Below are 56,466 nucleotides of genomic sequence, written 5' to 3'. Positions count from 1 at the left end.
TGGCGGCCCTGGCGCTGGAGCACGCCGAGGTCGCGGTGGTCCCGGGCGAGGCCTTCGGCACTCCCGGCTACTTCCGCCTCTCCTACGCCCTCGGCGACGACGACCTGGTCACCGGCGTGACCCGCCTGGCCGCCCTCCTCTCCGAAGCGCGGTAGCCCGTCACCCGATCAGGCAAGTGCGAAGGGCACCTCTTGCCCAGTTAGCTGGCGAAAGGTGCCCTTCACCTCGTTCGCTACTGGGGGAGGCGGACGAGGGCGGTGGCGCCGCCCAGGACGCCCTGGGACGCGCTCTTGGCCGTGATCACGACCTTGACCGTCCCGTCGTCGTTGATCGCCGAGATCTTGCCGGCGACGTCGACCTGGGCGCCGGTGTCGTCGTTGGGCACCACGACGGGCCGGGTGAAGCGGACCGAGTAGTGCACGATCGCGCCGGGATCGCCGGTCCACTCGCTGACCAGCCGGCCGGCCACGGCCATGGTGAGCATCCCGTGCGCGATCACGTCCGGCAGCCCGACCCCGGTGGCGAACCGCTCGTTCCAGTGGATCGGGTTGAAGTCGCCGGAGGCGCCCGCGTAGCGGACCAGGTCGGCGCGGGTGAGCGGCACGCTCAGCTCGGGCAGCCGGTCGCCGACGGCGACCTCGGAAATCCGCACCATCACTCCTCGCCCTCCGCGGTGCCGCGGGCCACCAGCATCGACTTCGCGGTGCACACCGGCTCGCCCTCGACGGTGCTGATCTCGGACCGGACGGTCAGGAAGTCGTTGCCCGCGCGGGTCTTGATGTCGTCCACGTGCACCACGGTGACCAGCCGGTCACCGGCCCGGATCGGCCGGTGGTGGGTGAACTCCTGCTGCCCGTGCACGACCCGGCTGTAGTCCAGCCCGAGCTGCGGGTCCTCGACGATCGCGTCGTGCGAGCCCATGGACAGGATCACGGCGAAGGTCGGCGGTGCGATCACATCGGGGTAGCCGGCGGCCTTCGCGGCTTCGACGTCCCGGCACAGCGGGGACTCGTCCTTGATCGCGGCGGCGAACTCCCGGATCTTCTCCCGCCCGACCTCGTAGGGCCGGGTGGGCGGATACGCACGTCCGATGAATGACTGGTCAAGCGGCACCCGCGAAGGCTACCCGACCTCCGACCAGGCACAACCGCCCTGCACGAACACCAGTGCCCCACCCCACAGTCCCACGACCGGCTGAACCTGGTCCGAGCACGAAAAAGCCCGCCCCCGATACCGGGGACGGGCTGAAAGCCTCGAAGGCCTACCCTCAGCGGGTTTCCTTGTGCAGCTTGTGCGTGCCGCAGTTCATGCAGAACTTCTTCATCTCCAACCGGTCCGGGTTGTTGCGCCGGTTCTTGTTGGTGATGTAGTTGCGGTGCTTGCACTCCTCGCACGCCAGCGTGATCTTGGGTCGGACGTCGGTGGCGGCCACGGGGGTGCCTGCCTTTCTGCCTCGGTAATCTGCTGGGACGGCTCGCGGGCGGACCCGCGTGAGCCGGTGACTGGTAGCGGTGGCCGGACTTGAACCGGCGACACAGCGATTATGAGCCGCTTGCTCTACCGACTGAGCTACACCGCCATGCTGAGCCCTTCGGTGCGAGCACCGGAGCCTCAGCCGACGCAGGATATCCCACGCAAAACAGCCACAGCACCTAGCTTAGCGAGCACTGCGGCTGTCTTTCGAGCCCCAATACGGAATCGAACCGTAGACCTTCTCCTTACCATGGAGACGCTCTGCCGACTGAGCTATTGGGGCGTGTCCCTGCGGAACGTCTAGAACTTTACACACCTCCCGACAGCCCCGAACAGGGGGGTCCACTTTTGGTGAAAACCCTGGTCATGGCCACTTCCCCGGCCTCAGGGCGGCCGCTGGGCGGCGAAACCGGGTTCAGTGCAGGAGTGTGAGGACGGTCTCCGAACGGGCGCCGACGCCGCGTTTCGTGCGGGCCTGCAGCCACGCCTCGAAGCGCTCCTCGGACAGCGGCCGGGAGATCAGGTAGCCCTGCGCCACGTCGCAGCCCATCTGCACCAGCAGATCGCGCGCGGCGTCGTCCTCGACGCCCTCGGCGACCACCGCGAGGCTCAGCGAGTGGCCCAGCTCGACGATCGAGCGGACCACCGCCATGTCGCCCAGATCGGTGCCCATGCCGAGCACGAAGCTCTTGTCGATCTTCACCTCGTCCACCGGCAGCCGCCGCAGGTAGGCCAGCGAGGAGTAGCCGGTGCCGAAGTCGTCGACCGCCAGCACCACGCCCATCGCGTGCAGCCGCCGCAGCACCGGCAGCGACCGCTCCGGATCGGCCATCACGCTGGACTCGGTGAGCTCGAAGGTCAGCAGCTCGGGCGGGATGTCGTGGCGCAGCAGCGCCTCGGCGACGCGGTCCGGGAAGGCCTCGTCGGCCAGGTTGCGCACCGACAGGTTCACCGCCACCGACATCCGCAGCCCGGTGTCCAGCCACTTGCGGATCTTGACCAGCGCGCACTCCATCACGAACGAGGTGAGCGCGTCGACCAGGCCGGTCGCCTCGACCAGCGGGATGAACTCGTCGGGGTTCAGCCGCCCGTACTCCGGGTGCGACCAGCGCACCAGGGCTTCGGCGCCGACCACGCGCCGCTCGGGCAGCGCCACCTTGGGCTGGTAGTGCACCTCGACCTGGCCGGTGTCCAACGCCTGCCGGAACTGGGTGACCAGCTGGAACCGGCGCAGGAACACCTGCCCCATCGCGGGCGCGTAGCCGCGCACCCCGTCCTCGCCGTTGCGCGCCGCGCGGACCGCGACGTCGGCGCGCTGCAGCAAGGTGTTCACGTCGTTCTCGCACTCCCCGTCGGCGGGCGCCGACGAGGCGTACCCGGCGACACCCGCCGCCTCCACCACGATGCGGTCCAGCGGGTACGGGCGGGCGATCGCCTCGCGCAGGTGCTGGGCCACCTCGTGGGCCTGGTCCTCGCTGCGGTCCAGCAGCAGCACCGCGAAGGAGTTCGCCTCCAGCCTGGCCAGCGGTGCCTCGCCCAGCTCCTCGCGCATCCGCTCCCCCGCGGCGACGACCATCCGGTCGCCCCAGGTGTAGCCGAGGGCTTCGCTGACCGTGGTCAGCACGTCGAGGTCGATGCGCAGCACGACCGCGGTGCGGCCGCTGCGCAGCTCCTCCGCGGCCATCTCGCGGAAGCCGGTGCGGTTGAGCAGCCCGGTGAGCGGATCGTGGTAGGCGTCGTGGCGCAACCGCGCGAGCAGCCTGCGGTTGTCCATCGCGGTCGCGAGGTGGCTGGCCAGGGTGTGCAGCAACCGCACGTCCGCCCGGCCGAAGCCGCGCCAGCGGCTGACCCGGTCGTGCACCTCGACGGCGCCGAGCAGCTGCGACGCGCCGCGCAGCGGGACGACCAGCGCCTCGTACGCGCCGCGCTGCCGCAATGCCCGCCGCACCTCTTCAGGAGCTTCCAGCGTCCGGAACGAGCGCACGTGGCTGCCCGGCAGTTGCAGCAGCGGGTCGTCGCGCAGCGCCGAGGGAGCCGCCTGCCAGGCGGCGTCGGGCAGGGACTCACCGGCGACGAGCGTGCTGACCTCGCCGCTCGGGTCCAGCCGCAGGCGCAGGACCACCCGGGTCGCGTTGAGCTGTTCGCGGATCCGCTCGGCGACGGGCTCCCACTCGCCGGCCCCCGGCGCCGCTTCCGCGGTCTCGCCCGGGCCCTGCGCGCTGCGCTGCCCGTGGCGGGCCACGCTCAAGCTCACATCGCTGAGCGCTTCCAGGTCGCGCTGCTCGCGCATCAGATCGGAGTAGGCGCGGTAGAGGCCGATCACGGCCGCTGCGACCAGCGCCACCAGCAGCCAGCCCCACGGCGTGCTCAGCGCCACCTCGTAGCTGACCAGGCCGACCGAGGTGTTCAGCAGGCCGACGGCCAGCGTGCGCACCGCCAGCCGCGCACCGGCCGAGACGCGCATCGCGCCGCCCAGCACGTGCAGCGCGGCGAGCGCGAAACCGCAGCTGATCAGCGAGGAGGTGAGGGTGCCCACGACCGGGCCGAACCAGATCGGGGCGACGGCGGCCAGCGCCTGGTTGACCGCGTGGGCGACCGCGAACGGCACCGCGATCTCCAGGCACATGACCCCGGCGTTGTAGGCGACGTGGGTGGCCGCGCGGCGGCCGACCTGCGCGCCCAGCCCGGCCAGCAGGTTCGCCGCCAGCGCCACCTCGAACGGCACCGTGAGCAGCGCGAGGATCAGCGGGATCTCGGTGAAGGAGATCGTCCAGCCGACCCGCTTGACGTCCACGTCGATGGTCAGCTGCTCGGCCAGCAGGAAGCCCATGGCCAGCAGCGGGCCGAGGAACAGCAGGTCCGAGCGGTAGTGGAAGGGCAGCCAGAGCGAGGCCAGCAGCGAGGCCAGCACACCGGCGAAGAGCACGGCGAAGGAGAAACCGGCGAACATCCGGCGCCGCACCGGATCGACCTCGGGGCGCACCGGGGGTCGCGCCGGCTCCAGCTCGGGCTCCGGGCCGAGGGAGCGGTGACGCCCGATCATCCACGCTCCTCCCCGTCCGGCAGCGCGGGCGCGCCACAAAAATGCCGCGGACGATCGTGACTCACGCCGGCACGCCTTGGCCAGGGGCGAATGGCCCGCGTCGCACCAGGCGGACACCTGCGCGGACGCCGCAGGCCGCGGCCGGTGCGGACATCCGCCGCCGCGGCCGGGAGTTGACCTGCAAATATTTCACAACGATCCGCGAGCACCACTGCTCGTTGGGCTCAACGCCGCGACCACGACGATCCTGTGAGGATCACCGCAGCAACCAAACCGCCGCACACCGTCCGCGCACACCGCTCACGCGGGGTCACCACGGCAGCCCGAACTCGTCGAAGAAGTCGCGGATCGCCCGGTCCAGATCGGCCAGCCCGGATTCCTCGACGGGCAGGTGGCCCGCCCCGGTCAGCTCGGCGGACCGGGTCGGCCCGCCGATCCGGTCGAAGAACCGCTGGGACAGCAGCGGCGGCGTCCAGCGGTCGTCCGCCGGGTGCGCCAGCAGCACCGGCGGTCCGGTGAACGCCTCCGGCCGGACCGCGGGCGCCGCGCCGAGGCAGCTGCGGACGAAGCCCAGCGCCAGCCAGCTGCCGCCGCCGATGGGATCGGCCCACACCAGGTTGGCCAGCTGGGCGTGGTTGGACACCGCGGCGATGTTGGCCAGCCAGTGCGTCGGCACCCGCGCGGTCGACAGCGGGCCGGGCACCAGGCCGAGCAGGCCCGACCACCGGGCCATCTCCGGCCGGGCGGCCAGCCGGCGGCGCGCTTCGCTGCGCTGCGGGTCGATGAGGCAGGTGGCGATCACGCCGGCCACCTCGCCACCGGCGCGCGCTGCGACGTCGTAGGCCAGCCGGCCGCCGGTGCTCACGCCGAGCAGCACGATCGGGCGGTCGTCGCGGGCCCGCTCCAGCGCCACCAGGTCCCGGACGCAGTCGATCCAGTCCTGGTAGGTGGTGCCGCGCCGGGACGCGCGGGTGAGGCCGAAGCCGGGCAGGTCGGGGGCGATGAACTCGAGATCGGCCAGCGACGGCAGCCGCCCGAACGGGGCGAGCATCCGGCCGTAGGTGCCGATGCCGTGCAACGCGATCAGCTTGGTCGGCGCGTGCTCGCGCGCGACGCGGTCGACGTGCACCTGGACGTCCCGCCACGACCACCAGTGCTCGGCCGGCGCGTTCTCCTCGGTGACGCGCAGGGCGCCGGGGAAGAAGTCCTGGTAACGCAGCCAGTAGAGCTGTTCGCGGTAGCCGGGGCCGACGTCGGTGGCGGACCCTGGGGTGGATGGAGCGCTCGAAGGCACACTTCGAACATACGGAGAGAACAGGACCGCGCGCATCGGCCGGGAGCAGGCCCGCACGCGGTCCGACCGAGCGCGGAAGGCCCTGCTGGCCAGCGAAGACGCGGTCCACCGGCACCCGATCGCGACCCGCCGGAATGTGATCGTCGCCGCAATCGGGGGACGTCAGTTCCGCGGATCGAGGCGGACGACCGCGGCGTCCAGGTCGAGCGGACCGCCGGACTCCCGCTCGTCCTCCTTGACCACTTCCACCCAGGCCAGGTGCTCCAGCTGGTGCTTGGCACCGGCGCTGAACAGGCCTTCGACACCCAGCACCGCCGAGCCGGCCGGGGACGTCGCGGGCTGCAGCCGCTCCGCGTTCCGCTGCTCCTGCCGCCGCTTCGCGCGGGCCGTCCGGTCAATGGCCATGGCACCAGGCTAGCCGGACGAATCGCCCCCGATCCGGCTCTGCCGTCAATGCGCCACCCCTCGCGTACGCTGCGGAGCCGTGCCGGATCCGTACTTCGTCCAGGTCGACACCGCGGAACTCGCGGACCTGGGGCGGGCTTTCGAGGTGGTCGACCAGCACGCCGAGCTCGACCACCGGTACCGCAAGATGCTCGCCGACTCGCAGCGGACGCTGACCGCCGCCGAGGTCCGCCTCACCCAGGCCCGCGGCCTGGCCAAGCGGCTGCTGGTCCTGCTCAAGGCGGCCGGGCCGGACTTCGCGGACTCCCTGCCCGCCGCGGCGCGCACCGCGGTCGAAGCCGGTTCCGCGCAGGCCAACGCGTTGATCTACGACCCGGAGCAGGCCTGACCGACCCCCGGCGAAACCCGCTGGACGACCCGATGTATTCTTTTTCCGCAAGCCAGCGCTGCTGGTGCGCACGCCAGGTTGCCCGAGCGGCCAAAGGGAGCTGACTGTAAATCAGCCGGCATTGCCTTCGGAGGTTCGAATCCTCCACCTGGCACCCAGCAAACCGACCCCGTGATCAGCTGGTCACGGGGTCGGTTTCGTTTTGGGCAGGGGTGCGAGCCCGCCCGGTGCTCCAGCCGCACCCGGTAGCGTGTCCGGACGACACGAGCTGCGTCTCAACGGGAGGTAAGACACGTGGCAAACCCGTCCTTCGACGTGGTGAGCAAGGTGGACCGCCAAGAGGTGGACAACGCCCTCAACCAGGCGGCCAAGGAGCTCACCACCCGGTTCGACTTCCGCGGCACCAACACCAAGATCGAGTGGTCCGGTGAGGAAGCGGTGGCGGTGGAGTCCAGCACCGAGGAGCGCTGCAAGGCCGCGATCGAGGTCTTCAAGGAGAAGCTGATCAAGCGCGGCATCTCGCTGAAGGCGCTGGACATGAACGAACCGGCCAGTTCCGGGCAGATCTACAAGGCCAGCGGCAAGATCGTGCAGGGCATCTCGCAGGACGTGGCGAAGAAGATCTCCAAGAAGATCCGCGACGAGGGCCCGAAGGGCGTGCAGGCGCAGATCCAGGGCGAGCAGCTGCGCGTCACCGGCAAGAAGAAGGACGACCTCCAGGCGGTCATCCAGATGCTGAAGGCCGCGGACTTCGACGCCCCGCTCCAGTTCGAGAACTACCGCTGAGATTTCCGGCCACGTGCTGCGGCACGGGTAGCGGGATGCAGGCGACGCGGGCGCCGTGGGCGAGCTGCGCGCCCGCGGCGCGTGCGACGGTCGGCACCGCGAAGCGTTCTCGGGGGTTGCTCAGCGGTGGTGAGGCGGTTGGAAGACCGCTCCACCGGCTGGAAGATCGGAGTTCGGTCGTGGGTGCTCTAGTGGGAGGTGCTCGGTGAAGGGGATCGTGCTGGCCGGGGGCAGCGGGACGCGGCTGCACCCGTTGACCCAGGTCGTGTCGAAGCAGCTGCTGCCGGTCTACGACAAGCCGATGATCTACTACCCGCTCTCGGTGCTCATGCTCGCCGGGATCCGGGACGTGCTGCTCATCTCCACACCGGCCGACATGCCGCTGTTCCAGCGGCTGCTCGGCGACGGGTCGCAGTTCGGCATCGAGATCTCCTACGCCGTGCAGCCCGAGCCCAACGGGCTCGCCGAGGCGTTCGTGATCGGCGCCGACTTCGTCGGTGACGACCCGGTGGCGCTGGTGCTCGGCGACAACATCTTCTACGGCCAGGGCTTCTCCGGGATCCTCCAGCAGTGCGTGCGCGACCTCGACGGCTGCACGCTGTTCGGCTACCCGGTCCGCGACCCGGAGCGCTACGGCGTCGGCGAGGTGGACGGCGAGGGCCGGCTGCTGTCGATCGTGGAGAAGCCGGCCGAGCCGAGGTCCAACATGGCGGTCACCGGGCTGTACTTCTACGACAACGACGTGGTGGACATCGCCAAGGGCCTCACGCCGTCGTCGCGCGGCGAGCTGGAGATCACCGACGTCAACCTCGCCTACCTGCGCGAAGGCCGGGCCCACCTGACGCCGCTGGGCCGCGGGTTCGCGTGGCTGGACACCGGCACGCACGACTCGCTGGTGGAGGCCGGCCAGTTCGTGCAGGTGCTGGAGCACCGCCAGGGCGTGCGGATCGCCTGCCTGGAGGAGATCGCGCTGAAGATGGGCTACATCAGCGCGGACGACTGCCACGAGCTCGGCGCCCGCCTCGCGAAGTCCGGCTACGGCCAGTACGTCATGGAGGTCGCCCGCCGCGCGGGCGCCACCCCCTGACAACACCTTCGAGTGCATTCCCCCAAACCCACGCACAACCCCCGACCTGCGAAAACCTCACCCGAGCAGCAGGGAGCGGTCAATTTCGTACGAAATTGACCAGCCGCGCCGCTACCAGGCCGGGGGGAGCTGGTGGCCCGCCATGCCCTCGAGGCGGCGGATCCGCTCCGCCATGGGCGGGTGGGTGGAGAAGAGCTTGGTCAGGCGCTCGCCGGGGCGGAACGGGTTCGCGATCATCAGGTGCGACTGCGACACCAGCTGCGGTTCCGGCGCCAGCGGCGCCTGCTGGGTGCCCCGCTCCAGCTTCCGCAGCGCGGAGGCCAGCGCGAGCGGGTCGCCGGTGAGGTGGGCGCCGGACTGGTCGGCCTGGTACTCGCGGGAGCGGCTGACGGCCATCTGCACCACCGCCGCCGCGATCGGCCCGAGCAGCGCCACCAGCAGCATCGCGAACGGGTTCGGGCGGTTCTCGCCCTGGCCGCCCGACATGCCGAAGAACATCCCGAAGTTGGCCAGGAAGGTCACCACGCTGGCCAGCGCGCCCGCCACGCACGAGATCAGGATGTCCCGGTTGTAGACGTGCGAGAGCTCGTGGCCGAGCACCGCGCGCAGCTCGCGCTCGTTGAGCAGCTCGAGGATCCCGGCCGTGCAGCACACCGCGGCGTTGCGCGGGTTCCGGCCGGTGGCGAAGGCGTTCGGGGCCCGGGTCGGGCTGACGTAGAGCGCGGGCATCGGCTGCTTGGCCGAGGTCGCCAGCTCCCGGACGATCCGGTACATGGCGGGCTGCTCGGCCTCCGAGACCGGCCGCGCGTGCATCGCGCGCAGGGCCAGGTTCGCCGAGTTGAAGTAGGCGTACCCGTTCATGCCCAGCGCCACGACCAGCCCGACGATCAGGCCGGTGCGCCCGAACAGCGACCCGACCAGCAACACCAGGGCGCTCATGCCGCCGAGCAGCAATGCCGTTTTCACGCCGTTGAAGTGACTGTGCACCGTGCCTACCTCTACCAAGGCCCCGAGCGGGGGCCGACACCTTCCGGATGGCCTCAGCGGACGATCTCCCCGCCCTTCTCGAAGGTCACTCAGAGAACGAGCCGGCGCGAGTCGTAGTTCCGCTGGGCGGATGTGCCGAAGGCAACGAGCCCGGTGGCAGCGCGAGGGGCTCCGCCGGAGCGATCTAGCATGACCCGCCGGTAGTTGAAATGAAAACTTTGTCCACCGTACCCCGCGGTCGGGCAGGAAGGATCCAGATGATCTTCGCCAAGCTGCGGCGGCGTCGTTCGGCAGGTAACAGCGGTTCGCCGCGCCCCGGCGTCTCCAACTTCCTCCCGACCCCGCTGGACAGCGGCGTCATCACCTGCCAGGTGCAGGACGAGCGGGGACAGCTGCTGCCCGGGGCGGCCGTGACGCTGGTCGGCAGGCTCAACCAGCGGACCGCGCACGGCATCACCGACAGCTACGGCAGCTTCGCGACTTCGATCGCCCCCGGCACCCACCGGCTGTCGATCAGCGCGGGCGGCTACCGCCGCTACAGCACGCAGGTGGAGGTGGGCGTCAACCGGCACCTCCAGCTCGGCACCGTCCAGCTGACACCGGACGAATCGCTGGAGCCGCCGATCCCCGGCCGCTACCGGTTCGACCCGTACCACACCGAGATCCGGTTCGTCGCCCCGCACATCGGCATGTCCAAGATCCACGGCATGTTCAAGGAGTTCGACGGCGTCGTGCAGGTCGCCGAGCGGTTCGAGGACTCCCGCATCGAGGTGGCGATCAACGCGGCGAGCATCGAGACCGGCGTCAAGATGCGCGACGACCACCTGCGCTCGGCGGACTTCTTCGACGTGGCCAACCACCCGCACATCCGGTTCACCAGCGACCGGTTCACCCACCTGCGCGCGGACCGCTGGTCGGTCAGCGGGCACCTGACGCTGCGCGGCACCACCCGCCCGGTCGAGCTGGCCACGACCTACCTGGGCCAGCGCAAGTGGCAGGGCCCGGGCTTCGACGGCGATCTGCGGGTGGCCTGCCACTCCACTGCGACCCTGCGCCGCGAGGACTTCTCGGTCGACTGGAAGGCCACGCTGGCCAAGGGGATCGCGGTCGTCGGCCCCACCATCGACCTCGAGATCGGCGTCCAGGCCGTCATGGAGCAGTGACTCCGGTCCGCCGTCGTCCACGGGCGGACCCCACCGGCGTGTCAGGTGCCCGACACGCCGGTGGCGCGTCGGGATCTATGCGATCTCAATGGAAATCGGACGTCTGATCTCCATTGAAATCGCACCGCGAAGGGCACCGCGGCGAGCGGTGCCCTTCGCCTTCCCCGTCCCCTCGGTCAGCTGTGCAGTTCGAGCGTGCAGCACTTCGGGCCGCCGCCCGACTTCCGGAGCTCCGAGATGTCCAGCAGGATCGGCTCGTAGCCGCGGTCGGCCAGCTGCGCGGCCAGGCCGGTCGCCTCGGTCGGGAGCACCACGTGCCTGCCGTCGGAGACGCCGTTGAGGCCCAGGCAGGCCGCGTCGGCGGCGGTCGCGATCACCGCGTCCGGGAACATCCGCTCCAGCACCCGGCGGGAACCGGCCGAGAACGCCTCCGGGTAGTAGGCGATGCGCGCGTCCGCGCCGCGCCGCAGGACGAACAGCGCGGTGTCCAGGTGGTAGTAGCGCGGGTCGACCAGGCGCAGCGACACCACCGGGACGCCGAGCACCTCCTGCGCCTCGGCGTGCGCCTCCGGGTCGGTGCGGAAGCCGCTGCCCGCCAGCAGGACCTGCCCGGTCCAGGCGAAGTCGCCCTCGGCCTCGTTGATCCGGGACGGCATGACCAGGTCGCGGTACCCGCGGGTGGTGAACCAGCGCCGGAAGTGCTCGGCCTCCGCCGCCCGCTGCGGCGCGCGGAACCGGGCGCCGAGCACCCGGCCGTCGATCACGGTCGCCGAGTTGGCCGCGAAGACCATGTCCGGCAGGCCGGGCTGGGGCTCGATGACCTCGACGGTGTGACCGAGGCGCTCGTAGGCGCGCTTGAGCTCGTCCCACTGGGCCATCGCGCGGTCGGCGTCCACCGGGGTTCCCGGATCCATCCACGGGTTGATGGAGTACTCGACGGTGAAGTACTGCGGCGGGCACATCAGGTAGTGCCGCGGGGTGGCCCGCGGCGTCTGGATCGGTTGGGCAGCCTGATCGGCGATGACCGTCATGAATCGAAATGTAAGCGGTGGCTGGAACGGCCATCAATAACGCTACGTTCGATTTTTGCGGCAGAATGTTGCGTATGGACGTCCTGGATCAACGAATCATTTCGCACCTGGTCGCCGACGCGCGGGCCAGCTACGCGGAGATCGGCGCGGAGGTGGGCCTGTCCGCGCCCGCGGTGAAGCGGCGGGTGGACAAGCTGCTCGACCTCGGCGTGCTGCAGGGCTTCACCGCGGTCGTGGACCCGGAGGCGCTGGGCTGGGGCACCGAGGCGTTCGTCGAGGTGCACTGCTCCGGGAACGTCCCCGCGCACCGGATCCGCACCGGCCTGGAACCGCTGCCGGAGGTCGTCGCGGCCTACACCGTCTCCGGCCAGGCCGACGCGATCGTCCACCTGCGCGCGGCGAACATCCACCACCTGGAAGAAGCCATGGAACGCCTCCGCTCGGTCGACTTCGTCAGCCGAACCGTCTCCACAGTCGTCCTCTCCCGCCTCCTCGAACGCCAACCCCAACCCGAGTGAGCGATGCCAACGAGGTGAAGGGCACCCTTCGCCGAGTAAGCGGGCGAAAGGTGCCCTTCACCCCGCCCCTCCTGAGCTAACGCGGCAGCCGCCCCGATGTTGACCACTCGATCGGTTGAAGCGTGAAGGGCACCTTTTAGCAACTAACTTGCCTAAAGGTGCCCTTCACCGGTGGTCGCCACTCGTTCGGGGAGTAGGTGAGGGGCACCTTTCGCCCAGTGTGTTGGTGAGAGGTGCCCTTCACCTGTCAGCTGATCGGGTTAGGCGCGGCCGTTCCAGGAGGTGAAGCCGGCGATCTCGGCGTCCTTGGCGGAGCGGAACCAGACGTCGGCGACGATGTCGTCGTACTGGGGCGATTCCGGGGTGTGGTACTGGCGGGACGCCGAGTGGCCCTTCACCATCGGGCCGGACCAGCCGCTGTCGCGACCGGGGTGCGGGCCCGCGCCCGGCGTGCGCTGCGGGAGCGGCGGGACGTCCTCGTCCTCGACGACCGCGGGCATGACCTGCGTCGCCTCCGCGCCGACCGGCGGCACGTACGGCGTCGCGGGCTGCGCATCGCTCTTCTGCTCCGACTCGAACAGCGACCGCAGCTGGCCGGACAGGCGTTCGGCGTCCTCCAGCTGGCCGGAGAACGAGGCGGCGGGCTGCGGCTCCTCGCGGCTGACCGGCGTCACCGCCGTGTCGGGCTCCGCGGTGTCCTTCGAGTCGCTCGGCCCGATCCGGGTGTCGGCGCCGTCCTTCGGATCGGCAGACCCGCGCCAGGTGTCCGCATCATCGTTCGGACCGGCAGACCCGCGCCAGGTGTCCGCACCATCGTTCGGGTCGACGGACCCGACCCAGGTGTCCGCACCATCCTTCGGACCGGCAGACGCACGCCAGGTATCCGCGTCGTCCTCCGGACCGGCAGCGCCGCGCCAGGTGTCCGCGTCGTCCTCCGGACCGGCAGCGCCGCGCCAGGTGTCCGCGTCCTCCTCCGGACCGGCAGCGCCGCGCCAGGTGTCCGCGTCCTCCTCCGGACCAGCAGATCCGCGCCAGGTGTCCGCACCGTCCTTGGGGTCGGCGGATCCACGCCAGGTGTCCGCACTGCCCTTCGGGTCGGCAGACCCGACCCAGGTGTCCGCACCGTCCTTCCGATCGGCGGACCCGCGCCAGGTGTCCGCACCGTCGCTCGGGTCGGCAGACCCGACCGAGGTGTCGGTACCGCCCGTCGGGCCAGGAGATCCGGCCCAGGTGTCGTCCTCGGGATCGGCGGGTGCGCTCGCTTCGGCCGGGATCCGCGGCTGCACCGCGGTCTGCTCGGTGCCGGAGCGGTCTTCCGGCTTCTCCTCGTCCCACTTGCGGAACCAGGTGTTCTCGGTGTCCTCGTCCGGTTGCAGGCGCGGGTCGGCCCACGCGCGCGGCGGGCGGTCCCAGTCGCCGATCGGCGGCTCTTCCGGGTCGCGGGGGCGCGTCGGGCGCAGCAGCTCCAGCGGTTCCCGCGCGGTGTCCGGCTCGTCGTAGTCGGCGGGCCGGTCGTAGTCGTAGTCCGGGTACTCGGCGGCCTCCGCCAGGCGCCGCTGCAGCGGGCGGACGAACAGCAGCCAGGTGATCAGGGCGCCGAGCGCGAACGCGGCAAGGCTCCACAGCCACACCTGGGTGAACAGCCAGGTGATCACGAGAGATGTCCTTCCTCAGCGCCGCCGGTGGTTCCCGGCATGCCTACCACGGAGCACCGCCGCGCCGAGGCGGTGTGATCGGCTCGTGATCGCAATCCGGCCACCGCTCAGCGGGTCCGCGCCACCACGTAGTCGACCAGCACGGACAGCGCCTCGCGGGCCGGGGTGTCCGGCAGCGAGGCGAGCTCCTTGCGGGCGTCGGCGGCGTATTCGTCCAAGGTCGCGCGAGTGCGCTCCAAGCCGTTCGACGCGCGCAGCAGCTCCAGCGCTTCGTGCACCTCGGCGTCGTCGGACAGCGCGCGGGACAGCAGGTCGCGCAGCCGGGGATCGGTCTCCGGGTCGGCCAGCGCGTACAGCATCGGCAGCGTGCGCACGCCCTCGCGGAGATCGGTGCCCGGCGTCTTGCCGGACTCGTCGGCGGGCGAGGCGATGTCGATGATGTCGTCGGAGATCTGGAACCCGATGCCGATGAGCCGGCCGATCCGCTCCAGCGACTCGACGATCGACTGGTCCGCGCCGGAGAACCACGCGCCGAACCGGCCCGCGGTGGCGATCAGCGAACCGGTCTTCTCGAAGACCACCCGCAGGTAGAACTCCACGGCGTCCTCATCGGGGCCGACCCCGACGGTCTCCCGCATCTGCCCGGTGACCAGCAGCTCGAAGGTGCGCGCCATGTCGCGGACCGCGTCCGCGCCGAGGTCGGCGATCAGCGCCGACGCCTGGGCGAACAGGAAGTCGCCGGTCAGGATGGCGATCGAGTTGTCCCAGCGGGCGTTGGCGCTGGTCGCGCCGCGCCGCATGGTCGCCTCGTCCATCACGTCGTCGTGGTAGAGCGTGGCCAGGTGGATCATCTCCACGACCGCGGCCGAGGTGATCACCGCCTCGGCGTCCGGATCGCCGAACTGCGCGGCCAGCAGGGTGAACAGCGGCCGGAACCGCTTGCCCCCCGCGTCGACCAGGTGCAGCGAGGTGCGGGTGGCGAACTCGAAGTCGCTCTGCACGGAGTCGTGCAGCAACCGCTCCACCCGAGCGATGCCCTGCTGCACCGACTCGGCCAACGCCGCGTCGGTGATGTCGATCCCGATCCCACTGCCCTTGATCAGCTCGCTGATCGGGTCTCCCGCTGGCCTGCTCACGTCACCGTCGCCTTCGCTCCCCCAACGATCGCCCTACCGGCGTGCACTCTACGACACGAAGCCGCCGACGTTCGCCCAGTCCAGCGCCAGCGTCGGCAGCACGCCCAGCAGCAGCGTGACGACCACACCGAGCGTGATCGCGGCTGTCGTGAACGCACCCGGCACGCTGACGGTGGGGCCGTCAGCGGCGGGTTCCCGGAAGTACATCAGCACGATGACACGGAGGTAGAAGAACGCGGCAACCGCACTGGCCAGCAGGGCGACGACCACCAGCGGGGCCATCCCGTCGGCCAGCGCCGCCTCGAAGACCACGAACTTGCCGATGAATCCGCTCGTCAGCGGGATGCCGGCGAGGGCGAACAGCAGGAAGGCGAACACCCCGGCGACCAGCGGCGAGCGCTTCGCCAGGCCCGCCCAGTCGGAGAGGTGAGTTGCCTCACCATCGGAGCGCCGCACCAGGCTGATCACGCCGAAGATCGCGATCGTGCTGAACCCGTAGGCCAGCAGGTAGAACAGCGTGCCGGACAGGCCGCGCTCGGTCAGCGCCAGCGAACCGACCAGCATGAACCCGGCGTGCGCCACCGAGGAGTAGGCGACCATCCGCTTGATGTCGCTCTGGGTCAGGCCGAGCACCACGCCGATCACCATCGAGGCGATCGCGACGGCCCACAGCACGCCCTTCCACTCCCAGCTCGACGCCTCGAAGCCGACCTGCAGCACGCGCAGGATCGCGCCGAAGGCCGCGACCTTGGTGCAGGCGGCCATGAACCCGGTCACCGCGGTCGGAGCGCCCTGGTAGACGTCCGGCGTCCAGGTGTGGAACGGGCCGACCGAGGCCTTGAACAGCAGACCCACCAGCAGCAGGCCGAGACCGGCGAACAGCAGCGTGTCCGAGCGGTCCGATCCGGCGGTGGCGTCGGCGATGGCCTGCAGCTTCACCGAACCGGCGTAGCCGTAGAGCAGCGCCAGGCCGTACAGGAAGAACGCCGAGGCGAAGGCGCCGAGCAGGAAGTACTTGACCGCGGCTTCCTGCGAGAGCAGCCGGCGCCGCTTGGCCAGCCCGCACATCAGGTACAGCGGGAGGCTCAGCGTCTCCAGCGCGATGAACATGGTCAGCAGGTCGTTCGCCGCGACGAAGACCAGCATGCCGCCGAGCGAGAACAGGGCGAGCGGGAAGACCTCGGTGCGCATGCCCGACACCGCGGCCGCGGCGCGGCTCATGGTGCCCGGCCCTTCGGAGCGCCGCTCCTCGGAGACGAACGAGCCGCCCGGCTCCACCGAGCGGTCCGCGATCAGCAGGATCGCGGCCAGGCCGAGCGCGAGCAGGGTGCCCCACAGGAACAGGGTGGGCGGGTCGACCGCCAGGGTGTCCGACAGCGTCGTCACCCCGGTGCCGCCCGAGCGCGCGTAGACCGCCAGCGCGATCCCGGCGACCACGATGGACACCAGGCTCAGCCCGACCTGCACCGGCCAGCGCTGGTGCCGCGGCAGGAACGCCTCGACCAGGATCGCCACGCAGGCCGCGCCGAGGATGATCAGGATCGGGGCGATCGCCGCGTAGTCGATCGGTGGGATTTCCACGGGTTGCGCCTGTGCCAGCGCACCCGCGTCCCTCGTCAAGACACCCACTGTCAGTTACCTCCCTGCGAGGTCACGGGGTCGGTGACGCCGACCTCGCTCATGGTTGCCGCGACCGACGGGTTGATCACGTCCAGCACCGGCTTCGGGTAGAAGCCCAACGCGAGCACCAGCACGATCAGCGGGGTCAGCACGGCGATCTCGCGGGCGCCGAGGTCGGCGACCCGGAGCCGGTGCGCGCCCGGCTTGTTCGGGTCGGTGACCGCGCCCGGCCCGCCCGCGGTGCCCAGCAGCGCGTCGCCGCGCAGCGGGCCCTGCATGGTGCGCTGGAAGAGCCACAGCACGTAGACCGCGGCCAGCACCATGCCGATGGTGGCCAGCACGGTGAACACCGGCCGGGTCTCGAAAGAGCCGATGAGCACGAGGAATTCGCTGATGAACGAGTTCGTGCCCGGCAGCGACAGGGTGCTCAGCCCGGCGATCAGCAGCGTGCCCGCCAGCAGCGGCGTCACCTTCGCCATGCCGCCGTAGTCGGCGATGCGGGTGGAGCCGCCGCGGGAGATCACCATGCCGATCACCAGGATCAGCATCCCGGTCGCGATGCTGTGGTTGACCATGTACGACACCGCGCCGACGTGCGACTGCGAGGTGAACGCGAAGATGCCCAGCGCGATGAACCCGAAATGCGCGATCGAGACGTAGGCGATGAACCGCTTGAAGTCGGTCTGCCCGAACGCCTGGAACGAGCCGTAGAGCACGCCGACGACCGCCAGCACCAGCACCAGCGGCGCGAGCAGCTGCGAGGCGTCCGGCGTCAGCGGCAGGCTGTAGCGCAGGAAGCCGAAGGTGCCGACCTTGTCCAGCACGCCGACCACGATCACCGCGACGCCGATCGGCGCCTGCTGCGCGGCGTCCGGCAGCCAGGTGTGGAACGGGACCAGCGGCGCCTTGATGGCGAACGCGGCGAAGAAGCCGAGGAACAGCCACACCTGGACGCTCACCGGCGCGTCCCGCAGGACCGGCACCAGCGTCGCCCAGTCGAAGGTGCCGCGGCCGGTCACCTCCGCGGCGTAGACGTAGGCGCCGATCGCCGAGGCCAGCATGATCAGGCCGCCGAGGAAGGAGTACAGGAAGAACTTCATCGCGGCGTAGGTGCGCTTCGCACCGCCGTAGCTGCCGATGAGGAAGTACATCGGGATCAGCATGATCTCGAACAGCACGTAGAACAGGAACAGGTCGGTCGCGGCGAACACCGCCACCGTCAGCGCCTGCTCCAGCAGCAGCAGCGAGAAGAACCCGCCGTGCGAGCGCCCCTCCGGCAGCCGCTCGCCCCAGCTGTAGCCGAGCACCAGCGGGGTGAGCAGCGCGATCACCGCGATCATCACCAGCGCGATGCCGTCCACGCCGAAGGACAGCCGGATGTCGAACGCCGGGATCCACGCCACCGAGCTGGTGAGCTGGAGCCGCGGTCCGGCCGGGTCGTAGGCGGCCCACGCGGCGAGCGCGAGCACGAGCTCCACCAGGGAGAACCCGAGCGCGGTCCACTTCGCCGCCGGCGCGTTGCCGCGCAGCAGCGCCACCACCACCGACCCGGCGATCGGCAGCAGGATCAGTGCGACGAGCAGGGTCATCGGATCTCCTCCCGGAGCTCGCTACTGAGTCCGCAGTGGACGTGTGATCGGGTCATGACGGGATCCCCACGGCCATCAGGGCGGCGATCACCACGATGCCGCCGAAGAGCATGGACAGGGCGTAGGAGCGGACGAAGCCGGTCTGCCAGCGGCGCAACCGGCCGGAGGTGAAGCCCAGCAGCCCGGCGATGCCGTTGACCGCGCCGTCGACACCCTTGTCGTCCACTGTGACCAGTCCGCGCGCCAGGCCGAACGCGGGCTTCACCGCGACGGCGTTGTTCAGCGCGTTGCCGCCCAGGTCGGCGCGGGCCGCCCGGACGATCGGCGACACCCGCTCCGGGCGCTGCACCGGCACCGGCTTGCGCCCGACCACCAGCCAGGCGACCAGCGCGCCGAGCGCGGAGATCGCCACGGTCAGCACCGGGATCGCGGCGTGCGGGATGGCGCTGTGCCCGGCTTCCTGGAGCTCGCCCAGCGACGGCGTCAGGAAGCCGACCAGCCGGTCGCCGCCCGCGAAGAACATGCCCGCCGCCACCGAACCGATGGCCAGCACGATCATCGGCGCGGTCATCACCGCGGGCGACTCGTGCGGGTGGAAGTCCTTGCCGTTGGCGGCCTTGAGGTTCTGCCAGCGCTTCTCGCCGAAGAACGTCATGAGCACCAGGCGGGTCATGTAGAAGGCGGTGATGCCCGCGCCCAGCAGCGCCGCGCCGCCGAACACCCAGCCGCGCCAGCCCTCCTGGCCGAACGCCGCCTCGATGATGGCGTCCTTGGAGTAGAAGCCGGACAGGAACGGGAACCCGATCAGCGCCAGGTAGCCGAGGCCGAAGGTGGCGAAGGTGACCGGCATGTACCGGTAGAGGCCGCCGAACTTGCGCATGTCGACCTCGTCGTTCATGCCGTGCATCACCGAACCGGCGCCGAGGAACAGCCCGGCCTTGAAGAAGCCGTGGGTGAGCAGGTGCATGATGCCCAGCGCGTACCCGGCCGGGCCGAGCCCGACGGCCAGCATCATGTAGCCGATCTGGCTGACCGTGGAGTACGCCAGGACCTTCTTGATGTCGTCGTAGGCGCAGCCGATGACGCACCCGACCAGCAGCGTGACCGCGCCGACGATGGTGACCGCGAGCTGCCCGCCCGGCGAGAGCGAGAACAGCGGGTTGGCGCGGGCGATCAGGTACACGCCCGCGGTGACCATCGTCGCGGCGTGGATGAGCGCGGAGACCGGCGTCGGGCCCTCCATCGCGTCCGGCAACCACGCCTGCAGCGGGACCTGGCCGGACTTGCCGCAGGCGCCCAGCAACAGCAGCAGCGTGATGGCCAGCAGCACGCCCGGCGAGAGCTCACCGGCGCGGGCGAAGACCTCGGTGTACTGCGTGGTGCCCAGCTCGGCGAACAGCAGGAAGATGGCCAGCGCCAGGCCGACGTCGCCGACCCGGTTCATCACGAACGCCTTGGTCGCCGCCGCGGCCGCCGACGGGCGGCCCTGCCAGAAGCCGATCAGCAGGTAGGAGGCGAGACCGACGCCCTCCCAGCCCAGGTACAGCGTCACGAAGCTGTTGCCCAGCACCAGGACCAGCATCGCGGCGACGAACAGGTTCAGGTAGGCGAAGAACCGGCGCCGCTCGGTGTTGTCCCGGCCGGTGCGGCCCTCCTGGTCGTGCGACATGTAGCCGATCGAGTAGATGTGGATCAGCGATCCGACACCGGTGATCAGCAGCAGGAACACCATCGACAGCGGGTCCAGCCGGAGCCCGAAGTCGACCTGCAGGGCGTTGACCGGGATCCAGGAGAACAGGTGCAGCTCGCGCACCTGACCGCTCGCGGGCATCCCGGAGATGGAGCCGAACAGCAGCACGCCGTACACGAAGGACGCGATCACCGTGGCGCAGCCGAGGATGTGGCCCCAGCCGTTGGCCCGGCGTCCGGCGACGAGCAGGACCAGCGCGCCCAGCGCGGGGAAAGCGACCAGCAGCCAGGCGTTCTCCTGGATGGCACCGGCCGCGCTGGTCACGTCCGGGTTGGTCCCGGCGAGGAAGGCCCCGGGATTCGTGTTTGCCGTCACCACGCGCCCTCTCAGTACTTCAGCAGGTTGGCGTCATCGACCGAGGCCGAGCGACGCGTCCGGAAGATCGACATGATGATGGCCAGGCCGACCACCACCTCGGCCGCCGCGACCACCATCACGAAGAAGGCCATGACCTGCCCGTGCACCGATCCCTCGATGCGGGCGAAGGTCACCAGGGTCAGGTTGACCGCGTTGAGCATCAGCTCGATGCACATGAACACCACGATGGCGTTGCGCCGCACCAGAACCCCGACCGCGCCGATGGTGAACAGCAGCGCCGAGAGCAGCAGGTAGTAGGTGGGGGTCACTGCCGGACCTCCTCGGAGGGGACGTGCTCGGTCTCGTGGCCGTTGTTGTTCGACCCGTTGCCGTTGACGTGCGGCGTCTGCTCGGGCACCTCGGGTGCTTCCTCGTGGTGCCCGGCGGTCAGCGCGTGCGGGTCGGGTGCGGCCGTCTCGCCCGCGACCGCCCGGCGCTCGTCGCCGAGCCGGTCGGCGGGCAGGTTCTCCAGCAGCTCGGACAGCGATTCCGGCGCCACCGAACCGTCCGGCAGCAGCGCGGGCACGGCCACCGAGTTGGTGGTGGCGTACACGCCGGGGCCGGGCAGCGGCGACGGGCGGGCGCCGCGGAAGCGGGCGTTGGCCCGCTCCTTCTGGGTCAGCTTCGGGCCGCGGCCCTTGCCGCCGTAGGCCAGCACCATGGCGCCGATGCAGGCGGTGATCAGCAGCGCCGAGGTCAGCTCGAACGGGAACAGGTAGTCGGTGAAGATCAGCCGGCCGAGGCCGCCCGCGCCACCGCCCTGCGGGTTCCACGGGTTCAGCGGGGCGGCGACCGGGACGTCGGTGAGCGCCCGCGCCAGCCCGGTCACCAGCAGCGTGGCCAGGCCGATGCCGCCGAGCCCGGCCCACAGCCGCTGCCCGCGCAGCACTTCGACCACCGAGTCCGAGGAGTCGCGGCCGACCATCATCAGCACGAACAGGAACAGCATCATGATCGCGCCGGTGTAGACGATGATCTGGGTGAACCCGAGGAACTGCGCGCTCTGCGCCATGTAGAGCACGCCGAGGCACAGCATCGTCAGCACCAGGAACAGCGCGGAGTGCACCGCGTTGCGCGCGAACACCATGCCCAGCGCGCCGACCAGCGCCAGCGGGCCGAGGACCCAGAAGGCCGCGGTCTCACCGGCGCCGACGGCGGCGCCCTGGGCCAGCACTTGCGCGGTTGCGAGGGTCATCTCCCGGCCTCCTCGTGCCCGGACTTCTCCTCAGCGGGCACGCCGCGGGCGAGCTCAGGACCGCGCACGTAGTAGTCCTGCTCGTCCTCGCCGAGCCGCATCGGGTGCGGCGGCTGCTCCATGCCCGCCAGCAGCGGCGCCAGCATGTCTTCCTTGGTGTAGATCAGGTCCTGGCGGTTGTCGTCGGCGGTCTCGTACTCGTTGGTCATCGTCAGCGCGCGCGTCGGGCACGCCTCGATGCACAACCCGCAGCCGATGCAGCGCAGGTAGTTGATCTGGTAGTCCTTGCCGTAGCGCTCACCGGGCGAGTAGCGCGCTTCCTCGGTGTTGTCCCCGCCCTCCACGAAGATCGCGTCGGCCGGGCACGCCCAGGCGCACAGCTCGCAGCCCACGCACTTCTCCAGCCCGTCCGGGTGACGGTTGAGCTGGTGGCGGCCGTGGAACCGGGGCGCCGGGACCTTCTTGACCTCCGGGTACTCCTCGGTGACGACCTTCTTGAACATCGTCGAGAAGGTGACGCCGAAGCCCTTGACCGGATCAAACATTCCCATCAGGCGCCTCCTCGCCTTCCGCGCGCCCGACCTCGCCCGCGGCACCGGTGCGCACCGGGCGCGGCGGGGCCTCGGGGACCTGCAGGTCCAGCGGCGGAATCGGGTAACCGCTGCCCGCCAGCGGCACTTCGTCGGTGTCCTTGGCCGGACGGCGGTCCGGGATCAGGAACGTGGCCACCAGCAGCACCGCGATCACCACGCCGCCGCCGATGAGGAACTGCTGGGTGGTGATCGCGTCGTCGTTGCGCACCGCGCGGATCACCACCACGGCGATGATCCACACCAGGCTCGCCGGGACCAGGATCTTCCAGCCCAGGTTCATGAACTGGTCGTAGCGCAGGCGGGGCAGGGTGCCGCGCAGCCAGATGAAGAAGAACAGGAACGCGATCGTCTTGCCGAGGAACCACAGCGCGGGCCACCAGCCGGTGTTGAGCACCCCGTCGCCGATCAGCGACAGCGGCCACGGCGCGTGCCAGCCGCCGAGGAACAGCGTGGTCGCCAGCGCCGAGACGGTGACCATGTTGATGTACTCGGCGAGGAAGAACAGCGCGAACTTCAGCGAGGAGTACTCGGTGTGGAAGCCGCCGACCAGTTCCGACTCGGCCTCCGGGAGGTCGAACGGGGCGCGGTTGGTCTCACCGACCATCGCGATCACGTAGACCACGAAGCTGAACGGCAGCAGCAGGAAGAACCAGCCGTTCGCCTGGGCTTCGACGATGCCCGCGGTGGACATCGTGCCCGCGTACATGATCACCGCGACGAACGACAGGCCCATCGCGATCTCGTAGGAGATCACCTGCGCCGCCGAGCGCAGCGAGCCGAGCAGCGGGTACGGCGACCCGGAGGCCCAGCCGGCCAGCACGATGCCGTACACGCCGACGGAGGCGCAGGCCAGCACCACCAGCAGGCCGACCGGCAGGTCGACCAGCTGCAGCGCGGTCCGCTCGCCGAAGATGGTGACCTCGGGGCCGATCGGGATCACCGAGAACGCCACCAGCGCGGGCGTCGCCGAGATCACCGGGGCCAGGAAGTACACCCACTTGTCGGCCAGGACCGGCCGGATGTCCTCCTTGAACGCCAGTTTCAGACCGTCGGCCAGCGATTGCAGGATGCCGAACGGGCCTGCCCGGTTGGGGCCCGGCCGGTTCTGCATCCGGCCGATCACCCGGCGCTCCGCCCAGATCGTCAGCAGCGTCATGACGACCAGGAAGGCGAAGATCACCACGACCTTCAGCAGGATCAGCCAGATCGGGTCGTCGGCGAGCAGTTCCGCGGTTGTGGTCATGCTCTCCCCCCGTTGAGGTGGGTGGTGCCGTGGCCGTTGCCGGCCGCGGGGGACATCGGCGTGGTGGCGGTGATGTCGACGAGCGCCCCGTGCCCGGCGCCGAGCGCGCGGTGCACCCGCGAGGTCCCGGAGTCGGTGGGCAGCCAGACCACGTCGTCGGGCATCTCGGCCAGCTCCACCGGCAGCACGATCGAGCCCTTGGCGGTGCGCACCTCGATGCGCTGCGCGTGGCCGAGTTCGATGCGCTGCGCGGTGCGCGGCGAGAGCACCGCGACGGTGCGGCGCGCGGTGCCCGCCAGGTTCGGCTCCTCGTCCTGCATCGAGCCGTTGTCCAGCAGCTGCCGCCAGGTCGCGAGCACCGCCTGGCCCGGGCCCGGGACCGGCGCGGTGGCGGCCGGTTCGTCCGGGCCGGGCAGCCGCTCTCCGGTGTTCGGGCCGATGCGGTCGAGCTCGGCGGCCGCGGCGGCCGGGGTCTGGGTGAACAGGTCGGCGTCCATCTCCACCGCGAGGGTGTCCAGGACCCGGCAGTCCGGCAGCGCCCCGGTGCCCTCGATGGTGGTGCGGAACTCGCGGCGGCGGCCTTCCCAGTTCAGGTAGCTGCCGGACTTCTCCACGCTCGGGGCGATGGGCAGCACCACGTCGGCGTGCTCGGTGACCGCGCTCGCCCGCAGTTCCAGGCTGACCACGAAGCCCGCCCGGCGCAGGGCCCGCTCGGCGAGCGCCGGATCGGGCAGGTCGTTCGGGTCGACACCGCCGACGACCAGGCCGGAGAGCTCCCCGGCCGCGGTCGCGGCGAGGATTCCGGTGAGGTCGCGGCCGGCGGTCGCGGGCAGCGCGCCGGAGCCCACGCCCCAGGTCTGCTCGATCTCGGCGCGGGCCGCGGCGTCGGCGACCGGCCGGCCACCGGGCAGCAGCGTCGGCAGCGCACCGGCCTCGATCGCACCGCGCTCCCCCGCCCGGCGGGGGATCCAGGCGACCCGGGCGCCGGTGCGCTGCGCGGCGCGCAGGATCTCCGAGTACAGCCCGGGGACCTCCGCCGCGCGTTCGCCGACGACCAGCACCGCGCCCGGCTGCCGGAGCGATTCCTCCACGTCGGACGGCAGCGACCGCAGCGCGGCGGCTTCACCGCCCGGCGTGCAGGGCACCAGCTCGCCGGTGCTGACCGGGCCGCCGTTGTGCACGATGACCGTGGTCTTCTCCACGCCCGGCGAGGTGCGCGGGCCGAGGTGGAACACCTTCGTCTTCCCCTGGCGGGCCGCCTTGCGCAGCCGCAGGAAGACGATCGGCGATTCCTCCTCCGGTTCGAAGGTCACGCACAGCACCGCGGGCGCGGACTCCAGGTCCCGGTAGGTGACCCCGGTCCCCGGTGTCGTCCCCACCACCGCGGACTCCAGGAACCGCAGCTCCTCGTCGGAGTGCGGCCGCGCGCGGAAGTCGATGTCGTTGGTGCGCAGGGCGATCCGCGCGAACTTCGAGTACGAGTAGGCGTCCTCGACGGTCAGCCGACCGCCCGGCAGCACGCCGACCCCGCCCGCGTCGCGCGCCTCGGCGAGGCCCTTCGCCGCGGCTTGCAGCGCCTCGGTCCAGGACGCCTCGCGGAGCTCGCCGTTCTCCCGGACCAGCGGGCGGGTGATGCGGTCACCGGCGGTGGCGTAGCGGAACGCGAACCGGCCCTTGTCGCAGATCCACTCCTCGTTGACCTCCGGGTCGTCCCCGGCCAGCCGCCGCGTCACCTTGCCGCGCCGCCAGTCGTTGCGGATCTCGCAGCCCGATGCGCAGTGCTCGCACTGGCCCGGCGTGGACACCAGGTCGAACGGCCGGGACCGGAACCGGTAGGCGGCGCTGGTGAGCGCGCCGACCGGGCAGATCTGGATGGTGTTGCCGGAGAAGTAGCTCTGGAACGGCTGCTGCTCGCCGGTGCCGATCTGCTGCAGCGCGCCGCGCTCCAGCAGTTCGATGAACGGGTCACCGGCGATCTGCTTGGAGAACCGGGTGCAGCGCTGGCACAGCACGCAGCGCTCGCGGTCCAGCAGCACCTGCGAGGAGATCGGCACCGGCTTGGCGAAGGTCCGCTTGGTGTCCCGGAAGCGGGATTCGGCCCGGCCGTGCTTGAGCGCCTGGTTCTGCAGCGGGCACTCGCCGCCCTTGTCGCAGATCGGGCAGTCCAGCGGGTGGTTGATCAGCAGCAGCTCCATCACGCCCTGCTGAGCCTTGTCCGCCACCGGCGAGGTCTGCTGCGTCTTGACCACCATGCCGTCGGCGACGGTCATCGTGCAGGACGCCTGCGGCTTCGGCATCGGCCTGCCGCCCATCTCGACCTCGACCAGGCACTGCCTGCAGGCCCCGGCGGGGTCCAGCAGCGGGTGGTCGCAGAAGCGCGGGATGGTGATGCCCATCCGCTCCGCGGTGCGGATCAGCAGCTCGCCCTTGGGCGCCTCGACCTCGATCCCGTCGATGGTCAGGCGGACGTAGCCGGGAGGCAGCGGACGGGCTTCTCCAGCGTCGTCTTTTTGGCTTGGTGCCACCGTCATCGGGCCGCTCCTACCAGTTCCGGCTCGCCGGTCTTGTTCGTCTCACACAGCGCGAGGAACTCCTCGCGGAAGTACTTGATGCCGCTGACGATCGGGCTCACCGCACCGTCGCCGAGCGCGCAGAACGAGCGGCCGAAGATGTTGTCGCAGATGTCCAGGAGGGTGTCGATGTCCTCCTGGGTGCCGTGCCCTTCGACCATCCGCTCCAGCACCTGGGCCAGCCAGTAGGTGCCTTCGCGGCAGGGCGTGCACTTGCCGCAGGACTCGTGCTCGTAGAACTGCGTCCACTTCATCACGGCCCACGGCACCGACACCGTCTCGTTGAACACCATCACCGCGGTGGTGCCCAGCATCGAACCGGCCTCGGCCGCGCCCTCGAAGTCCAGCGGCACGTCCAGGTGCTCGGCGGTGAACATCGGCGTCGACGAGCCGCCCGGCGTCCAGAACTTCAGCGGGATGCCGTCCTTCATGCCACCCGCCAGCTCCAGCAGCTCCCGCAGCGTGGTGCCCAGCGGGGCCTCGTACTGGCCCGGCTTCTCCACGTGCCCGGAGATCGAGTAGATCTTCGGGCCCGGCGACTTCTCGCCGCCCATGGTGCGGAACCAGTCGGAACCGCCGTTGACGATGTAGGGCACGGTGGCGATCGTCTCGACGTTGTTCACCGTGGTCGGGCAGGCGTAGAGGCCCGCGGCGGCCGGGAACGGCGGCTTGAGCCGCGGCTGCCCGCGCTTGCCCTCCAGCGAGTCCAGCAGCGCGGTCTCCTCGCCGCAGATGTAGGCGCCCGCGCCCGCGTGCACCACGATGTCCAGGTCGAACCCGGAGCCCAGGATGTCCTTGCCCAGGTAACCGGCCTGGTAGGCCTCGCGCACCGCGTTGTTCAGCCGCCGGATCGGGTGCAGCGCCTCACCGCGCACGTAGATCATGCAGTGGTTGGCGCGCATCGCGTAGCTGGCGATGACGCAGCCCTCGATCAGCGAGTGCGGATCGGCCATCATCAGCGGGATGTCCTTGCAGGTGCCCGGTTCGCCCTCGTCGGCGTTGATCACCAGGTAGTGCGGCTTGGTGGGTTCCTTGGGCATGAAGCTCCACTTCACGCCCGCCGGGAACCCGGCGCCGCCGCGGCCGCGCAGGCCCGCCGACTTGACCAGTTCGACGAGCTGGTCGGGCGTGCCCGCCAGCGCCTTGCGCAGCGCGGTGTAGCCCTCCAGCTGCTCGTAGGTGCGCAGGGTCCAGGAGTTCGGCGAGAGCCACCGCTTGGTCAGGACCGGCGTCACCGGGCTGATGCTTGGTCGCGTCATTGCACCCTCACTTCTTCTCCGGCACCGGCGGCAGTTCCACGTCGTCGGGCATGCTGGGCGCGGTCCAGCCGCGCTCGTGGGCCAGCTGCGCGCCGCGCAGCGTCTCGACCGCCGCCGACGGACCGGCCACAGTGGACTCCAGGTCGTCGAAGAAGCCGGCCAGCTGGCGCTCCGCACCGCGGAAGTCGGACAGCTCCGGACCGCGCGTCGGGGCCGGTTTCTCCCCGCGCTGCAACGACTTCACCAGTTCCAGCGCCTGCTCCGGCGTCTGGTTGTCGAAGTACTCGTAGTTCACCTGCAGCACCGGGCCCAGGTCGCAGGCCGCCAGGCACTCGGCGTGCTCGAGGGTGATCGAGCCCTCCTCGCCGGGAGTGCCCGCGGTCTCGTCGTGCCCGACGCCCAGGTGCTCGCCGAGCGTCTTGTAGATCGCGTCGCCGCCCAGCACCGCGCACAGCGTGTTGGTGCACACGCTCACCAGGTGCTGCCCGCACGGCTTGCGCTTGTACATGGTGTAGAAGGTGGCGACCGCGCTGACCTCGGCGGTGGTCAGCGCCAGCTGGTCGGCGCAGAACTGGATCCCCGCCGGGCTGACGTGCCCCTGCACCGACTGCACGAGGTGCAGCATCGGCAGCAGCGCCGACCGGGGCTCCGGGTAGCGCGCGATGATCTGCTGCGCCTCGGAGCGCGTCTGCTCGTCGAACACCGACGTGTCGGCGGCGTCCGCCGCGTCGTCGGTGGTGGTGAACTGGAACTGCTCGGTCATCGATCCACCCCGCCCATCACCGGGTCGATGGAGGCGACCGCCGCGATCACGTCGGCCACCAGTCCGCCTTCGCACATCGCGGGCATCGCCTGCAGGTTCACGAAGCTGGGTTCCCGGACGTGCACCCGCATCGGCCGGGTGCCGCCGTCGGAGACCAGGTGCACGCCCAGCTCGCCGCGCGGCGACTCGACCGGCGAGTACACCTGCCCCGGCGGCACGTCGAAGCCCTCGGTCACCAGCTTGAAGTGGTGGATCAGCGATTCCATCGACTGACCCATGATCTTGCGGACGTGCTCCAGCGAGTTGCCCATGCCGTCCGGCCCGATGCTCAGCTTCGACGGCCAGGCGATCTTGGCGTCGGAGACCATGTGCGAGCCGGGTTCCATCTTGTCCACGCACTGCCGGATGATCTTCAGCGACTGGTGGATCTCCTCCAGCCGCAGCAGGTACCGGGCGTAGCAGTCGGCGTCGGTGCTGGTCGGCACCTCGAACTCGTAGTCCTGGTAACCGCAGTACGGCTCGATCTTGCGCAGGTCCCAGGCCAGGCCGGCGGAGCGCAGCAGCGGGCCGGTGATGCCCAGCTGCATGGCGCCGTCCAGCGGCAGGTAGCCGACGTCCTTGAGGCGCTGCTTCCAGATCGGCTGGCCGGTGAACAGCTTGTCGTAGGAGGGCAGCCGGGAGTCCATCACCTTGATGAACGACTTCACCTTCTCCTGCCAGCCCTCCGGCAGGTCCTGCGCGGTGCCGCCCGGCCGGATGAACGCGTGGTTCATCCGCAGCCCGGTCAGGAACTCCAGCAGGTGCAGGACTTCCTCGCGCTCGCGGAAGCCGAAGGTCATGCCGGTGGTGGCGCCGAGCTCCATCGCACCGGTCGCCAGGAACACCAGGTGCGAGGAGATCCGGTTGAGCTCCATGAGCATCACGCGGAACGTCTGGGCCCGCGGCGGCGCCTCGATGCCGAGCAGCTTCTCCACCCCGAGGCAGTAGGCGGCCTCGTTGTGCAGCGGCGCCAGGTAGTCCATCCGCGTCACGAAGGTGACGCCCTGGGTCCAGGTGCGGTACTCGGTGTTCTTCTCGATGCCGGTGTGCAGGTAACCGATCACCGAGCGGGCCTTGGTGACGGTCTCGCCCTCGAGCTCCAGCACCAGCCGGAGCACGCCGTGCGTCGACGGGTGCTGCGGGCCGAGGTTGATGACGACCCGCTCCTCACCGGCGGTCTCGTCGATGAACTCGTCCCAGTCGCCACCGGTGACGGTGTAGACCCGGCCCTCGGTGGTCTCCCGCGACTCGGCCGCTTCGGGGTCGCCGAAGCCGGTGCCGGCCAGTGATTCGGTACTCATCTCCAACACCTCTCCCCGGTGCCGCCACCCTCCGGGAACGCGTTTTCCGGTGAAATAACGGGAATTTCGCGTATGCTGGCCGTCATGAGTACGCCCTGCGCTGATCCGGTGGCGGGATCTCGGCGCCCTTGTACTCGACCGGGATGCCGCCCAGCGGGTAGTCCTTGCGCTGCGGGTGGCCGTCCCAGTCGTCCGGCATCAGGATCCTGGTGAGCGCCGGGTGGCCGTCGTAGACGATCCCGAACATGTCCCAGGTCTCGCGCTCCTGGAAGTCCGCGGTCGGGTACACCTCGACCACCGACGGCACGTGCGGGTCCTCGACGTCCACCGCGACCTCGACGCGGATCCGGCGCCGGTAGGTCATCGACGTCAGGTGGCAGACCGAGTGCAGCCGCTGCGGCACCTCCGGCCCGTAGTCCACGCCGGACACCGAGCTGCACAGCTCGAAGCGCAGCGCCGGGTCGTCGCGCAGCGCGCGGCAGACCTCCAGCAGCTGGTCGGTGCGCACGTAGAAGGTGATCTCACCGCGGTCGACCGTCACCTGCTGCACGGTGTCGGCGGGCAGCCCGCGCTCGCCCAGCGCCGCCAGCAGCGCATCGGCCACCTCGTCGAACCAGCCGCCGTACGGGCGTTCCGCGGCGGGCGGCACGTAGGCGGGCAGGCGCAGCCCGCCGTAGCCCGAGGTGTCTCCCGTGCCGCGCACGCCGAACATGCCCTGCCGCGCGCGACCGGCCACCGGACCGGACTGCGGCCGGGCCGGTTCGACCGCCCAGCGCTGCTCGGATTCGTTGTCAGCCAACCGAACTCACCTGCCCGCTTTGAGCTCGCGGGGCCGCTGCGGTGAATCCGCGAACGCCCCCAACGACGGATCGGAGCCCAACTCGCGGCGCTGCGCGACCTGCTTGCGCGCCACGCGTCGGCGCTGCGCCTCGTTCTTCGGCGCGTACCGCTCGGAGGACGGGATCATCGGGGTGCGCTCGCCGCTCTCCAGCTTCAGCTGCGCGCGCTTGGCGTTGATCGGCTCGTCCATGATCTTGGCGTGCAGCTTGAGGATCGCGTCCAGGAGCATCTCCGGACGCGGCGGGCAGCCCGGCAGGTACATGTCCACCGGCACCACGTGGTCCACGCCCTGCACCACGGCGTAGTTGTTGAACATGCCGCCGCTGGAGGCGCACACGCCCATCGCCAGCACCCAGCGCGGCTCCGGCATCTGGTCGTAGATCTGCCGCAGCACCGGCGCCATCTTGTTGGTGACGCGACCGGCCACGATCATCAGGTCGGCCTGCCGGGGAGTGGCGGAGAACCGCTCCATGCCGAACCGCGCGATGTCGTAGCGGGAACCGCCGACCGTCATCATCTCGATGGCGCAGCAGGCCAGCCCGAACGTCGCGGGCCACATCGAGGTCTTCCGCGTCCAGTTGACGAGCTTTTCCACGTTGGCCAACAGGATGCCGTTGGGCAACTGCGCTTCAATTCCCATCCGCGGCTCTCCCTTCCACAATCGACGCTGACCGTGCCCGTGACCGCCCGGTCAGTTCCAGTCGAAGCCACCTCGCCGCCACACGTAGAGGTCGGCGAATCCGAACGTGAGGATGAACAGCACCACGGCGCCCGCGCCCCAGAGCCCGAGCGCGTCCGCGGTCACCGCGTACGGGTAGAGAAAGACCATCTCGATGTCGAAGAGGATGAACATCATCGCGGTCAGGTAGTACGAGACCGGCATCCGGCCGCCGCCGATCACCGGCTGCGGCGAGGGCTCGATGCCGCACTCGTAGGCGTCGAGCTTCGCCTTGTTGTAGCGGCGGGGGCCGACGAGCGGAGCGATCGTGACCGAGAACAGCGCGAACGCGAACGCGAGCGCCAGCAACAGCACGAGCGGGATGTAGGGATCGAGCATTCCCCTGCCCTCCGGATCTTCCCCGCTTCCGCGGGGCACATCGTCGGCCCCCGCCGAGACGCACGTCACGTCTCAGAGGTCGGGCCACACTCTATGCGGTCGGGTGTGTCGTCTCCGTAGTGAGGCGAACCTAACTTTATGATGTCTCGCACACTTGCGAGCACATCTGACCAGACTCGCGCCATCAGGCGCTAGGGGTGAGACGAGTAGTGGTGCTGATCACACGGTCCATCACGTCCCCGTCCTTCTCGTCGTAGAGATTTGCCAACAGTTTCAACACGAAACGCATCAGCACGGTCCTCGGTAGACCATGCTTCGTAGCGGTGCGCATGACCATCGGATTGCCAATCAACTTGCTGAAGATGTTGCCCATCCGGAAGTAGCCGCCCAGCGCCTGCCGCACCGCGACCGGGTACCGGCGCAGCGCCTGCTCCCGGGAGAACCCGTCCGGGCGAGCCAGCGCGTGCACCACGCACTCGGCGGCCAGCCGGGCGGATTCCATCGCGTAGGCGATGCCCTCGCCGTTGAACGGGTTGACCATCCCGCCCGCGTCGCCGACGAGCAGCAACCCGTTGCGGTAGTGCGGCGTCCGGTTGAAGCCCATCGGCAGCGCGGCGCCGCCGATCCGCCCGGTCGCGTTCTCCTCCCGGAAGCCCCACTCCTCCGGCGTGCCGTCCAGCCAGGAGCGCAGCAGCTGCCGGTAGTCGGTCTTGCCGTAGGCCTTGGAGGTGGACAGGATGCCCAGCCCGACGTTCACCGTCCCGTCGCCCATCGGGAAGATCCAGCCGTAGCCCGGCAGCAGCGTGGGCTTGGCCGGGTCCGAGCGGTCCCACAGCTCCAGGTGCGATTCCAGGAAGTCGTCCTTGGTCCGCGGGCTGGTGTAGTAGCGCCGCACGGCCACGCCCATCGGGCGGTCCTCGCGCTTCTCGATGCCGACCGACAGCGCCAGCCGCGCGGAGACCCCGTCGCAGGCGACCACCAGCGGCGCCCGGTAGGTGACCGGCGTGCGCTCCGGGCCGGACTTGGCGGTCACCCCGGTGATCCGGCCGGTCCGCTCGTCGGTGACCGCGCCGGTCACCGTGGTCTGCTGGACCAGCCGGGCACCGGCCCGCTGCGCGTTGCGGGCGAGCAGGTCGTCGAAGTCGTTGCGGGGCCGCACCACGCCGTACGGCGGGAAGCTGGCCAGGCTCGGCCAGTCCAGCTCGACCTCCACCCCGCCACCGACCACCCGCAGGCCGCGGTTGTGCAGCCAGCCCGCTTCCTCCCGGGTGTCGATGCCGAGGTCGATGAGCTGCTTGACGCCGCGCGGGGTGATGCCGTCGCCGCAGACCTTCTCCCGCGGGAAGACGCTCTTCTCCAGAAGCAGGACGTCCAGGCCGGCCCTGGCCAGGTACGTCGCCGCCGTCGATCCGGCCGGCCCGGCCCCGACGACGATCACCTCCGCGTCGTCGTCCGGTCGACGGCGGCTGGTGGCGCTGGTCATGACACTCCTTGAGCTAGTGCAGTGCGCGGTGCGATCCACCCCCTCCCGGCGGAGGCGCACCGGGAACCCGCTTGTGAACGAGTTCACTAACTCCGAGTTTATGCCGGGCAAAGGCCGCGATCGACCCCTCCGGCTAGGCCACCCGAGTGACCATCGCCCCAGCTAGAACCCGGCTCTGGACCGATCGGACGACCCCGGCCGGACCACTTCGGCAGCTGGTCCGGCCCGAGCGTCAGAAGGCGGCGGGGCCGCCGTTGGCGCGGACGGCGTCGGCGGCGGCCTGGGCGAAAGCGCGCACCCGGGAGTTCAGCCCGGCGGTGCGCCAGACCAGCGCGACCTCGGTCGGCGGCGCGTCGCGCAGCGGCACGAAGGCGACGCCCGGGTGGGCGAAGTACCTGGTCACCGAGGCCGCGACCGGTGTGATGCCCTGCCCGGCGGCGACCAGCGTGATCAGCTCCTGGAAGGTCGACACCGACTGGCCCCGCCGCACCTGCCGCCCGCTCGGCGTCTCCGGTGGCACGTGGAAGTCCCACCAGTACTGCGGGGCGCTGCTGACCACGCCGAACACGGTGTCGCGCGCGAGGTCCTCCAGCTCCGCGGACTCGCGCCGCGCGAAGGGGTGCCCGGTGGGCACCATCAGCACCCGGGGCTCGGCGATGACGACGGGCCCGACGGTCAGGTCCGGTTCCTCGACGGGCAGCCGGGTGAGCAGCACGTCGACGTCCCCGGCGCGCAGCGGTCCCAGCGGGTCGGCGAACTGGGTCTCCCGCATCCGCACCTCGCAGCCGGGGTGCCTGCTGCGGAAGGTGTCCAGCAGCGCCGAGGTGAGCATCCCGGCGCCGGAGCCGAGGAAGCCCACGTCCAGCACGCCGTCGATGCCGCGCGCCGACGCGGTGGCCCGGTCGAAGGCGTCCCGCATGGCCCGCTGCAACGGCTCGACGTCGGCCAGCAGCTGCTCGCCCAGCGGCGTCAGCCGGACCCGGCGGCTGGTGCGCTCGAACAGCGGTGCGCCGATGCGGCGCTCCAGCTTCTTGATGGTCTGGCTGACCCGCGCCTGGGAGAGGTGCAGCCGCTCGGCGGTCCGGCCGAAGTGCAGTTCACCGGCCAGCACCAGGAAGCAGTCGATCTCGCGTTGTTCCACCGGATCGATAATTCCAGGTTATCGATCGATGCCCAAGGGCGCGTTGTTCGGGGGTGCCTCCGAGGCGAGAGTTGGGTCAACCGCGACAACGACGATCACCCGGAGTTCCAGCCATGCCACAGGTTCAGGAAGTCGCCCCGCCCACGCCGGTCCAGCGCCCGGCAGCGCGCCCCGCCGACGCCCGCCGCGGCCGCTGGGCCCTGCTGATCACCATGGCCGCCACCTTCATGGCGATCATGGACTCGTTCATCGTGAACGTGGCCGTCCCGTCCATCCGGACCGAGCTGGCCGCCAGCTTCACCGAGGTCGAACTCGCGATCAGCGGCTACGTGCTGGTCTACGGCCTGCTGCTGGTCACCGGCGGCCGGCTGGGCGACCTGTTCGGGTTCCGCCGGTTGTTCCTGGTCGGCATCGCGATCTTCACGGTGGCCTCGCTGGCCGCGGGCCTGGCCTGGGACCCGGCCTCGCTCATCGCCTTCCGCGTGCTCCAAGCCGTGGGCGCGGCGTTCTTCTACCCGCAGGTGCTCTCGGTCCTCCAGACCACGTTCACCGGCGCGGCCAAGGCCAAGGCCTTCGCCGTCTTCGGCGCCACCATCGGGCTCGCCTCGATCGCCGGTCAGGTCGTCGGCGGCCTGCTGATCAGCCTGAACCCGCTCGGCCTGTCCTGGCGCTGGGTGTTCCTGGTCAACATCCCGATCGGCGTGCTGACCCTGATCGGTGCGCTGCGCGTGCTGTCGGCCTCCCGCCAGGGCCACGGCTCCGGCAGCGGCCTGGACCTGCCGGGCGTCGGACTCCTCAGCGCCGCTCTCCTGCTGCTGACCGCGCCGCTGGTGCAGGGCCAGCAGTTCGGCTGGACCGCCACCACCTGGGCGATGCTGATCGCCGCGCTGCCCGCCTTCGCCGGGTTCATCGCCTGGGAGCGCCGGGTCGCGGCCCGGGGCGGAAACCCGCTGGTCAACATGGCCCTGTTCCGCCGAGCGTCGTTCTCCGGCGGCATCGCGGTGGCGGTGGCGTTCTTCGCGGGCAACGCCGGGCTGTTCTTCGTGCTGACCCTGGCCCTGCAGTCGGGCCTGCTGCTCTCCCCGCTGGCCGCCGGTCTCGCCTTCGCCCCGCTGGCGATCACCTTCGCCGCGGCCTCGCTGATCGGCCCGCGGCTCACCGCCCGGATCGGCAACCACACCCTGACCACCGGCTACGCCATCAACCTGATCGGGACCGCGGCCCTGCTGATGACCGTCTGGTCCGCCGGCGACCAGGTCGCCGCCTGGGACCTGGTCCCGTCGCTCGCCGCGATCGGCTTCGGCCAGGGCCTCGGCGTGAGCCCGCTGGTCGGCGCGGTCCTCGGCAAGGTCCCGGAGCGCGAAGCCGGATCGGCGTCCGGAGTGCTGGAAACGGCGGGCCAGGTGGGCATGGCCCTCGGCGTCAGCGTGCTGGGCCTGGTCTACTTCACCGCTCTCGGCGGCCACGAGGCCACCCCGGCCGACCACCTCGGAGCCTTCACGACCGCCCTGACCGCCAACCTCGCCCTCGCCGCGGCAGCCCTCCTCCTGCTCCCCCTGATGTTCCGCAAGACCAACTGACCCACCAACCCCCGAGCCCCCGGCCGCCCAGCCGGGGGCTCGCCGCCGTCACAACCGCATCGCGAGGAGGCGGGAGCTGAGGGTTTTGCCGTGGGTGTCCAGGGCGAGGGAGGTCGTCACTCCTCCTCCGAGGGCTCGGTGGCAGGTGAACTGGAGGGCTCGGAGGTTCGGGAGCTCCCAGCGGCGGACCTCGCCGCGGATCGCCAGGTGCTCTCGCACGCGGTCCGCCGTCACCTCGCGGAGCAGCAGGTCGTAGTCCTCGTCGCGGTGCGGGAACAGCGACAGGGTCGAGGTGTCGCCCTTGTCCCCGGCCCGGCAGTGGGCGATGTCATGCAGCAGCACCGTCGGCCTCCAGCACGGTCACCCGGGTCTCCACCTCGGTGCGGGGGATCAGCGTCGAGACGATCCCGATCACCTCGCGGACGTCGGTGCGGACTCCGCCGCCACCGGCCGGTCCGTTGGTGTAGAGCGACTCGACCTCGTGGCACACCAGGTCGGCCAGCTCCGGGTCCGGGGCCAGCGCGGCCACCCGCAGCCTGCACTCGTCCGGTGCCCCGAGGACGTCCGCGCGGACGCGCAGGCCGGTGCCGCGCAGCCGGGTGGTGACGACGTCGGCCGCCAGGCGGGCGCGGCGGTCGGCGTTCGGCCCGGCGTAGGTGATCCCGCACTCCGCGCGGTGCCCGGCGCGGTAGCCGACGCTGACCTTCAGCTCATCGGGCCGGGCCCTGCCGACCGCGCCGCTGATCCGGACCCGGTCCGCCGCGACCTGCTCCACCCGCACCTCGCGGAAGTCCAGCACCACGTCGGGCGTGCGGTAGCCCGTCGGATCGGTCACCTCGTAGAGCAGCTGCTCGCGCACGGTCGCGGTGGAGACGAGGCCGCCCGTGCCCGGGATCTTGCCGATGACCGCGGTGCCGTCGGATTCCACCGCGGCGCAGGGGAATCCGAGGTTCGCCAGGTCCGGCACCTCCTTCACGCCGGGATCGGCGAAGTAGCCGCCGGTGACCTGACCGGCGCACTCCAGGAGGTGGCCGACGAGCGTTCCGGCCGCCATCCGCGGCCAGTCGTCGAGGTCCCAGCCGAGCCGGTGCGCCATCGGGGCCAGGAACAGCGAGGGGTCGGCGACCCGGCCGGTCAGCACCACGTCCGCGCCGGTGTCCAGGGCCGGGAGCAGCGCTTCGGCGCCTAGGTAGGCGTTGGCCGAGACGACCTCGCCGTGACCGGCCAGCGCGATGCCGTCCTCCAGCGCGGGTTCGCGCAGGTCCAGCCGGTCCAGCACGTCGTCGCCGGTGACCACCGCGATCCGCCCGCGCAGCCCCGAGCCCACCAGCAGATCGCGGGTGATCTCGCCCGCGGCGAGGGGGTTGGCCGCGCCCATGTTGGTCACCACGCGGACGCCGTTGCCGATGGCGACCGGCAGCAGCGGGCGGAAGCGGGCGAGCAGCCGCGGGTCGTGGCCCAGCGCCGGGTCGCGCAGGCGGCGCTGCTGGCCGAGCGCGATGGTGCGCTCCGCCAGGCACTCCAGCACCAGGTCGTCCAGCTCGCCGCGCGCCGCGAGCTGCACCGCGGGCTCGATCCGGTCGCCCGCGAACCCGGCTCCGCTGCCGATCCGCATCACAGCACCCCCGTCAGCAGCGCGACCGCGGTCATCACCAGCGTCGTGCCGAACGCCCACTTGAAGGCGAACCGCTGGTGCTCGCCGAGGTCGACCCCGCTCATCCCGAGCAGGATGAACGTCGAAGCGGTCAGCGGGCTGAGCGGGAAACCCGTGGTCATCTGGCCGAGGATCGCCGCCCGGCCGATGGCCGCCGGGTCGCCGCCGAGCGCCGCGCTCGTCTCGGCCAGCACCGGGACGATCCCGTAGTAGAAGGCGTCCGGGGTGAACACCAGGCTCAGCGGCATGCTCGCGATGGCCGTGCCCACCGGCAGCAGGCCCGCCGCCGAGTCCGGGATCACCGAGACCAGGCCCTCGGCCATCGCCCCGATCATCCCGGTGCCGGTGAGGATGCCGGTGAACACGCCCGCCGCGAAGATCACCGCGACCACCAGCACCACGTTGTAGGCGTGCTTGGTGAGCAGCTCCTGCTGCGCCGCCCAGCTCGGCCGGTTGACCAGCAGCGCCACCAGGAAGGCCAGCAGGAACAGCACCTCCAGGTCGGCCAGCTGCGCCAGCAGGCAGGCCACCAGCACCAGGGTGAGCAGCGCGTTGATCCAGAACCGCACCCGGTCGGCACCGGTGAGCCGGGGCCGGTCGGCGACGGCGAGCTCGACCACGCCGAGGCGCTTGCGCTCGCCGCGGCCGATCAGGTACGCCGCCACCAGCACCCACAGGACGCCCGCCAGCATCGCGGGCAGGACCGGGAGGAACAGCTGTCCGCTGTCCAGGTGCAGCGCGGCCATCGCGCGGGCCGTCGGACCGCCCCACGGCACCATGTTCATCACGCCCGCCGCCAGGCAGACCACCCCGGCCAGCACCACCCGGCGCATCCCGAGCCGCTGGTAGACGGGCAGCAGCGCGGAGACGGTGATCAGGAAGGTGGAGGCGCCGTCGCCGTCGAGCGCGACCAGCAGGGTCAGCAGCGCGGTGCCCACGGTGATCTTCATCGGGTCGCCGCCCGCCCAGCGCAGGATCCGGGCGACCGCCGGGTCGAACAGCCCGGTGTCGACCATCAGGCTGAAGTAGAGCACCGCGAAGGTGATCATGATGGCCACCGGCGCGACGGTGACCAGGCCGTCGGCGATCATCCCGCCCAGCCCGGCGCCGAACCCGCTCACCAGCGCGGCCGCGATCGGCACCAGGGTGAGCGCGAACAGCACCGAAACCCGGCGGGACAGCACCAGCGCCAGGAAGACCCCGACGGTGAGGAATCCGCTCACGGCGAGCATGCGCACCTCCGAACTCGAACGGAGGAACTGTGATCCGCATCGCCCATGCAGGTCAAGCAATAGTTAATGATAGATTCATGAGTTGTGAGCATGGATCTGACGATGCAGCAGCTCCGGCTGGTGCTGGCCGTGCACGACGCGGGCAGCTTCACGCTCGCCGCCGAACGCCTCCACCTGGCCCAGTCGTCGATGAGCCGGACGGTCCGCGAGGTCGAGCGGCGGCTGGGCATCGCGCTGTTCGAGCGCACCACCCGCAACCTGACCAGCACGCCGGAGGGCCGCGAGTTCTGCCGGGTCGCGCGGCAGGTGGTCGAGTCGTTCGACGCCGGGATCAACCACTTCCAGGGCTTCCTCGCCGGGAACCGCGGGCAGGTGCGCATCGCGGCGCTGCCGTCGCTGGCGGCGATCCTGCTGCCGCCGGTGGTCTCCGCCTACCGCGCGGCGCACCCGGCGGTGGAACTGTCCATTTCGGACGCCATGTCGGACGAGGTGCTGCAGCAGGTCCGCGCCGGGGTGGTGGACCTGGCCGTCACGGTGGTCGCCGAGCCGCTGCCGGACCTGCACGTCAAGCCGATCGCCACCGACCGGTTCTGCTGCGTCTTCCCGCCGCAGCACCGGTTCGCCGCGCAGCGCGGTCTCTCCTGGTCGAACCTGGCGGGCGAGCCGCACATCGCCTTCGACCCGAGCAGCAGCATCCGCCAGCACGCCGAACGCGCCTTCGCGGCGGCCAAGATCCGCCCGGACGTGGTGCTGGAGTCCAGCAACATCAGCACGGTCGCGGGCCTGGTCGCGGCGGGCCTCGGGGTGGCGGTGGTGCCGGGCCTGGTGCTGCCGCTGGTCGCATTCGCCGGCCTGGAGCACCGGGCCCTGGACGAGCCGGTGATCAGCCGCCGCATCGCGGTGGTCCGCAACCCGCACCGCCCGCTGGCGGCGGCCTCGAAGGCCTTCATGACGGCGATCACCCAGCGCGCCGAAACCCCGCTACCCCCGGAAACCACCTGGCTCTGACCGGCCGACGCGCCGGTCCCCGCACCGCGAGACGCGCACAGTCCCGTCGCGCTGCGGACGACGCCACGCGATTTCAATGGAAATCAGACGTCGAAATTCCATTGAAATCGCACGGACCGTCGGTGCGTCAGGCACCGACGCACCGGGGGCGCGTCGGGTGATCACGCGATTTCAAGGGAAATCGCGGACCCGATTTCCCTTGAAGTTCCGGCGCGTCCGACGGCTCAGGAGGGCTTGACCGCGCGGTGGATCGCCACGACGCCGCTGGTCAGGTTCCGCCAGGCGACGTCCGTCCAGCCGGACTCGGCGATCAGCTCCGCCAGGGCGCGCTGGTCCGGCCACTCGCGGATCGACTCCGCCAGGTAGACGTAGGCGTCCGGGTTCGACGAGACCGCGCGGGCGATCGGCGGCAGCGCGCGCATCAGGTAGTTCAGGTAGATCGTGCGGAACGGCTGCCAGGTAGGCGTGGAGAACTCGCACACCACCAGCCGGCCGCCCGGCCGCACCACGCGCTGCATCTCCCGCAGCCCGGCCGCGGTGTCCACGAGGTTGCGCAGGCCGAAGGAGATCGTCACCGCGTCGAAGGACTCGTCGGCGAAGGGCAGCCGCAGTGCGTCCGCGGCGACCATCGGCACGCCGCGGTGCCGCCCGACCGAGAGCATGCCCAGCGAGAAGTCCGCGGCCACGCACCAGGCGCCGGACCGGGAGAACTCCTCGGTCGACACACCGCTGCCCGCCGCCAGGTCGAGCACGCGCTCGTCGCGCTTCGGCGACAGCGCCCGCCTGGTGACCTCCCGCCACCGGCGGTCCTGGCCGAAGGACAGCACGGTGTTGGTCAGGTCGTACCGGCGCGCGACACCGTCGAACATCGCGGCGACTTCGCGAGGGTCCTTGTCCAAACCTGCCCGAGACACACCCGCAGCGTACGTGGCGAGCCCGCCACCAGCGTCAGGTGGCCGTCGGCGTAGCCGTCCGCGCCTTACAAGCGGCGGCAGCCGCTTGGAGTACGCACGCAGCTCGCACCGCCGCGGGTTCTGAGTGCTTTCCTGGCGAGGACGGCCCCTCCGCCGTGTATCCGGACATACATCAGGAGGGGCACCCGCAGTCCAGGGAAGCACTCAGGTTCCGCCACCCGCACCGCCACGCAAAACAACCACGAACAAGCATTACGCGGCCATTGGTTGCGCCCCTGCGGCGACTGCGTCGTAGTGGCCGATCAGCTGCTGGCACAGCGCTGGCCACGTCCGCCCAGCGACCGCCTCGCGCGCGGCCGCGCCGAACCTCCTGCGCAGGTCGGCATCGCGCAGGGACTCGACCGCGGCGCGCAGCGCCTCCGCGTGGACGTCGGCGTCGTGGGCGGGCAGCAGGTAGCCGGTGCGGCCGTGGTCGACCAGATCGCGCGGGCCGCCCGCGTCCGGGGCCACCACCGGGACGCCCGAGGCCATCGCCTCCTGGACCGCTTGGCAGAACGTCTCGTGCGGTCCGGTGTGCACGAACACGTCGAGGCTGGCGTAGATGCGGGCCAGCTCGTCCCCGGTGCGCTGGCCGAGGAACACCGCGTTCGGCACCGCATCGGCCAGCCGCTCGCGGTCCGGACCATCGCCCACCACGACCACCCGCACGCCCGGCATCCCGCCCAGCGCCGCCAGCCGCTCGATGCGCTTCTCCGGGGCCAGCCTGCCGACGTAGCCGACCAGCAGCTCCCCGTCCGCGGCCAACTCGCGTCGCCAGCCCGAATCCCGCTGCTGCGGCGAGAAGCGCGCCGTGTCCACGCCCCGCCCCCACCGGTGCACGCGTGGAATCCCGTGCTGCTCCAGGGTTTCCACCGCCCAGGTCGAGGGCGCCAGCGTCCGGTCGGCCGCGCCGTGCAAGCGCCGGATCCACCGCCACGCCGCCCGCGCGGTCAGCCCCAACCCGTAGGACGCGGCGAAACCCGCGACATCGGTCTGGTACACCGCGACCGTCGGCACGCCCAGCCGCCGTGCGGCTGCCAAACCCCGCGCTCCCACGACGAACGGCGACGCCAGGTGCACGACGTCCGGTTGGAAGCCCTGCAAGCCGCGCAGCAACCGCCGCGTCGGAAAACCGATCGGCAACGACGACACCACCGGCAGATCCACCGCGGGCAGCCGGATCACCGGGAACCCCGCGTACTCGTCCGGGCCGGCACCGGGCGCGATGACGAGCGCCGAATCTCCCCGGCGCCGCAAGTGCTCCAGCACTCGCAGCACCGAATTCGTCACCCCGTTGATCTGCGGCAGGAAGCTCTCGGTCACGATCGCTATGCGCACGCGCATCACGGTCGCGCTCCGGATCGGCGAGCAGTCGACCGCAACGTGACGGCACCGCCAACGGCAACCGAAGAAGTCGTTTCCCGCGACTGGGAAAACCGGTCTTCCCAGAAGGGACGGTTGCAGCGCGCAATCGTGATCTGCCTCTCCACCAGCTGTCACCTGAGCGTTGCGCGCCGGTCACCCACCGCACGGAACCTGGGGCGGCATGACGGTCCTGCCTACCCCGCCGGCGCAGAGCGATCCGGCGCTGGTCTCGCGAGCGTTCGAAGTCGCCGGTCGACTCGCCAACGACGCCGCGGACGTGATCATCGCGACCGCGGGGCGCGGGGCCCAGCCCGCCCCGACCGAGTCCCCGTTCGACTGGGTCACCGACACCGGCCGCACCCTGGAACGGCACACCCGGCGGATCCTGGCCGACGAGTTCCCCGGGATCCCGGTGTTCGGCGAGGAGTTCGACGCGGCGCCGACCACCGTCGCCGAGCACTGGGCGGCCCGCGCGGGGACGGCCAAGTTCCGCTGGTCCGTCGATCCGGTCGACGGCACCGCCAACTACGTCGCCGGGCTGCCCTGGTGCACCTACAGCCTGGCCATGCTCGACGAGCACGGCCCGGTGGTCGGGGTGGTCGCCGATCCCTACCGCACGCAGATCTACGCCGCCGCCCGCGGCCGCGGCATGCGGGCGAACGGGAATCCGGTGCGGTTGAGCGAACAGCGCGAGACCCGCGGCGGGATCGTGTGCACCGAGCTGACCAGGACCGGCCCGTGGCGGGGCATGGACCGGTTCATCACCAACGCCACCAGCGCGCAGGTCGGCGTCCGCTTGCTGGGCTCTCCGGCGCTGGCGATCACGCAGGTCGCGCTCGGTCACGCGGTGGCCGCGGTGCTGGACTCCTACCAGGAGTGGGACGTCGCCGGGGCGCTCGCGCTGGCGACCGAAGCGGGGGCGACCGTCCTGGACCGTCGCGGTGAGCCGAACGCGCTGCCGCTGGACGGGCTGCTGGTGGCGGCTCCCGGCGTCGCCGCCGACGTGCACGACTGGTGGTACCAGGCCTTCGCGCGGAGCTGACCGGCGAGCGTTTTCCCTTGGAATCGCGGAGGTTCGACGCCTCGGGCGTCAGGCTGCGGGGAGCAGCGCGCGGGCCGGGGCCGAGCCCGGTTTCGGGCCGAAGACCGCCGACATCGGGCGCAGCAGCGGGAATTGCTCGCGGAGGACCACGACTTGCTGGTGGACCCGGGACAGGTCCGGGTCGGCGACCAGCTCGACGACCGCTTCCAGGACGTGGTCGGTGACCATGCCGAAGCGCACCACCGCATCCTCCAGCTGACCCCGCACCCGGCTCAGCACCGCGGCATCGGCGCTCGTCAGCCCGCGCCCCAGCTCGGCGAGCGCGCGGACGTTCGGCAGCTCGGCGTCCATGCGGCGCACCACCGCTTGCAGGTTCTGCCGGGCCCGGGTGGAGGAGACCGCGTCCACCGCCCGCGCGGCCCGGTGCACGGCCTGCTCGCACCGGCGGACGTCGTGCAACCAGCGGTCCGGCGGCTGCGCCGGAACGGGCGGCACCGCGGCGGGCCCGGGCAGCGCGGCGGGTTCGGGCCGCGCTCTCCTGGCGCGGGCCACCAGCACCACTCCGGCCCCGCACCCGCCCGCGACCAGTGCGATCAGCACCTGCAACCAGAATCCGTCCACGTCGGGTCGTCCTTCCACTCGGCCGCGAGCAGCCGTCGAAACCGGTGTCCGCGCCCGCGATCGCCGGGTTCGACGTCGTGTGCCGGGCCGGAGTTCCCGGGCGCCTCCCGATCACTCTGCTCCGATCCCGCCCGGACTTCTTGGGGAAAAGTACTCAATCTCGCCGCCCACCCGCTCTGCGTAGCCGCGCACCGGGGCGGAAGCGGGCAATTTCGCGCACTGGCTCCGTCACCGCTGGTGAAGGCCCGTGAGTGCTTTGGGGGGCTATAGCACCACAAAACGCTCACGGGTCACCACCAGCGGAAACAGCGCCGACAAGGGGCAATCGGCCGGGTCAGCCGCCGGAGCGGGCGAGGTACTGGAGGTCGGCGATGAGGAACTCGAAGTCGCCGGTGTGCGCGCCGTCGCGGCCGCCGGGGCGGGCGAACGCGCCGAAGTCGGGCGGCTCGGGGAGCCGGAGGCGGGCCACCGAGCTGACCTCGTCGAGCACGCCGCGCACCTCGTCGCGCACCCGCGCCGGGTCGACGCCGCAGCCGAGGTCGTCCATCCGGACCTCCACCGGGTGCGGGACGAACAGCTCGGCGGTCAGCGGCCAGATCCGCTGGAACCCGGCCGCCATCCGCCGGGCTGGATCCGCGCCGCCGTCGCCGAACCGGATCACCCACTGCGCCGCGTGGTCCCGGTGCCGGGCGAGCCGGTTCAGCGAGTTCGCCGCCAGGTCGGCCAGCACCGCGTCGCGGCTGCTCACCAGCCGCTCGAAGACCGCGTGCCGCCACGCCGCGAACAGCAGCAACCGGGCAGCGGTGGTGGGAAAATCACCGCCCGGCCCCGGTCCGCAGTCGATCTCGACGAGCCGCACGTTGCGGAAGTCCGCGGCCTGCCGCGCGTAGGCCAGGCGGTCCTCGTCCCGCCCCGCGCCCTCGACCTCACCGGCGCGGTGCAGCAGGGTTCGCGCCTGGTCCACGAGATCCAGCGCGATCCGGCCGAGCGCCGCGGACTCCTCCAGCTCCAGCGCGCGCACTCCCCACTCGGTCAAGCGGTGCGCGAGGACCAGCGCGTCGTCGCCCAACATCGCGCAGTACTGGGAGAGTTCCCGGGCGAGCACTCCTCCGGGCACCGATCGATCCACAGTGGACATGGATGGTGCGCCGAGCACCCACTGCTGCACATCCGCTGCGCCCGCTCGCGTTTCCCTGACGTTCATCATGGCGACCTCGCAAGCCGGGACCGACTCCCGGCGCAGCGACCGCATCGGCCCTCCGGCGGGATGTCGACGGGCCAGTCCAGTGTCACACCACCCGCCCCGCTCGGGGAACCCCGCGCAGCGGCCGCATCGGACCTGGCCCAAGACCTCGGCCTCGTTCTTTCAAGCGGCGAAGCCGCTTAGCCCGCCCTCGCAGCTCGCACCGCCACGCAGAACGAGCCTGGAAAATCCGATGTCAGCGCGTCGCGTTGCGGCGGAAGAGCCAGTACAGGGGCAGCAGGATCGCCCAGAGCACCGCGAGCATGCTGCCCACCGGGAGGAACGACAGCGTCGCGTTGCGGCCCGCCACGCGGACCAGGTCCGGGTTGCGGGAGTCGAACTCCACCCGCACCAGCTGGCCGGTCTGCAGGTCGGTCGGGTAGAGGACGCCGTTCGCCGGGATGTAGACGCGGCCCTCGTCGGTGTTGAAGCGCACCGCGGTCCGGAACAGCGAGGTGTCGACCACCTCCGCGACAGCCTCGCCCCTGGACTCCTCGATGGTCCGGTCGTTGATGAAGCAGGCGATGATGATCGACAGACCCATCGCGGTCATCAGCACGCCCAGCACCAGAACACCGCGGGCGGCCCGCCGCCAGCCCTTGCGACGCACCGGTCGCGCCACCGGCCGGTCACCTTCCGTGCTGGATCCGGTCACCGAGTCGGCCGCGTTCGGCACCACCGCGTCGCTCGCCACGGTGACCGATTGTAAGCGCCCCACCCGCACTACTTCGGTGTCGGCCACCACTTGGAGCCCGCTGGTGGTTGTTTTGCGTGGCGGTGCGGGTGGCGGAACCTGACTGCTTCCCTGGACTGCGGGTGCCCTCTCCTGATGTATGTCCAATGCACGGCGGAGGAGCCGTCCTCGCCAGGAAAACACTCAGAACCCGCGGCGGTGCGAGCTGCGTGCCTGCTCCAAGCGGCTGACGCCGCTTAAGGCGCGGACGGCATTCGCCGACAGACTCTTCGGGCCCGCCGCATACCCTCCAGGAGTGGCGACTACATCCCGGCCGCTGGTGGCGCGAACCCGCCGGCTCGAACCAGGTGACCCCCGACACGACCGCCCGCTGCTGGACCTGCTGCCCGGCGGTTCGGCGCTGAGCTGGGTCCGCGACGGCGCCGGGCTGGTCGGCTGGGGCTGCGCGGCCCGCCTGGAGGTGTCCGGTCCCGACCGCTTCGAGCAGGCCGACGCCTGGTGGCAGCAGCTGTGCGAGCGGGCCGAGGTAGTCGATCCGGTGGGCGTGCCCGGTTCCGGGCCGGTGGCCTTCGCCAGCATGGCCTTCGCCGACCACCCGGGGCACTCGGCGCTGGTGGTGCCGGAGGTCGTGGTCGGGGAGCGCGACGGGGTGCGCTGGATCACCACGATCGGCGACGGGGCGGCCGAGGCCGCCGAGCCCGAGCCGGTGCACCCGCCCGGCACCGTCTCCTACAGCGACGGGCAGCTCTCCGCCACCGGCTACCGGCAGGCGGTGGCCGAAGGCGTCCGCCGGATGCAGGAGCCCGGCGGCCTGGCCAAGGTCGTCCTCGCGCACGACCTGCTGGCCACCACCTCGGAGCCGCTGGACATGCGGTTCCTGCTGCACAACCTGGCCGCCCGCTACCCCTCCTGCTGGACCTTCGCGGTCGACGGGCTCATCGGCGCGACCCCGGAACTGCTGCTGGAGCGGACGGGCTACGAGGTCCGCTCCCGCGTGCTGGCGGGCACGATCTGGCCGCGCGAGGGCCACAGCACCGAGCAGCTCGCCGCGGAGCTGCTGTCCTCCGAGAAGAACCGCCACGAGCACGCCTACGCGGCGGAATCCCTGGCCGTGCGGCTGCGCCCGTTCTGCAGCGATCTCGTCGCGCCCGACGAACCGGAGGTGCTCCGGCTGCGCAACGTGCTGCACCTGGCCACCAACGTCGAGGGCAAGCTCAGCGATGCCGACGGCCGGGCGGCGACGCTGCTGCGGCTGGCCGCCGCGGTGCACCCGACGGCGGCGGTCGGCGGCACGCCCACCGAGGACGCGGTCCGGCTGATCAGCGAGCTGGAGGGCATGGACCGGGGCCGCTACGCGGGGCCGGTCGGCTGGCTGGACGGCAGCGGCAACGGCGAGCTCGGCGTCGCGATCCGCTGCGCCCAGGTCGAGAACGCCGCTGCGCCCGGCGGTGAGACCGGGCGCAGCGGCGGGAAGCTGCGGTTGTTCGCCGGATGCGGGATCGTGCCCGACTCCGACCCGGACCTGGAGGTCGCGGAGGCCGAGGCGAAGTTCCTCCCCGTCCGCGAAGCCCTCGAAGGCCTGCACTGAACGCCGACGGCCCGCAACCCGCCCTCGGCGCGTGCTGAACGGCCCGGTGAAGGGCACCTTTTAGCAAGTAAGTTGCCTAAAGGTGCCCTTCACCGGTCAGCGACACCTCAGTGCTGGTGCAGGAGCGAGTGCGTGTGGTCGAGTTCGGCGACCGCTGCGGGCGGTGCGGCCGCTACGCGCAGCGCGCTGGCCGGGACACCGGTGGCTTCGCCGACCGGCGGCTTGCCCTTGGTGAACAGCCAGACGTTGAACAGCTCGTCCAGCTGCTTGCCGGACTTCTGCTCCGCGAGCTCGATGAACTCCTCGACGGTCGCGGTGCCGTACTGCTTCTGCGCCACCCAGGTGCGGACGGTGTCGAGCAGCACCTCGTCGCCGACCACGTTGCGCAGCGCCTGCAGCGTCATCGCGCCGCGGTCGTAGACCGCACCGTCGAACACCGACTCCTTGCCCGGATCACCCGGCGTGACCTGCCAGAACGGGTCGTCGGCCGGGTACAGCGCGTAGTAGTGGTCGAACAGCTCCTGCGCGGTTCCGGTGCCCTGGGCCTCCGACCAGAGCCACTCCGCGTAGGAGGCGAAGCCCTCGTTGACCCAGATGTTGCGCCAGGTGTCGACCGAGACCGAGTCGCCGAACCACTGGTGCGCGAGCTCGTGCACCACCACCGAGGTGTTCGCGCCCTTGCGGAAGAACAGGTGGCTGTAGGTGGGCCGGGTCTGGTTCTCCAGCGCGAAGTTCATGCCCTCCGAGGACACCAGGCCGCCCTGCGCCTCGAACGGGTACTCGCCGAGCACGCCGCTCAGGAACTCCAGGACCTCCGGGCTGCGCTCGACGCTGGCCTTCGCCGGGCCTTCGAGCTCGCCGAGGCCCTCCGAGTAGGCGCTGACGTAGGGCTGCCCGAACGCGCCGGTCCGCGCGTTGACCTCGTACTGCCCGGCGCCGAAGAACGCGAGGTAGGTCGCGGTCGGCTTGGTGGTGCGCCACTTCCAGGTGGTCCACCCGGCCAAAGTGCTGGTGTCGGTGTGCACGCCGTTGGCGATGGCCTCGGTGCCCTCCGGCACGGTGATCGCGATGTCGAAGGTCGCCTTGTCCCGCGGGTGGTCGTTGCCGGGGAACCACCAGGCGGAGATCTCCGGCTGGCCGACCGCCAGCGCGCCGTCCGAGGTGCGGATCCACGGGTTGAGCCCGTCGACCTCCACGGTGGACGGCACGCCCTCGTAGTCCACGACGAACGTGGCCAGGCTGCCCTCCGGCAGCGTTTCCGACGGGGTCACCGTGAGTTCGGTGCCGTTCTGCGAGAACTCCGCGGGAAGTCCGTTGACCTTCACCGACTTCGGCGTCAGCGCGAAGTCCAGGTTGAACGCGGTCAGGTCCTGCGTCGGCTTGGCCACGATCGTCGTGGTGCCGCGCAGCTGGTCGTCCGCGGGCTGGTAGCGCAGCTGGATGTCGTAGTGCGAGACGTCGTAGCCGCCGTTGCCGTAGCCGGGGAAGTAGTCGTCACCCGCGCCGGGCGCACCCGGTCCGGCATCACCGGCCAGCGCCGGTGATGCGAAAAGCGCCGTCGCACAGCAGGCCGCGGCCGCCGCTCGCAGGCCGTGTCGTCGGAACACCTGCCACCTCCTCGAAATCGTGCTCCGGAGGGAGCCTAGAGAAGGTCATGACCAGCAGGCGGTCTTTTGGTCCGGCACGTTTTTCCCATTCTGCGGCGGAATCCGCGAATCACTCCGATGGGCCACAGCGATGCGCCGTGATCTGCGGAAACGCGGCCCGGCGCGCGCCGCGCCGGGCATCTCACGAAATGGGAATCAGCCCAGCAGCGCGGAGCGGACGGCGGCCTGCAGGCGCTCGTGCACCGACCGCAGCGCGGCCCGCTCGGCCTGGACCTCGATCACGCGCAGGCCCGGCCGCCACCGCAGCGCCTCGACGAACTCGGAGTGCTGGCGCACCAGTTCGTGCTCGACGCCGTGCGCGGCGCAGAGCTGCCCGAGGTCGGTGCCGTGCGGCGTGCCGAAGATCCGCTCGAAGGACTCGCTGTGCTCCGGCCCGCCCTGCTCCAGCAGCGAGAAGATGCCACCACCGTCGTCGTTGAGCACCACGATCGTCAGGTCCGGCCGCTGCTCGTGCGGCCCGAGCACCAGGCCGTTGCTGTCGTGCAGGAACGTCAGGTCGCCCAGCAGCGCGTAGGCGGGCCGCCCGTGGGCGATGGCCGCGCCGATCGCGGTCGACACCGTGCCGTCGATCCCGGCCACGCCCCGGTTGCGGTGCACGACGACGTCGGGCCGCTGCCGCGCGGCCAGCGCGACGTCGCGCGTCGGGTTCGACGAGCCCAGCACCAGCAGCGCGTGCTCCGGCATGGCGTCCACCACCGAGCGCGCCACCGCCGGGCCGTTCGGCCAGCGCTCCAGGTCCAGCGCGGCGTGCAGCGCGGCGGAGGCCTTCTGGTCGGCCTGCTGCCAGCCGGTCAGCCAGTCCGGATCCGCCGGTGCGGGCGGCGGCCCGAAGGTGTCCGCGACCTCCCGCAGGTTGTGCGCGGGCGCCGGCCAGTCGGCCCCGCCGCGCGCGAGCAGCACCTCCACGCCGGTGTCGGCCAGCAACCGCTGCACCTGCCGGAACACCGTCGGGCGCCCGACGCACAGCACCTGCTCCGGCCGGTGCTGCTGGACGAACTCGGGCAGCCCGAGCAGCCACATCCCGGTGCTGATCACCGCGGAGCCGGGCACGCCCACCGCGCCGACCTCCGACAGCACCGGCCAGCCGGACCGCTCGCCCCACTCGCCGACTCCGGCCACGCCGGAGTCGGCCGTCAGCACCAGCCCGTGCCGGGCGCGGACGCGGCCCAGCGCGCTGGGCGCCCGACCGGAACTGGAGACCTCCGTCCAGCGCGCGCCGTCCGGGCGGCCGTCCAGCGGCTCGGACCAGTCGGTGTCGCCGGAGGGCACCAGCGGCTCCCGGAACGGGAGGTTCAGGTGCACCGGGCCGCCGCGGACCTCGCCCTGCGCCGCGTGCCAGGCGCGGCACACCTGGCTGCGCCAGTAGGCGTTCTGCCCCGGCCGGTCCTCGGCGACCGCGAGCTCGTCGAACAGTCGGACCTCGGAGCCGAACATGCCGTGCTGGTCGATGGTCTGGTTGGCCCCGGCCGCGCGCAGCTCCGGCGGGCGATCGGCGGTCAGCACGATCAGCGGCACACCGGAGTGGAAGGCCTCGCTGACCGCCGGGTGCAGGTTCGCCGCCGCCGTGCCCGAGGTGCAGGCGACCGCGACGGGCGACTGCGAGCGCGCGGCCAGGCCTAAGGCCAGGAATCCGGCGCTGCGCTCGTCGATGCGCACGTGCAGCCGCAACCGCCCAGCGTGATCGGCCTTGTGCAGTGCGTAAGAGAGAGGTGCGTTGCGGGATCCCGGGGAGAGCACCACCTGCCGCACCCCGTTGCGGACGAGCTCGTCGACGATGACCTCAGCCTGAGCCGTGGACGGATTCAACCCATCACCTCTGAACCTCGTTGGCGGACCCCGGCCGGAGGAACATGGTCCCCCTCCCCCTCGTCCGCGCAGGCGCCGGGCTGCTGCGGGGAGGCCCCCGCGCCGGGCACTTGCTGCGCCTATTGTCCCAGGTGTGCAGAATCCCCGTGTCTCTGAGCTGTTCGATCCGGCTTCGTGGGAGCCCGTCGCGGGCTTCGACTTCACCGACATCACCTACCACCGCTGCGTCGAGGACGGCCCCGGGAAGGGCACCGTGCGGGTCGCCTTCAACCGGCCTGACGTGCGCAACGCGTTCCGCCCGCACACCGTCGACGAGCTGTACCGCGCGCTGGACCACGCGCGGATGACCAGCGACGTCGGCTGCGTGCTGATCACCGGCAACGGCCCGTCCAGCAAGGACGGCGGCTGGGCGTTCTGCTCCGGCGGGGACCAGCGGATCCGCGGCCGCTCCGGCTACCAGTACGCCGACGGCGAGACCTCCGACACGGTCGATCCGGCCCGCGCCGGGCGGCTGCACATCCTGGAGGTGCAGCGGCTGATCCGGTTCATGCCCAAGATCGTCATCGCGGTGGTGCCGGGCTGGGCCGCCGGTGGCGGGCACAGCCTGCACGTGGTGTGCGATCTCACGCTCGCCAGCGCCGAGCACGCCAAGTTCAAGCAGACCGACGCCGACGTGGGCAGCTTCGACGGCGGCTTCGGCTCGGCGTACCTGGCCCGCCAGGTCGGCCAGAAGTTCGCCCGCGAGATCTTCTTCCTCGGCCGCCCCTACAGCGCCGAGCAGGCGCACCGGATGGGCATGGTGAACGAGGTCGTCCCGCACGAGGAGCTGGAGGCGACCGCGCTGCAGTGGGCCCGCGAGATCAACGGCAAGTCGCCGACCGCGCAGCGGATGCTCAAGTACGCGTTCAACGCCATCGACGACGGCCTGGTCGGCCAGCAGCTCTTCGCCGGTGAGACGACCCGCCTGGCCTACATGACCGACGAGGCCGTCGAGGGCCGCGACTCGTTCCTGGAGAAGCGGACCCCGGACTGGTCCAGCTACCCCTGGTACTACTGATCAGCGGACCAGGCGCAGCGCCGCGGGGGCGCGCCCGATGCGCAGCTGCTGGCCCCAGGTCAGGGTCAGGGCGTCCGATTCGATGCCGTCGCCGAAGGCGACGAGCTGGTCCGACTGGACGGTCAGCGCCAGCTCGTCGCCGACGAGCTCTCCCTCGGTCATGGACGTCCCGGTGGCCGGTGACGGCCAGGCCTCGCGGACGAACCACACGAGCCTGGGTTCCGGCGGGCTCGGCAGCCGCAGCCCGCTGCCGCGTTCGAGCGCGATCGAGCGGCACCAGCCGGTCGCGCCGGTTCCGCTCGCGACGATGACGCCGGAGGACGCCTGGGCCTCGGTCCCGGAACCCGGCGGCTGGAGCTCGTAGCGGGCCGTCTGGTGACCCGGGTGCCCGACGAAGATCTCGTTGAGCGCCAGCAGCCGCTGCCCGTCGTCGAGCTGCGCCTGCACCATGGTCCGCTCCTCCACCTCGCCGGTGGATCGCAGCAGGTCCGGGAGGTCGTCGGGCGCGTGCGCCACCAGGGTTCCGGCGTTGCGGTCCGGTTCCGGGTCGATGCCGATGACCGGCTGGCCGTCGAGGTACTTCGCGGCGTTGGCCACGAGCCCGTCCTGCCCGACGACGACCACCACGTCGTCGGGCGCGAACAGGAACCGCGACACGTCCGCCCGCTCGACGACACCGCGCCGCCAGTCGACCGGCACCGCGGCCGTCGCCCGGGCGATGGCGCTGGTGGTCCGCTCGTGCCGCTCCGCCAGCTCCGCGATGCCCCGGCCGCGGCCGCGGAGGAAGAACGCCGCCTGGCCGCGGGTGCCGTGCCGGGCGATGAGCTCCTGGTACTCGGTGCGCCGGTGCACGATGACGACGCGCGGTGCGCTGCTCATCGGGCTTCGCCGCCGAACTTGGCCAGCGCCTTGGTCAGCAGGTCGGGGGTGAGCACCACGGTGTCGATCTTGGGCAGGTTGCCCGCCAGCTCCTTCAGCGCCAGCCCGAGCAGCACGCCTTCGGGCAGGTCGCGGTAGGCTGCGACGTGCGCGGCCTCGGCGTCGCCGCGAGCCGCCCCGGCCAGCCGGGTCTCCTCGGCTCGCGCCTCGGCCAGCGTGACCTTGCGGCGGGCTTCCGCCTCGGTCGAGATGGCTCCCGCCGCGGCCGCTTCTTCGGCCTCGCGCCGGGCGTTGGCGCCGCGCTGGGCGACCAGCTGCTCCTCGCGCCGGGCCAGCTCGATCTTCGTCTGCAACTCGTTCTCGCCGATCGCGCGCTCCCGCTCGACGGCGATGGCGCGGCGCTCGAAGGTCGCCTTGTCGGCCTCCTGCTGCACCAGCTCGCGGGTCGGGGTGCGCAGCGCCTTCTCCACCTCGGGCTCCGGCCGCACCGCCACGACCCGGACGCCGACCACCTCGATCCCCGTCTCCGCCAGCCGCTGGTCGGCACCCAGCCCCGCGGCGATCACGTCGCGCACCGGCCCGACCCCGCCCGCCGTGGCCGCGGTCAGGTCGTCGCCCGCGAGCAGGTCGATCGCGTATTGCTGCGCGGTCTCGGTCAGCAGCCCGGCGACCTGGTCCAGCGGCGTCGCGCGCCAGCGGCCGGTGTCCGGGTCGATCGAGAAGTCGATCCGGCCGGCCGCCGTGGCCGGGTCGGCGAACCGGTAGGTCACCGTCGCCTGCACCGTGACGTCCTGGAAGTCGCTGGTGCGGGCGTGGAACAGCAGCGGCAGCTCGCGGTCGTCGGCGGGCACCTCGTTGAGCACCGCGCTGAGCGGGCGGAACCAGAACGACGCACCGACGCCGGCGCGGACGGTCCGGCCGCGGCGGACGTGCTCGACGTAGGTGGTCGTCGAGCCGCGCAGGTGCCGGACCAGCGGGTAGCGGGCGATGTCGGCCATGGGAGCCCTCCTTGTTTTCGTCAGATTGACGATAACCCTGCCGGAGCCTAATCGTCAAACTGACGCTAAGTCGGTAGGCTGGGCTTATGGCAGAGTTCCCACCGTTCGCCGTCACGGCCGACCTGGTCGTCCTGACCGTGCGAGACGACGCCCTGCAAGCCCTCGTGATCCGCCGCGGCGAACCGCCGTACGAGGGCGACTGGGCGCTGCCCGGCGGATTCGTCCGCCCGGACGAGGACCTGGACGCCGCCGCGGCCCGCGAACTGGCCGAGGAGACGGGGATCTCCCGCGACCACGTGCACCTCGAACAGCTCGCCTCCTACGGCGCGCCCGACCGCGATCCGCGGATGCGCGTGGTGACGGTCGCCTACATCGCGCTGGCCGCCGACCTGCCGAGCCCGAACGCGGGCACCGACGCGGCCGACGCCCGCTGGCAGCCGGTGGACGAGCTGCTCGCCGGGCGGCGCCTCGCCTTCGACCACACCCGGATCCTCCGCGACGGCGTGGAGCGGGCCCGCGCGAAGCTCGAGTACACGCCGCTGGCCACCGCGTTCTGCCCGCGCGAGTTCACCATCGCCGAGCTCCGCCGCGTCTACGAGGTGGTGTGGGGCGCCGCCCCGGATCCGCGGAACTTCCACCGCAAGGCGACCAAGACGGAAGGCTTCGTCGAGCCGACGGAGCGCACCACGACCCGCGACGGCGGCCGCCCGGCACGCCTGTACCGCGCCGGTCGCGCCCACCACCTGCACCCGCCCCTGCTGCGCGGCGGCGAGGCTTGACCCGGGACATTTCCCCAGGTCAACTGCCGTAAGTGTTTTGTGGTGCCATAGCCCCGCAAAACACTCACGACACCTCGGACACCGAACTCCTACCCGGACCTGAACACGCGCCGCGCGGGGACCAGCCGACAATGGAGCGCATGTCGAGTGCCCGCCACCTGCAACCGCTCCCCGTGCCGCCCGGCTCGGACGCCTTGGACGTCCTGCCCGCGCTGGAGCGGGCGCTGAACGGTGAGGGCCCGGCGCTGCTGCCGGTCCGCGGCGACGACGGCGCGGAGGCGCGGCGCCTCACCGAGGCGCTGTCCGGCCCGCTGACCAGCGCGGAGGACTCCTCCGATGACCCGACCGCGCTGGTCATCGCCACCTCCGGATCCACCGGCACGCCCAAGGGCGTGCTGCTGACGGCCGCCGCCCTGCGCGCCTCGGCCGAAGCCACCCACCGGCGCCTCGGCGGGCCCGGCCACTGGCTGCTGGCGATGCCCGCGCACCACATCGCCGGGATCCAGGTCCTGGTCCGGGCGCTGCTCGCGGGAACCCGCCCGAGCGCCGTGGACACCGCCGACGGCTTCCGCCCGGAGAGCTTCGCCGCAGCCGCGCAGCACGTCCTCGCCGCGGACGGCCCGCACTACACCGCGCTGGTGCCCACCCAGCTGTCCCGGCTGCTCAGCGCAGGCGGTGACGGCCTCGCCTCGCTCCGGAAGTTCGACGCGGTGCTGCTCGGCGGCGCCGCCACCCCGCCCGCGCTGCTGCACCGAGCGCTCGCCGACGGCGTCCGGGTCACCACGACCTACGGGATGAGCGAGACCGCCGGCGGATGCGTGTACGACGGGCAGCCGCTGGACGTCGCGGAGGTCCGCCTCGACGGCGAGACCGGGCCGATCCTGCTGCGCGGGCCGATGCTGGCCAGGGGCTACCGGCACCAGCCGGAGGCCGCCGCGTTCGCGGGCGGCTGGTTCCGGACCGGGGACCTCGGGCGCTGGCAGGACGGGCGGCTGGAGGTGCTGGGCCGCGCCGACGACATGATCATCACCGGCGGCGTCAACGTCGCCCCGCTGCCGGTGGAGCGGGTGCTCGCCGAGCAACCCGGCGTCCGCGAGGTGTGCGTGCTCGGCGTGCCGGACCCGGAGTGGGGCCAGGCGGTCGCCGCCGCGGTCGTGCCCGCCGACCCGGCCGCACCACCGGCCGAACCGGAGCTGCGCGCTGCCGTCCGCGAGCGGCTGAACGCCGCCGCCGCGCCGAAGCGCTTCGCCTTCCTCCCGGAGCTGCCGCTGCGCGGCCCGGGCAAGCCGGACCGCCGCGCGCTCGCGGAGCTCTTCCAGGCCTGAACGCCGCAGGTCGGGCCCCGCCACCGGGAGGCTGCCACTGCCGGGTGAAGCCGGTGCGCGAAGATGGCTGGCATGGCGACTGTTGCGCAGTGGATCGAGGGAGCTCGGATCCGCACCTTCCCGAACGCGATCGCGCCGGTGCTCGCCGGGACCGGCGCCGCGGCGGGGCTCGACGGGTTCGACCCGCTGATCGCGGTCCTCGCCCTCGCGGTCTCGATGTTCCTGATCATCGGCGTGAACTTCGCCAACGACTACTCCGACGGCATCCGGGGCACCGACGACGACCGGGTCGGCCCGTTCCGGCTGGTCGGCTCCGGCTCCGCCCAGCCGTCCGCGGTGCGCACCGCGGCCTGGATCTGCTTCGGGCTCGCCGCCATCGCCGGCCTGGGCGTGGTCTACCTCAGCGGGCAGTGGTGGCTGCTGGCCATCGGCGCGCTGTGCATCGCCGGGGCCTGGTTCTACACCGGCGGCAAGCGCCCGTACGGCTACGCCGGTTTCGGCGAGCTGGCGGTGTTCGTCTTCTTCGGACTGATCGCGGTGCTGGGCACCATGTACGTGCAGGCCGGGAAGATCAGCGGCTTCGGCATCGGCGCCGCGGTGGGCGTCGGCGCGCTGTCCAGCGCGGTGCTGGTGGCCAACAACCTGCGCGACATCCCGTCCGACCGCGTCACCGGCAAGCGCACCCTGGCCGTGATGCTCGGCGACCGGGACACCCGGACCCTCTACGTCGCGCTCGCGCTGGTCCCGTTCCTGATCACGGTGCTGATCGGGCTGCGGAACTCCTGGGTGCTGCTCGGCTTCGCCGCGCTGCTGCCCCTCGTCGTCCCGCTGCGAGCGGTGATCACCGGCGCACAGGGACGCGCGCTGATCCCGGCCCTGCGCGACACCGGCCTCGCCATGCTGATCTGGGCGGTCATCACCGGCGCCGCACTCGCCTTCGGCTGAAAAGCCTGCACTCGGGGTCGTTTTGCGTGGCGGTGCGGGTAGCGGAACCTCAGACGCCGCCTGGACTCCGGGAGCCCGCAGCGGTGCGAGTTGCGAAGGCGGGCCAAGCGGCTTCGCCGCTTCAAAACGAGAGCGAAGAACGGCCCGCGCACCAGCTTGAGTTCTAGGAGTCGTCGCAACACCCGATCTACGGGGATGCGATGGACTTCGAGACTCGGAACCGGTCGGTTAACCAGGGCCGTCGACGGTTGACGCGTGAGCGGG

52 protein-coding genes and 3 tRNA genes (1 of these 55 only partly in view) are annotated in these 56,466 nt (G+C 71.3%); 15 read left to right on the top strand and 40 right to left on the bottom strand.

All coding sequences use genetic code 11. The features are described from left to right. Nucleotides 1–155, top strand: partial view of a pyridoxal phosphate-dependent aminotransferase gene (locus OU416_RS37475; RefSeq protein ID WP_270931838.1) — the 3' end only. 1,075 nt of this gene lie to the left of the window's left edge; the window shows 155 of its 1,230 coding nt (coding positions 1,076–1,230); its start codon lies off the left edge, out of view; the stop codon is at nucleotides 153–155. A gap of 77 nt (nucleotides 156–232) precedes the next feature. Here OU416_RS37475 and OU416_RS37470 read toward each other — a convergent pair whose 3' ends face one another. The 8 genes from OU416_RS37470 to OU416_RS37435 all read right to left on the bottom strand — a co-directional run bounded on the left by OU416_RS37470 (nucleotide 233) and on the right by OU416_RS37435 (nucleotide 6,215). Further along, nucleotides 233–655 carry a MaoC family dehydratase gene (locus OU416_RS37470; protein WP_270931837.1) on the bottom strand — a complete coding sequence of 141 codons (423 nt, stop codon included), beginning with the start codon at nucleotides 653–655 and terminating at the stop codon, nucleotides 233–235. Further along, on the bottom strand, nucleotides 655–1,113 hold the full coding sequence (locus tag OU416_RS37465) for a MaoC family dehydratase N-terminal domain-containing protein (RefSeq protein ID WP_270931836.1): 459 nt from the start codon (nucleotides 1,111–1,113) through the stop codon (nucleotides 655–657). Before OU416_RS37465 ends, OU416_RS37470 begins: the two co-directional genes overlap by 1 nt. A 154-nt stretch (nucleotides 1,114–1,267) precedes the next feature. Further along, complete coding sequence (gene rpmG / locus OU416_RS37460) at nucleotides 1,268–1,432, bottom strand: 50S ribosomal protein L33 (protein WP_093155303.1); 165 nt, start codon at nucleotides 1,430–1,432, stop codon at nucleotides 1,268–1,270. Nucleotides 1,433–1,503: 71 nt separating this feature from the next. Next, a tRNA-Met gene (locus OU416_RS37455) sits at nucleotides 1,504–1,579 on the bottom strand. 104 nt (nucleotides 1,580–1,683) lie between these two features. Next, nucleotides 1,684–1,756, bottom strand: a tRNA-Thr gene (locus OU416_RS37450). Nucleotides 1,757–1,888: 132 nt separating this feature from the next. Continuing rightward, entirely contained in the window at nucleotides 1,889–4,516 is a 2,628-nt protein-coding gene (locus OU416_RS37445; RefSeq protein ID WP_270931835.1) for a putative bifunctional diguanylate cyclase/phosphodiesterase, read from the bottom strand. A gap of 310 nt (nucleotides 4,517–4,826) precedes the next feature. After that, on the bottom strand, nucleotides 4,827–5,810 hold the full coding sequence (locus tag OU416_RS37440) for an alpha/beta fold hydrolase (RefSeq protein ID WP_270931834.1): 984 nt from the start codon (nucleotides 5,808–5,810) through the stop codon (nucleotides 4,827–4,829). Between the two features lie 162 nt (nucleotides 5,811–5,972). Next, nucleotides 5,973–6,215 carry a hypothetical protein gene (locus OU416_RS37435; protein WP_270931833.1) on the bottom strand — a complete coding sequence of 81 codons (243 nt, stop codon included), beginning with the start codon at nucleotides 6,213–6,215 and terminating at the stop codon, nucleotides 5,973–5,975. Between the two features lie 79 nt (nucleotides 6,216–6,294). On the opposite strand from OU416_RS37435, the gene OU416_RS37430 reads away from it, so the two are divergent. From OU416_RS37430 to rfbA, 4 genes are all read left to right on the top strand, one after another. Further along, nucleotides 6,295–6,603 (top strand): hypothetical protein, encoded by a 309-nt coding sequence (locus OU416_RS37430; protein WP_270931832.1) that lies wholly within the window; start codon nucleotides 6,295–6,297, stop codon nucleotides 6,601–6,603. Nucleotides 6,604–6,675: 72 nt separating this feature from the next. Further along, nucleotides 6,676–6,757, top strand: a tRNA-Tyr gene (locus tag OU416_RS37425). 140 nt (nucleotides 6,758–6,897) lie between these two features. Further along, nucleotides 6,898–7,389 (top strand): YajQ family cyclic di-GMP-binding protein, encoded by a 492-nt coding sequence (locus OU416_RS37420; protein ID WP_270931831.1) that lies wholly within the window; start codon nucleotides 6,898–6,900, stop codon nucleotides 7,387–7,389. Between the two features lie 205 nt (nucleotides 7,390–7,594). Continuing rightward, nucleotides 7,595–8,476 (top strand): glucose-1-phosphate thymidylyltransferase RfbA, encoded by an 882-nt coding sequence (gene rfbA / locus OU416_RS37415; RefSeq protein ID WP_270931830.1) that lies wholly within the window; start codon nucleotides 7,595–7,597, stop codon nucleotides 8,474–8,476. 111 nt (nucleotides 8,477–8,587) lie between these two features. Here the strand turns inward: rfbA and htpX are convergent, their stop codons facing one another. Then, nucleotides 8,588–9,463 carry a zinc metalloprotease HtpX gene (gene htpX / locus OU416_RS37410; RefSeq protein ID WP_270931829.1) on the bottom strand — a complete coding sequence of 292 codons (876 nt, stop codon included), beginning with the start codon at nucleotides 9,461–9,463 and terminating at the stop codon, nucleotides 8,588–8,590. A 257-nt stretch (nucleotides 9,464–9,720) separates the two neighbouring features. Here htpX and OU416_RS37405 point away from each other — a divergent pair, with 257 nt between their 5' ends. After that, nucleotides 9,721–10,626 carry a YceI family protein gene (locus tag OU416_RS37405; RefSeq protein WP_270931828.1) on the top strand — a complete coding sequence of 302 codons (906 nt, stop codon included), beginning with the start codon at nucleotides 9,721–9,723 and terminating at the stop codon, nucleotides 10,624–10,626. A gap of 176 nt (nucleotides 10,627–10,802) precedes the next feature. Here the strand turns inward: OU416_RS37405 and ddaH are convergent, their stop codons facing one another. Continuing rightward, nucleotides 10,803–11,657, bottom strand: a complete 855-nt coding sequence (gene ddaH / locus OU416_RS37400; protein WP_333779679.1) for a dimethylargininase — start codon at nucleotides 11,655–11,657, stop codon at nucleotides 10,803–10,805. 74 nt (nucleotides 11,658–11,731) lie between these two features. Between ddaH and OU416_RS37395 the strand changes: the two genes are divergently transcribed. After that, nucleotides 11,732–12,175, top strand: coding sequence for an Lrp/AsnC family transcriptional regulator (locus OU416_RS37395; RefSeq protein ID WP_270931827.1), 444 nt, complete (start codon nucleotides 11,732–11,734; stop codon nucleotides 12,173–12,175). Between the two features lie 260 nt (nucleotides 12,176–12,435). Here the strand turns inward: OU416_RS37395 and OU416_RS37390 are convergent, their stop codons facing one another. The 18 genes from OU416_RS37390 to OU416_RS37305 all read right to left on the bottom strand — a co-directional run bounded on the left by OU416_RS37390 (nucleotide 12,436) and on the right by OU416_RS37305 (nucleotide 33,766). Next, the gene (locus OU416_RS37390) at nucleotides 12,436–13,830 is read right to left on the bottom strand and encodes a sunset domain-containing protein (RefSeq protein ID WP_270931826.1); all 1,395 of its coding nucleotides are present in this window, start codon (nucleotides 13,828–13,830) and stop codon (nucleotides 12,436–12,438) included. 107 nt (nucleotides 13,831–13,937) lie between these two features. Then, a complete protein-coding gene (locus OU416_RS37385) occupies nucleotides 13,938–14,966 on the bottom strand; it encodes a polyprenyl synthetase family protein (protein ID WP_270931825.1) in 1,029 nt (342 codons plus the stop codon). A gap of 48 nt (nucleotides 14,967–15,014) precedes the next feature. Further along, complete coding sequence (gene nuoN / locus OU416_RS37380) at nucleotides 15,015–16,547, bottom strand: NADH-quinone oxidoreductase subunit NuoN (RefSeq protein WP_270931824.1); 1,533 nt, start codon at nucleotides 16,545–16,547, stop codon at nucleotides 15,015–15,017. A 50-nt stretch (nucleotides 16,548–16,597) separates the two neighbouring features. Then, nucleotides 16,598–18,175 (bottom strand): NADH-quinone oxidoreductase subunit M, encoded by a 1,578-nt coding sequence (locus tag OU416_RS37375; RefSeq protein ID WP_270931823.1) that lies wholly within the window; start codon nucleotides 18,173–18,175, stop codon nucleotides 16,598–16,600. A 52-nt stretch (nucleotides 18,176–18,227) separates the two neighbouring features. Further along, nucleotides 18,228–20,168: an NADH-quinone oxidoreductase subunit L gene (gene nuoL, locus OU416_RS37370; protein WP_270931872.1), complete on the bottom strand. Its 1,941-nt coding sequence runs from the start codon at nucleotides 20,166–20,168 to the stop codon at nucleotides 18,228–18,230. A gap of 83 nt (nucleotides 20,169–20,251) precedes the next feature. Further along, nucleotides 20,252–20,551 (bottom strand): NADH-quinone oxidoreductase subunit NuoK, encoded by a 300-nt coding sequence (nuoK, locus tag OU416_RS37365; protein WP_093155324.1) that lies wholly within the window; start codon nucleotides 20,549–20,551, stop codon nucleotides 20,252–20,254. After that, a complete protein-coding gene (locus tag OU416_RS37360) occupies nucleotides 20,548–21,477 on the bottom strand; it encodes an NADH-quinone oxidoreductase subunit J (protein ID WP_270931822.1) in 930 nt (309 codons plus the stop codon). The genes nuoK and OU416_RS37360 overlap by 4 nt, the downstream gene beginning before the upstream one ends. Next, a complete protein-coding gene (gene nuoI / locus OU416_RS37355) occupies nucleotides 21,474–22,028 on the bottom strand; it encodes an NADH-quinone oxidoreductase subunit NuoI (protein ID WP_270931821.1) in 555 nt (184 codons plus the stop codon). The genes OU416_RS37360 and nuoI overlap by 4 nt, the downstream gene beginning before the upstream one ends. Next, nucleotides 22,015–23,313, bottom strand: coding sequence for an NADH-quinone oxidoreductase subunit NuoH (nuoH, locus tag OU416_RS37350; protein ID WP_270931820.1), 1,299 nt, complete (start codon nucleotides 23,311–23,313; stop codon nucleotides 22,015–22,017). The genes nuoI and nuoH overlap by 14 nt, the downstream gene beginning before the upstream one ends. Continuing rightward, nucleotides 23,310–25,844: an NADH-quinone oxidoreductase subunit G gene (locus OU416_RS37345; protein ID WP_270931819.1), complete on the bottom strand. Its 2,535-nt coding sequence runs from the start codon at nucleotides 25,842–25,844 to the stop codon at nucleotides 23,310–23,312. The genes nuoH and OU416_RS37345 overlap by 4 nt, the downstream gene beginning before the upstream one ends. Continuing rightward, nucleotides 25,841–27,142, bottom strand: a complete 1,302-nt coding sequence (gene nuoF, locus OU416_RS37340) for an NADH-quinone oxidoreductase subunit NuoF (RefSeq protein WP_270931818.1) — start codon at nucleotides 27,140–27,142, stop codon at nucleotides 25,841–25,843. The genes OU416_RS37345 and nuoF overlap by 4 nt, the downstream gene beginning before the upstream one ends. Nucleotides 27,143–27,149: 7 nt before the next feature. Continuing rightward, a complete protein-coding gene (gene nuoE, locus OU416_RS37335; protein ID WP_270931817.1) occupies nucleotides 27,150–27,905 on the bottom strand; it encodes an NADH-quinone oxidoreductase subunit NuoE in 756 nt (251 codons plus the stop codon). Next, the gene (locus OU416_RS37330) at nucleotides 27,902–29,245 is read right to left on the bottom strand and encodes an NADH-quinone oxidoreductase subunit D (protein WP_270931816.1); all 1,344 of its coding nucleotides are present in this window, start codon (nucleotides 29,243–29,245) and stop codon (nucleotides 27,902–27,904) included. Before OU416_RS37330 ends, nuoE begins: the two co-directional genes overlap by 4 nt. Nucleotides 29,246–29,327: 82 nt before the next feature. After that, a complete protein-coding gene (locus tag OU416_RS37325; RefSeq protein WP_270931815.1) occupies nucleotides 29,328–30,044 on the bottom strand; it encodes an NADH-quinone oxidoreductase subunit C in 717 nt (238 codons plus the stop codon). A gap of 6 nt (nucleotides 30,045–30,050) precedes the next feature. Next, nucleotides 30,051–30,725: a NuoB/complex I 20 kDa subunit family protein gene (locus OU416_RS37320; protein WP_270931814.1), complete on the bottom strand. Its 675-nt coding sequence runs from the start codon at nucleotides 30,723–30,725 to the stop codon at nucleotides 30,051–30,053. A 51-nt stretch (nucleotides 30,726–30,776) separates the two neighbouring features. Continuing rightward, nucleotides 30,777–31,142, bottom strand: coding sequence for an NADH-quinone oxidoreductase subunit A (locus tag OU416_RS37315; RefSeq protein WP_093155338.1), 366 nt, complete (start codon nucleotides 31,140–31,142; stop codon nucleotides 30,777–30,779). A 184-nt stretch (nucleotides 31,143–31,326) separates the two neighbouring features. Next, the gene (locus OU416_RS37310; protein ID WP_270931813.1) at nucleotides 31,327–32,625 is read right to left on the bottom strand and encodes a geranylgeranyl reductase family protein; all 1,299 of its coding nucleotides are present in this window, start codon (nucleotides 32,623–32,625) and stop codon (nucleotides 31,327–31,329) included. A 232-nt stretch (nucleotides 32,626–32,857) separates the two neighbouring features. After that, nucleotides 32,858–33,766 carry a LysR family transcriptional regulator gene (locus tag OU416_RS37305; RefSeq protein WP_270931812.1) on the bottom strand — a complete coding sequence of 303 codons (909 nt, stop codon included), beginning with the start codon at nucleotides 33,764–33,766 and terminating at the stop codon, nucleotides 32,858–32,860. 113 nt (nucleotides 33,767–33,879) lie between these two features. Here OU416_RS37305 and OU416_RS37300 point away from each other — a divergent pair, with 113 nt between their 5' ends. Then, entirely contained in the window at nucleotides 33,880–35,346 is a 1,467-nt protein-coding gene (locus OU416_RS37300; RefSeq protein WP_270931811.1) for an MFS transporter, read from the top strand. Between the two features lie 48 nt (nucleotides 35,347–35,394). Here OU416_RS37300 and OU416_RS37295 read toward each other — a convergent pair whose 3' ends face one another. Genes OU416_RS37295 through OU416_RS37285 form a run of 3 tightly spaced genes read right to left on the bottom strand, consistent with a single transcriptional unit; the run spans nucleotide 35,395 to nucleotide 38,232 of the window. After that, nucleotides 35,395–35,688 (bottom strand): AtuA-related protein, encoded by a 294-nt coding sequence (locus tag OU416_RS37295; protein WP_270931810.1) that lies wholly within the window; start codon nucleotides 35,686–35,688, stop codon nucleotides 35,395–35,397. After that, nucleotides 35,675–36,961: an acyclic terpene utilization AtuA family protein gene (locus OU416_RS37290; RefSeq protein ID WP_270931809.1), complete on the bottom strand. Its 1,287-nt coding sequence runs from the start codon at nucleotides 36,959–36,961 to the stop codon at nucleotides 35,675–35,677. The genes OU416_RS37295 and OU416_RS37290 overlap by 14 nt, the downstream gene beginning before the upstream one ends. Further along, nucleotides 36,961–38,232, bottom strand: a complete 1,272-nt coding sequence (locus OU416_RS37285; protein ID WP_270931808.1) for a CitMHS family transporter — start codon at nucleotides 38,230–38,232, stop codon at nucleotides 36,961–36,963. The genes OU416_RS37290 and OU416_RS37285 overlap by 1 nt, the downstream gene beginning before the upstream one ends. A 90-nt stretch (nucleotides 38,233–38,322) precedes the next feature. Here OU416_RS37285 and OU416_RS37280 point away from each other — a divergent pair, with 90 nt between their 5' ends. Then, nucleotides 38,323–39,240 (top strand): LysR family transcriptional regulator, encoded by a 918-nt coding sequence (locus OU416_RS37280; protein ID WP_270931807.1) that lies wholly within the window; start codon nucleotides 38,323–38,325, stop codon nucleotides 39,238–39,240. Nucleotides 39,241–39,464: 224 nt separating this feature from the next. Here the strand turns inward: OU416_RS37280 and OU416_RS37275 are convergent, their stop codons facing one another. Then, nucleotides 39,465–40,154 (bottom strand): demethylmenaquinone methyltransferase, encoded by a 690-nt coding sequence (locus tag OU416_RS37275; protein ID WP_093353986.1) that lies wholly within the window; start codon nucleotides 40,152–40,154, stop codon nucleotides 39,465–39,467. Nucleotides 40,155–40,406: 252 nt separating this feature from the next. Then, nucleotides 40,407–41,537 (bottom strand): glycosyltransferase family 4 protein, encoded by a 1,131-nt coding sequence (locus OU416_RS37270; RefSeq protein WP_372907261.1) that lies wholly within the window; start codon nucleotides 41,535–41,537, stop codon nucleotides 40,407–40,409. 202 nt (nucleotides 41,538–41,739) lie between these two features. On the opposite strand from OU416_RS37270, the gene OU416_RS37265 reads away from it, so the two are divergent. Next, nucleotides 41,740–42,600 carry an inositol monophosphatase family protein gene (locus OU416_RS37265; protein ID WP_270931805.1) on the top strand — a complete coding sequence of 287 codons (861 nt, stop codon included), beginning with the start codon at nucleotides 41,740–41,742 and terminating at the stop codon, nucleotides 42,598–42,600. A 48-nt stretch (nucleotides 42,601–42,648) separates the two neighbouring features. On the opposite strand, the gene OU416_RS37260 is transcribed toward OU416_RS37265, so the two are convergent. The 3 genes from OU416_RS37260 to OU416_RS37250 form a co-directional block, all read right to left on the bottom strand. Then, complete coding sequence (locus tag OU416_RS37260) at nucleotides 42,649–43,221, bottom strand: hypothetical protein (RefSeq protein ID WP_270931804.1); 573 nt, start codon at nucleotides 43,219–43,221, stop codon at nucleotides 42,649–42,651. Between the two features lie 334 nt (nucleotides 43,222–43,555). Further along, nucleotides 43,556–44,473, bottom strand: a complete 918-nt coding sequence (paaC, locus tag OU416_RS37255; RefSeq protein ID WP_270931803.1) for a 1,2-phenylacetyl-CoA epoxidase subunit PaaC — start codon at nucleotides 44,471–44,473, stop codon at nucleotides 43,556–43,558. A gap of 187 nt (nucleotides 44,474–44,660) precedes the next feature. Next, nucleotides 44,661–45,158 (bottom strand): DUF3592 domain-containing protein, encoded by a 498-nt coding sequence (locus OU416_RS37250; protein ID WP_270931802.1) that lies wholly within the window; start codon nucleotides 45,156–45,158, stop codon nucleotides 44,661–44,663. 295 nt (nucleotides 45,159–45,453) lie between these two features. Here OU416_RS37250 and OU416_RS37245 point away from each other — a divergent pair, with 295 nt between their 5' ends. Continuing rightward, a complete protein-coding gene (locus OU416_RS37245; RefSeq protein WP_270931801.1) occupies nucleotides 45,454–46,746 on the top strand; it encodes an isochorismate synthase in 1,293 nt (430 codons plus the stop codon). Nucleotides 46,747–46,853: 107 nt separating this feature from the next. Here OU416_RS37245 and OU416_RS37240 read toward each other — a convergent pair whose 3' ends face one another. Then, a complete protein-coding gene (locus tag OU416_RS37240; RefSeq protein WP_270931800.1) occupies nucleotides 46,854–48,353 on the bottom strand; it encodes a M1 family metallopeptidase in 1,500 nt (499 codons plus the stop codon). A 195-nt stretch (nucleotides 48,354–48,548) separates the two neighbouring features. Next, complete coding sequence (menD, locus tag OU416_RS37235; RefSeq protein ID WP_270931799.1) at nucleotides 48,549–50,219, bottom strand: 2-succinyl-5-enolpyruvyl-6-hydroxy-3-cyclohexene-1-carboxylic-acid synthase; 1,671 nt, start codon at nucleotides 50,217–50,219, stop codon at nucleotides 48,549–48,551. 133 nt (nucleotides 50,220–50,352) lie between these two features. Between menD and OU416_RS37230 the strand changes: the two genes are divergently transcribed. Then, nucleotides 50,353–51,276 (top strand): 1,4-dihydroxy-2-naphthoyl-CoA synthase, encoded by a 924-nt coding sequence (locus tag OU416_RS37230; protein WP_270931798.1) that lies wholly within the window; start codon nucleotides 50,353–50,355, stop codon nucleotides 51,274–51,276. On the opposite strand, the gene OU416_RS37225 is transcribed toward OU416_RS37230, so the two are convergent. Together OU416_RS37225 and OU416_RS37220 are read right to left on the bottom strand one after the other, a co-directional pair. Next, nucleotides 51,277–52,155, bottom strand: coding sequence for an NAD(+)/NADH kinase (locus OU416_RS37225; RefSeq protein ID WP_270931797.1), 879 nt, complete (start codon nucleotides 52,153–52,155; stop codon nucleotides 51,277–51,279). Beyond that, entirely contained in the window at nucleotides 52,152–53,153 is a 1,002-nt protein-coding gene (locus OU416_RS37220) for an SPFH domain-containing protein (protein ID WP_270931796.1), read from the bottom strand. Before OU416_RS37220 ends, OU416_RS37225 begins: the two co-directional genes overlap by 4 nt. Nucleotides 53,154–53,239: 86 nt before the next feature. On the opposite strand from OU416_RS37220, the gene OU416_RS37215 reads away from it, so the two are divergent. From OU416_RS37215 to OU416_RS37205, 3 genes are all read left to right on the top strand, one after another. Further along, nucleotides 53,240–53,932, top strand: a complete 693-nt coding sequence (locus OU416_RS37215) for an NUDIX hydrolase (protein ID WP_270931795.1) — start codon at nucleotides 53,240–53,242, stop codon at nucleotides 53,930–53,932. Between the two features lie 140 nt (nucleotides 53,933–54,072). Further along, the gene (menE, locus tag OU416_RS37210; RefSeq protein WP_270931794.1) at nucleotides 54,073–55,257 is read left to right on the top strand and encodes an o-succinylbenzoate--CoA ligase; all 1,185 of its coding nucleotides are present in this window, start codon (nucleotides 54,073–54,075) and stop codon (nucleotides 55,255–55,257) included. 72 nt (nucleotides 55,258–55,329) lie between these two features. After that, entirely contained in the window at nucleotides 55,330–56,202 is an 873-nt protein-coding gene (locus OU416_RS37205; RefSeq protein ID WP_270931793.1) for a 1,4-dihydroxy-2-naphthoate polyprenyltransferase, read from the top strand. Nucleotides 56,203–56,466: the final 264 nt, after the last annotated feature.

Origin of the sequence: Saccharopolyspora indica, assembly GCF_027853965.1 — a bacterium.
Lineage (GTDB): Bacteria > Actinomycetota > Actinomycetes > Mycobacteriales > Pseudonocardiaceae > Saccharopolyspora > Saccharopolyspora indica.
This window is presented reverse-complemented; position numbering and strand designations above follow the sequence as displayed.

Excerpts from the sequence above, each read along its gene's own strand:
- ddaH (WP_333779679.1), bottom strand. The coding sequence starts at position 11,657 with ATGACGGTCATCGCCGATCAGGCTGCCCAACCGATCCAGACGCCGCGG.
- OU416_RS37280 (WP_270931807.1), top strand. The coding sequence starts at position 38,323 with ATGGATCTGACGATGCAGCAGCTCCGGCTGGTGCTGGCCGTGCACGAC.
- OU416_RS37405 (WP_270931828.1), top strand. The coding sequence starts at position 9,721 with ATGATCTTCGCCAAGCTGCGGCGGCGTCGTTCGGCAGGTAACAGCGGT.
- OU416_RS37215 (WP_270931795.1), top strand. The coding sequence starts at position 53,240 with ATGGCAGAGTTCCCACCGTTCGCCGTCACGGCCGACCTGGTCGTCCTG.
- OU416_RS37270 (WP_372907261.1), bottom strand. The coding sequence starts at position 41,537 with ATGCGCGTGCGCATAGCGATCGTGACCGAGAGCTTCCTGCCGCAGATC.
- paaC (WP_270931803.1), bottom strand. The coding sequence starts at position 44,473 with ATGCGGTCGCTGCGCCGGGAGTCGGTCCCGGCTTGCGAGGTCGCCATG.
- OU416_RS37265 (WP_270931805.1), top strand. The coding sequence starts at position 41,740 with ATGACGGTCCTGCCTACCCCGCCGGCGCAGAGCGATCCGGCGCTGGTC.
- OU416_RS37435 (WP_270931833.1), bottom strand. The coding sequence starts at position 6,215 with ATGGCCATTGACCGGACGGCCCGCGCGAAGCGGCGGCAGGAGCAGCGG.
- OU416_RS37300 (WP_270931811.1), top strand. The coding sequence starts at position 33,880 with ATGCCACAGGTTCAGGAAGTCGCCCCGCCCACGCCGGTCCAGCGCCCG.
- menE (WP_270931794.1), top strand. The coding sequence starts at position 54,073 with ATGTCGAGTGCCCGCCACCTGCAACCGCTCCCCGTGCCGCCCGGCTCG.
- nuoF (WP_270931818.1), bottom strand. The coding sequence starts at position 27,142 with ATGACGCGACCAAGCATCAGCCCGGTGACGCCGGTCCTGACCAAGCGG.
- OU416_RS37345 (WP_270931819.1), bottom strand. The coding sequence starts at position 25,844 with ATGACGGTGGCACCAAGCCAAAAAGACGACGCTGGAGAAGCCCGTCCG.
- OU416_RS37375 (WP_270931823.1), bottom strand. The coding sequence starts at position 18,175 with ATGACCCTGCTCGTCGCACTGATCCTGCTGCCGATCGCCGGGTCGGTG.
- OU416_RS37220 (WP_270931796.1), bottom strand. The coding sequence starts at position 53,153 with ATGGCCGACATCGCCCGCTACCCGCTGGTCCGGCACCTGCGCGGCTCG.
- OU416_RS37470 (WP_270931837.1), bottom strand. The coding sequence starts at position 655 with ATGGTGCGGATTTCCGAGGTCGCCGTCGGCGACCGGCTGCCCGAGCTG.
- OU416_RS37225 (WP_270931797.1), bottom strand. The coding sequence starts at position 52,155 with ATGAGCAGCGCACCGCGCGTCGTCATCGTGCACCGGCGCACCGAGTAC.
- OU416_RS37290 (WP_270931809.1), bottom strand. The coding sequence starts at position 36,961 with ATGCGGATCGGCAGCGGAGCCGGGTTCGCGGGCGACCGGATCGAGCCC.
- OU416_RS37360 (WP_270931822.1), bottom strand. The coding sequence starts at position 21,477 with ATGACCCTCGCAACCGCGCAAGTGCTGGCCCAGGGCGCCGCCGTCGGC.
- nuoI (WP_270931821.1), bottom strand. The coding sequence starts at position 22,028 with ATGGGAATGTTTGATCCGGTCAAGGGCTTCGGCGTCACCTTCTCGACG.
- OU416_RS37330 (WP_270931816.1), bottom strand. The coding sequence starts at position 29,245 with ATGAGTACCGAATCACTGGCCGGCACCGGCTTCGGCGACCCCGAAGCG.
- OU416_RS37285 (WP_270931808.1), bottom strand. The coding sequence starts at position 38,232 with ATGCTCGCCGTGAGCGGATTCCTCACCGTCGGGGTCTTCCTGGCGCTG.
- OU416_RS37445 (WP_270931835.1), bottom strand. The coding sequence starts at position 4,516 with ATGATCGGGCGTCACCGCTCCCTCGGCCCGGAGCCCGAGCTGGAGCCG.
- OU416_RS37395 (WP_270931827.1), top strand. The coding sequence starts at position 11,732 with ATGGACGTCCTGGATCAACGAATCATTTCGCACCTGGTCGCCGACGCG.
- OU416_RS37320 (WP_270931814.1), bottom strand. The coding sequence starts at position 30,725 with ATGGGAATTGAAGCGCAGTTGCCCAACGGCATCCTGTTGGCCAACGTG.
- OU416_RS37310 (WP_270931813.1), bottom strand. The coding sequence starts at position 32,625 with ATGACCAGCGCCACCAGCCGCCGTCGACCGGACGACGACGCGGAGGTG.
- nuoE (WP_270931817.1), bottom strand. The coding sequence starts at position 27,905 with ATGACCGAGCAGTTCCAGTTCACCACCACCGACGACGCGGCGGACGCC.
- nuoH (WP_270931820.1), bottom strand. The coding sequence starts at position 23,313 with ATGACCACAACCGCGGAACTGCTCGCCGACGACCCGATCTGGCTGATC.
- OU416_RS37315 (WP_093155338.1), bottom strand. The coding sequence starts at position 31,142 with ATGCTCGATCCCTACATCCCGCTCGTGCTGTTGCTGGCGCTCGCGTTC.
- OU416_RS37205 (WP_270931793.1), top strand. The coding sequence starts at position 55,330 with ATGGCGACTGTTGCGCAGTGGATCGAGGGAGCTCGGATCCGCACCTTC.